The following is a 57,671-nucleotide window of genomic DNA, read 5'->3' as shown; positions in this document are numbered from 1 at the left end:
AGCAAGGTAATTTTCAAGACCAACCTTGTATATATCTACACTTTTTTCTAGCGAGTCTATCAAGTCAACTGCCTTTTCGTATTCGTCTGTATCAATTGCTACTATAAGTTTTTCTTTTCCATTTATCATATAAAAACTCCTATCCTAACTACATTAAATATTTTCAGTACTTAACCTAATTTAAACTATTAATTATGCTAGTTATTATTATTTTCGACTATTTATATTATTCTGATTATAAATATAAAAAAGTCCTTACACCAGAGGCATAAGGACACAATAATCCAATATTTGATACAATAATCGCGCAATTATGCACGAAAATACTATCAGTAAATACTGACAACCTTCAACTAGGTTTAATTATCCTTACCAGTCTCTCTGGACCAGCTTAAAAGACTTCATCTACTTTTTTTGGCATACTCATCGCATCTCTGTACGATTTCACTTGTATACTCTGTTAAACATGATACCATAACTTAGCCCTATTTTCAATATATTTTGCCCTCTACTTTTTATTAAATATATAACAAAATTTCACTAAATATATAATCTACAATTTGTCTAAATATTGAAGATTTTTAATTCAACAATATATTTTATTTGTGCTCCAACTTATTTTTTAAATTTAATACTTTAATTTTACTAAATATTTTTCTCTTTATTTTTTTTGATCTTTTATCTTTTTTTCTAACATTAGATCCACTTTGAATAAGTCTATATATCATTCGTTGCATCATTTCTTTTTTTTCACTGTCTTTTCCAGCCATATTTTTAACTATATTAACCGATACTTTCAATGCGTTATCAGTGATTTCATTTATTCTTTTCGCCTCTGTAGATGTCGTAATAATATCGTAGACTTCGTTTATAAAAGCTCTTCTTTCTTCTCTATCAAGTCCCTCAAGCCATCCATTTAGTGTACTATCAACGAATGAAGACGTAGACGTTCTATTATTCATCAATACAAATTTACTTCCTTTTACTGCCCAATTAAATCCATCGTGTTGAATAAAACCAGTATTTCCCTTTGCATCTACCACAAAATAGTCCTTATCATCATTCATCAATATCCCCACAACAGAATCTTTAGGTATATATTTTTTAGACTTTTTAACTGTTTCCTTATACAAATCTGAAGACACTATCGATTCCACAAATCCTGGACCATCATAATTATATATGCAATCGACCCTATTTCTAAGGTTCTCATCTAATCCATACACAGAGTACACTGCTAGATTTCCACCTTTTGAATGACCACCTACAATTATTTTTCCTTTTTCATTTTTTTCTAATATACGCTTTAAATACTTTACTGCTTCTAATTGACCTTGCACAGGCGTAGAAAAACTCATATTAAAATCTTCTTTAAACCCTAGCAAAGTATCATCTGTACCTCTAAATGCAACATAAATTATATCCTTAAATGTAAAAGTAATCGCAGAAAATTGGCTCTGATTGACTTCATCATACTTATCAATATAATCACTCATCAATAAATCTTTAAATCTTGTGCTATTTGCCGCTTTAATCAATAATTTTTCTACTTTGCAAATAAAATCCGTTGTAGCATACTCAGGAAGTTTTTCTTTTACCTTCTTATTTTTGAAATATAAAATTGTAGCTTCTTTCAGCGTAGACTTATTTTTCAAAAAACCAAAATTCAAATACGACAATTCAGATAATATTAAACTATCTACTTCATTAAACTCAGCATTCGAAAAGGATAAATCACCTCTCCATTCTATATAATCCATTATGTTGTTCATTTCTTCACTCTCTTTTCAAATTGAGGGGGTCGTTATAAACGCCCCCTCCCTTATAAATATTTATTTATCTTTCTTACCTATTTTATTGAACTCTTCTTTTATACTTTCTTTATACTCTTCGATTTTGCTCTTACGAGTTTGATTTTTTTCTGCTTTTAATTTTTTTCTTACATCCTTAACTAAATTCTCTCTTATTTCTGTAGCATATTCTGCCTCTTCCTTAATTTCTGCTGCATTCCATCTATATATATCAATTGCTTTTTTACCTACTGCACTATTTAATACTAGTTCATCTTCCTCCTGAACAATCGCAAGAATCACTATATCCCCGTGGTATATTCTAGAATACATCTGATACAACATACCTTCAGATTCACTCTGATCGGTTATATCAAAACCTGAACCTATCATAGCTCCTACTCCACCTAATACAAAGCCTGCAAAAGGTCCTATCATTACTCCAAGTACTAACCCTGCAAGTCCTCCTATTACAGTTTTCCCAAATTCAGATAATTTCTCAGTATATTGATCTAAAACATTTATCCTACCTTCATCATTTTCCAATAAGACTATTTGCAATGCCTTAAAATCAATATTTGAATCAATTGCACTATTTTTCATATATGTGTATACAGACTTTGCATCTTCCAAATTTTTAAATCTAGCCATCACCATATTTTCCATCATAATAAATCGACCTCCATTTTTTGATGCTTACTATATAATATAATAAGCAAAGTTCTAAATCTATTCTTTTCTTAAATAATTATCAGAATAGTATTACAATTGTTTTCGACATAAATTGATAAAAACCTTTTATATTTTTATATTACATTTATTTTAAAGATAATAATTTTATTCTACTTATTTATGTATTGTTTTTTCTTATATCAAATGTTCCTCTAATTGAATTTTTGAATAAGATATGCTATGCAAACATTTTTCTTTATAAATATTGTATAATTAACTCATAAATTATAAGGAGGATTAAAAATGAAATTAAAGTATTTATTAGCGGCTACCCTAATGACTATCACAATAGGGGTGACTGGTTGCGGCCAAAAACCGTCTGAAGATGCGGCTAAATCATCTGAAGAAACATCTAGCACTGCAAAAGTTTTAGAAATGAAAGGTGAAGATTTAGCAAAGATAGAAAGCGACAAAAAGGAAAAGGAAAAATATCTTGTAGTGGATGTTAGGGATTCAAAAGAATATGGTGAAGGACATCTTAAATTTGCAATAAACATGCCTATTGACACTTTTGAAAAAGACTCAGAATCAATAGCTGATTTCAAAGACAAAGATGTAGTTCTTTACTGTAATTCTGGAAAGAAGAGTGGCGATGCTGCAAAAATTCTTATCGATAAAGGATTTACAAAAGTTTACAATGCTCAAGGAGTTAAAGACTTCAAATATGATTTAGTTACTTTCTCAAGTGTCCTTGGACCACAGTTCCAAAAAGATATTGATGAAGGAAAAGCATCTTTCATAATAGACTCTAGAGATGAAAAGGACTTTAAGGATAAAACTTTCAAAAATGCTGTAAATATACTTCCTGATACTTTTGATCAAGAAGAAGGAAAACTTCCTAAAGACAAAAATGAAGCTATATATGTTTTCTGCTATACAGGTAATAAATCTGCTGAAATAGCCGGTAAATTAACTGAAAAAGGATATAAAAATGTAGTAAATGCAATTGATGGTGCAAAAGAATTCGATTATAAATTTCAGTAAATAAAAAAAGATATAGAGAGTGTATACTCTCTATATCTTTTTTCTTATCTCTACATATCAGAAATCATCTGATTGTAATCTAGCTTTTCAAACCCTAGTTCTTTATACAATTTAATAGCTCTTTCATTTTCAGGAGCAACTTCCAATCTAAATCTAGAAGCGTTAGGATATTCTTTCATCATTGATGGGAAATACTTTCTTCCAATGCCTTTGCTTCTGTATTCATCTTTTATATATACATCTTCAAATTGAACTGTAGTACCTGCAATTTCACTAGTATAATAAGACGTTATAATACCAAATCCAGCTAGTTTTGAATCATAGTATAGTTCTATCCCTCTGATTTGATATTCTCCCTTTAGAATGTCATCTAGAAGCTTTTTTATAATATTATCTGCTATTGGTTCATCCACTGCATCTGATTTATAAAAAACCATCATCATATCCAATAATTCTTGCCTATTCTTTTTCTGAAAATCCTTAAATTCTACCATTTTTCCCTCCATAAAATTTTATCTATTTTTATTAATTATATATATCTTGTATTAATATCCCAAAAGTCATTTGCAAACCTTTTTTTAGCTAAATATTAATTTTTTTAATATTATTTTGCTTCTTCATTTTCCTGTATATTACAAAATACTGTAATAGCGTCAATAATAGCATAGCTATGTATACGAATATCTTCCCTTCAGTTGTTTTTGTGAATTCCATAAAAAATTCTATTCTTGTAATAATCCCCGCAACCCCAGAAGACATAACCAAAGGAATAAATATCAGCAGCATCTTTTTATCATTTTCATCACCTTTGTAATATAAAAGTGCCAGAACAAAAAATGATACTAATATTAATCCTATCCCCATCCATCCTTTTGTCGATATCTGCAAAGGAGTGCTTACAACGTTAGATATTGTTATTGAAATATTTACAGCAATTATAAATACTACGATAGATATCAAGTTATAAATCTTTCTTTTTTTGCCATATACAGACCTACCTTGAACGTAAAAAATCACCAATGCTATTGATATTATAAATACAGCATTTATCAAAAAATTGCCTACATCTAAAGGTTTTTGAGAAAAAATAATACTTGGAATTGCCATAAAAAATATGTACCCTATTAATATATATGACAAAATTTTGAAACTTGTATTTAAGTCAATTGGTAATTCATATAAAATTTCATCCGCAATTTCTTTAGGATTTTTTCCAAAATAGTCTTGAGCTTTGACACCTTGTGCTTGAGCATCTAAAATATCTTTTAATATTTCTAGAAGAATCTCGTTTATATCCTCTTCATTTTTTAAAAAACCTTTAACTCGCATATAAGTGATCAAATCATCACAGTATTTTTTATTTTCTATAGACATATTTTCGCTTAACAAATTTATTTCTTCCACTAAATTATATCTTTTCATCAATCGCATCCCTCCTTCAATAATGTATCTACTGCTATTTTTAATTCATTCCAATTTTTTTTAAAAATATCTCTTTCTTCTTTTCCCTCTGATGTTAGAGAGTAGTATTTTCTATCAGGTCCATCTGCTGACGGTCTAAACTCCCCTTCGATAAATCCTTTTTTTTCAAGAGACAGCAAAAGGGGATATATAGTACCTCTTGGTATTTCTTCAAATCCAAGCTCTGATAATTTTACGCCTATATTATATCCGTACATAGCTTCTTTAGATAAAAGGACTAATATACTCCCTGACAAAATTCCCTTTAACATCTGAGATGACGATTTTGATTGCATATTTATATCACCTCTCTTAGAATAATTATATTACTTTAATCCATATATTTATTTTGTTTATTATCTAATCTATAGATTTAAGGTACAGTCCAAAATAATATCCACCTAGAATTACAAAAATTGCACTTGTTATTATAAATTTTCCAGATTCTCCTATTAAATACGGTATAAATATCTGTATTCTAGTTATTATTCCCGCCAGCAAAAGCACAATTATTGTAGGTAAAATTAAACGCACCATTTCTTTTTTACTGTATTCACGTCTAAAATACATATATGATAGTAAGGCACAGAATATAATAATAATTAACCCTGTGCTTCCACTCGTATCAATTTTAAATGGAGTATTAAATATTTTATCACTCTCAATCATAAATAAATAACATAGACCTGATATCAAATACGCTATATTCTCATATATTTTGTAATGCTTTTTATATACAGATACTCCAACTTGTCTAGATACCATAGCCATAACGCCAGATACTATAAAAATGACTAATATTGATGAGCCTATATCCAGTGATTTATTCGGAAATATAACATCAACCCCCATAATAACCAAATAGAAAATCACAAGTCCACTTATAATTTCCAACATATTATTTTTTATGCCAGAGTTTAAATTTAAAATTATTTCATCTGCAATTATATATGAATTTTTACCAAAGTAGCTCTCTGCACTAATTCCATCTTTTTGAGCAATAAGTATGTCTAGTAAGATTTCTTCCAAAATACTATTTATTTCCTTTTCATTTTTAAAAGCTCCTTTTGAATTTATATATAGACTTAATTCTTCATAGTAAGTCTTATTTTCTTCTGTAAGCCTTTCATATAATTTATAGATTCTTTCATTTTCTTTTGCTTCTGCCATTCTATCCCTCCAATCGTTACCTTATTTCATTATCTATGCTTTAATAAATAGTTCATTTTTAATTAAATTATTGTCATTACTAATATAAATTTTATCTAAAAAAGCTAACTTGTATTCCATACTAGTTGTTTTTTATTATACAATAGATAAGTATAGCTTGCAATACATACTAGTGTTTTTTAATAAAAAAGCCTCCAAAATCGGAATAAAATCCAACTTTGGAGGCTTTAATTATTTTAAGGTTTTAGAAAAGTTCTTCTTCTACCTCTTCTTCTTTTTCAATTGCTATATTTCTATATTTTTTCATTCCAGTTCCCGCAGGTATTAATTTACCTAGGATTACATTTTCTTTTAGACCTATTAAGTGGTCTTCCTTACCCTTTATTGCTGCATCAGTAAGAACTCTTGTAGTTTCCTGGAATGATGCTGCTGATAAGAATGATTCTGTAGCTAGAGATGCCTTAGTTATACCTAATAGTACTCTCTTTGCAACAGCTGGTCTTTCTCCCTTTTCAAGAGCAGCTTCATTACACTTGTTATAGTTTAGCACATCTTCGTATCCACCTGGTAGAAGTCCTGTATCACCTGGATCCTCAACTTTAACCTTAGATAGCATCTGTCTAACTATTACTTCTATATGCTTATCGTTTATATCAACACCCTGCATTCTATAAACTCTTTGAACTTCTTTTACTATGTAGTCCTGAACTCCACCAATTCCATTTACCCTTACAATGTCATGAGGGTTAATAGAACCTTGAGTAAGTGGTTCTCCGGCACTTACATAATCTCCTTCTCTTACTCTTAATCTTGAGCCATAAGGAATTGCATATACTTCTGCTTCACCATCTTGTGGTGTTACAATTACTTCTTTTCTCTTTCCTGTTTCATCAATACGTACGCTACCGGCAACTTCTGTTATTACAGCAAGCCCCTTTGGTTTACGAGCTTCGAAAAGCTCCTCAACTCTAGGAAGACCCTGCGTGATATCTCCTCCGGCAACCCCACCTGTATGGAAAGTACGCATTGTAAGCTGTGTACCCGGCTCACCAATTGACTGAGCGGCTATAATACCTACAGATTCACCAATGTTTACAGATTTTCCTGTAGCAAGGTTTCTACCGTAGCATTTAGCACATACACCATGCTCTGTTTTACAGTTTAGAACAGTTCTTATTTTTACATCTTCTATTCCAGAATTTACCAATCTGTCGGCGTCTTCTTCTAGAATCATCTGATCTCCACCTATAATAACTTCACCAGTTTCAGGATGTACAATAGGATCTATTGTATATCTTCCTATTACTCTGTCTCTTAGCTCTTCTATTACTTCGCTTCCATCTTTTATTGCAAATACATCTGTAGTTTCTTTTGTTCCACAGTCAATATCTCTAACAATAACGTCCTGGCTGACATCAACTAGTCTTCTAGTCAAGTAACCTGAATCGGCTGTACGAAGTGCTGTATCGGCAAGACCTTTTCTGGCACCGTGTGAAGAAGTAAAGTATTCCATTACTGATAAACCTTCACGGAAGTTAGATTTAACTGGAATTTCCACTGTTTTACCAGATGCATTGGCCATAAGACCACGCATACCAGCTAACTGTCTTATCTGGTTCTTTGAACCTCTGGCTCCTGAATGCGCCATGATAAAGATGTTATTCATTCTATCAAGACCTTCCATTAGAGCATCCGTTACTTTTTCAGTAGTTTCTGTCCATGTTTCTATTACTTTTTCATATCTTTCTTCATCTGATATAAGACCTCTTCTATAAGCTCTTTCATACTTATCTACTAATGCATCTGCAATCTTAATATATTCGTACTTAGCTTCTGGGATATCCATATCAGCAACCGCAACTGTAATACCTCCTACAGTAGAGAATTTGTATCCCATTCCCTTTATGTAGTCAAGTAATTCGGCAGTCTTAGTATTTCCGTGCTTTCTAAAGCATTTATCTATTATTTTTCCTAAGCTCTTTTTATCAGCTAAGAAATCTGCTTCCAAACTAAATGGATCTTTCTCTCTATCTACAAATCCTAAGTCTTGAGGTATACCTTCATTAAATATGAATCTACCTACAGTACTTTCTATCAAAGAACTTCTTCCATCAGGAAGAGTTACTCTCATTTTTACAAGAGCATGCAATTCTACCTTCTTGTTGAAGTAAGAAAGCAGTAGTTCATTGTAGTCTTTAAATACACTTCCTGTACCCTTTGCACCTTCCTGAGCTTCTATTGTCAAGTAGTATGATCCAAGGACCATATCCTGTGAAGGAGTCGTAATAGGCGCTCCATCTTTAGGTGCTAGTATATTGTTTACAGAAAGCATCAAGTATCTAGCTTCCGCCTGTGCTTCTACTGACAACGGAACGTGAACAGCCATCTGGTCACCATCGAAGTCGGCATTGTACGCTGTACAAACAAGAGGGTGAAGCTTGATTGCCTTACCATCCACTAGAATTGGCTCAAATGCCTGAATACCAAGTCTATGTAGCGTAGGGGCACGGTTAAGCAATACTGGATGGTTCTTTATTACTTCTTCTAGTACATCCCAAACTTCTGGCTTAACTTTTTCTACCATAGTCTTTGCACTCTTAATATTATGTGCAAATCCCTTAGAAACTAATTTATCCATAACAAATGGCTTGAATAGTTCTAGAGCCATTTTCTTAGGAAGACCACACTGATAGAATTTCAATTCCGGTCCAACAACTATTACTGAACGTCCAGAATAGTCAACTCTTTTTCCAAGTAAGTTCTGTCTGAAACGACCTTGCTTACCTTTTAGCATATCAGATAATGATTTAAGAGGTCTATTTCCTGGCCCTGTTACAGGTCTTCCTCTTCTACCATTGTCAATCAATGCATCTACAGCTTCTTGAAGCATTCTTTTTTCGTTTCTAACTATTATATCTGGCGCTCCAAGTTCTAATAATCTCTTTAATCTATTATTTCTATTTATTACTCTTCTATATAAATCATTCAAGTCAGATGTAGCAAATCTTCCACCGTCAAGTTGTACCATAGGTCTCAAGTCTGGAGGAATAACTGGAATAGCTTCTAATATCATCCATTCTGGTTTATTTTCAGATTTTTTAAACGCTTCAACGACTTCCAATCTTCTTATTGTTCTAACTCTTTTTTGCCCTGTTGCATCTTTAAGAGCTTCTCTTAGCTCTTTTGATTGAGCATCTAAATCAATGTCTTCTAGTAATCTCTTTACTGCTTCAGCACCTATTCCTACTTCAAAGCTATAACCATACTTTTCAACGGCATCTCTATATTCTCTTTCAGTAAGAACTTGCTTATATGCTAATCCTGTATCACCTTGATCTGTTACAACATAAGAAGCAAAGTAAAGTACTTTTTCCAAAGATCTAGGAGACATATCTAGCAATAGTCCCATTCTAGAAGGTATACCTTTAAAGTACCAAATGTGAGACATTGGGGCAGCCAATTCTATGTGCCCCATTCTCTCTCTTCTTACTTTTGCTTTAGTTACTTCTACACCACATCTATCACAAACTACACCTTTGTATCTTACTCTTCTATATTTTCCGCAGTGGCATTCCCAGTCCTTTGTAGGCCCAAATATTCTTTCGCAAAAAAGACCATCCTTCTCTGGCTTTAAAGTTCTATAGTTTATTGTTTCTGGCTTCTTGACTTCTCCTCTTGACCACTGTCTTATTCTTTCTGGAGAAGCTAGGCCTATTTTTATTGACTCAAAATTGTTTAATTCAAACAAGGAGTTCTCTCCCTTCTTTTGATAATTATATAATTAATATTAACTATGTTATTTAAACACAGGTATTTTTTCCATTTGCCTATTGCTTACAAACCCTTAATAACTCTCTTCTTCGAAAACTTCTACAAATCCATCAGAATCCACACCGTTAGAGTTATCTTCTATAAAATCTTCTAAGTTTTCTTCTACAAAATCGTCATCTTGAAACTCTTCTATGATATCCGATTCTTCATCTACAACTTCTTCAATCATATGAGTTTCTTCAATGTCTTCAGGTATTACTCCATCTATATTAAGTTCGCTGTCGATTTCTTCATCTACAGACTCTTTTATGTCTATAGAGTTTCCATCTTGATCAAGTGCATTCACATCTAAACAAAGTGATTGCAACTCTTTCATTAATACTCTGAATGATTCAGGCATTCCTGGTTCAGGTATATTTTCGCCCTTCACTATAGCTTCGTATGTTTCTACTCTACCCTTAACATCATCTGATTTTACAGTCAGAATTTCCTGAAGGATGTGAGACGCTCCATATGCTTCTAGAGCCCAAACTTCCATTTCCCCGAATCTCTGTCCACCAAACTGAGCTTTACCACCTAGTGGCTGCTGAGTTACTAGTGAGTAAGGACCAGTACTTCTAGCATGAAGCTTATCATCAACAAGATGGTGAAGTTTCAAGTAGTACATATATCCTACTGTAATTCTATTGTCAAAAGTATCTCCTGTACGACCATCAAATAATTTTAGCTTTCCATCTCTTGGATATCCAGCTTCTTCCAAAGCGTCCATTATGTCATACTCATTAGCTCCATCAAATACTGAAGTGGCAACATGCCATCCCAGTTTTTTAGCTGCAAGACCTAAATGAACCTCTAGAACCTGTCCGATATTCATACGAGATGGTATCCCCTGTGGGTTCAGTACTATATCAATAGGAGTTCCATCTTCCATAAATGGCATGTCTTCTTCTGCTAATACTCTAGATATAACACCCTTATTACCATGACGACCAGCCATCTTATCTCCGACTTTTATTTTTCTCTTCTTAGCGATATAACATCTCACTAGTTCATTTACTCCTGGCGATAAATCATCACCATTTTCTCTAGTAAATATTTTTATATCTACTATTATACCTGTTTCTCCATGAGGAACTTTCAAGGAAGTATCCCTTACTTCTCTTGCTTTTTCACCAAAGATTGCTCTAAGAAGTCTTTCTTCAGCGGTAAGTTCAGTTTCTCCCTTTGGAGTCACCTTACCTACTAATATATCTCCTGAGTCAACTTCAGCACCAATTCTTATAATACCTCTGTCATCAAGATTTTTAATTGCATTCTCTCCGACATTTGGTATATCTCTAGTGATTTCTTCTGGTCCAAGCTTAGTATCTCTTGCTTCACACTCATATTCTTCTATATGAATAGTAGATAATCTATCTTCTTTTATAAGTCTTTCGTTTATTAAAACGGCATCCTCATAGTTATAACCTTCCCAAGTCATGAAGGCTATTAGACAGTTTCTACCAAGTGCAATTTCACCTAAATCAGTCGCTGGACCGTCCGCAATTACATCTCCTGCAACTACTTTTTCACCTGTGCTAACTATCGGTGTTTGATTTACACATGTACCTGAGTTTGATCTCTTGAACTTTAATAGCTTGTATCTATCTTTATCTCCGTTATCTTTCTTTATTACTACTTCATCAGCAGAAACTCTATCTACAATACCATTGTTTTTCGCAACAACAACGGCACCTGAGTCCTTAGCTGCTCTGTACTCTATACCTGTACCAATGATAGGAGCTTCTCTTCTAACTAGTGGAACAGCCTGACGCTGCATGTTAGATCCCATCAAGGCTCTGTTGGCATCATCATTTTCCAAGAATGGTATCATTGCAGTCGCTACTGATACTACCTGCTTAGGAGATATATCCATGTAGTCAACTTGATCTTTGGATACTAATTCAACCGCACCTAACACAGTTCTACATATTACTCTATCATTAACAAAGTGACCGCCTTCATCTAAAGGTTCATTGGCCTGAGCTCTTACATATATATCTTCTTCATCTGCACTTAGATAATGAATTTCATCAGTTACAACTTGTTTTTCTTTGTCGTATTTTCTATATGGAGACTCAATGAACCCATATTCATTAATCTTTGCATATGTTGAAAGAGAGTTTATAAGACCTATATTTGGACCTTCTGGTGTCTCTATAGGGCACATTCTTCCGTAGTGAGAGTGGTGAACGTCACGCACTTCAAACCCTGCTCTTTCTCTAGAAAGACCTCCTGGACCTAGTGCTGACAATCTTCTCTTATGCGTAAGCTCTGATAGAGGGTTTGTCTGATCCATGAACTGTGACAACTGAGAGCTACCGAAGAATTCTTTAATAGCAGCAGATACCGGTCTTATATTTACAAGAGCTTGAGGAGTTATAGTTTCCATGTCTTGAACAGTCATTCTTTCCTTTATAACTCTTTCCATTCTTGAAAAACCAATTCTAACTTGGTTTTGTAATAATTCACCTACACATCTGATTCTTCTGTTACCCAAGTGATCTATATCATCAGGATTACCTACTCTGACCTTACCATCAATTACATAAAATAATCCAAATTCATAACTAATAGATGCTATTATATCATCCAATAATATGTGCTTTGGAACCAGAGCTTTTATATTCATATTTATTATTTCTTTTATTTCGTCTTCATCATCGTAATCTTCAAGGATTTCCTTTAAAGTTGGATAATGAACATCTTCTTTTATATTTAAGTCAGATATATCGAAGTCTACATGACTCTTTATATCTACAAAGTTATTTCCTATTACTTTTAGTTCTCTTTCTTCATCTATTTCTATCCAAACAGAATTTATTCCAGAGTTTTGAATATTTTTAGCTACATCTAACGATATTCTTTCTCCTGCTTTTACAAAAGTTTCTCCCGTTTCTTCATTTATTACGTCTCTTGAAGCTACCTTGTCCATTATTCTATAGCATAAAGCAAGTTTCTTATTGAATTTATGTCTACCAACTTTTGCTAAGTCATATCTTTTTGGATCAAAGAAAAGTGAGTTTAATAAAGATGAAGCACTCTCTACAGTAGGAGGTTCACCTGGTCTTAATTTTTTGTATATTTCTATTAAACCTTCTTCTACATTAGTAGTATTATCTTTGTCTAATGTAATTCTAAGGCGTTCATCTTCGCCTAACAGCTCAAGTATTTCTGCATCAGTACCTATTCCCAATGCTCTTAATAATACTGTAACTGGTTGTTTTCTAGTTCTATCTACTCTTACAGATATTACTCCTGATGCGTCAGTTTCATATTCTAGCCAAGCACCTCTATTAGGTATCACTGTTGAAGAAATCAATCTGCTTCCTGTTTTATCTCTTTCTTCTGAGTAATAAACACCTGGTGATCTAACTAATTGTGATACTATTACTCTCTCCGCACCATTTATGATAAATGTTCCCTTATCTGTCATAAGAGGGAAATCTCCCATAAACACTTCTTGCTCTTTTATTTCTCCTGTTTCTTTGTTGATTAATCTTACTTTAACCTTCAAAGGTGCACAGTAAGTAGCATCTCTTTCCTTGCATTCTTCTACATCGTACTTTGGCTTTTCATCAAGTGAGTAATCTACAAATTCCAATATAAGATTGCCTGTGTAATCCTCTATCGGTGATATATCTGTAAATACTTCTTTTAATCCTTCTTCTAAAAACCAATTGTAAGAATCCATTTGAATTTCGATAAGATTTGGCACGTCAGCTATTTCATTTATTTTTGAAAAGCTCATCCTCTCTCTTTTTCCAATCGTAACTGGATATGGTACCACAATTTTCACCCCACTAAATTAAAATTTATTGCATTTGTTAATTTATGAGTCCTGCAAAATAAATCCACCTCGCTACTGTAATTAAATGCAACAGAAATTTACACTCACGAGCCCACTTTATATCATTGCAGTATTAATTAGTAATGTTTTATTAGCTATATTAAACAGTGAATTCCGCTTATATTGAGTATTAAACTACATATAAATGGAATTTTTTTTAAAAAATAGCATACTTACTCATTTTAATAGTAGTTTTATATTTTAACATATATACGAATAAAAAACAATATTTTTTTATAATATAGAATACAGTATCTTTTTCACACTCTTTTTTACATTATTTTTCTTACTCATATCTTATATTTTTCATTATCCTTTCTAATTTATTTTTATTAACATCATTTATTTTTATTAACATCATTTATTTTTATTAACATCATTTATTTTTATTAACATTATTTGTTTTTATATATTTTTTTGTTTTCAATTCTATAAAAATCTTTCAATTATCAGAAAATTTTCTTTTAAAAAAACATTTTTTTCGTCTTTTTATTTGTTTTTTATTATTATCTATTTAGGTACTAATTAGGAACTATAAATATTTTTAATTGCATATTTCTTACTAATAAGTTCCTTATTATACGTTTATTCTTTACTTAAAAGGAGTTATATAGTGCCTATATGATAAAATGAAATTAATTTAGTAGCGTTTTAGGAACACATATGTTATAATGATATTTACAAAAGGAGATATGAAAAATGGAAAATATTCAAGGAAAATTGCAAGATAATGAAAATAAAACTACAAATATATCAAACGAAGAAAATGAAGTTACAGAAGATAATATAATTACAGAAGAAAAAAAATCAGAAACAAAAACTTTGGATAAAAATGAAAAAAAGAATATAAAAAAAGAGGGAAAAAAGGAGACTACATTAATGGATACACAAATCATAGGTTTAGACATTGGAAGAGGTTATGTAAAGGGTTATTCAGTTTATAATGACAACGAATATTCATGCTTATTTAAAAGTGTATACGGAGATGGAAGAAATATTTCTTTAGAAGATTACAACCAAACTCCTATTTATATAGAAATAGACGGAAACGAACTATTTGTTGGAGAACTTTCTGAAAAAGAAAGTATGAAATGTATAAGAAATGCAGGTGATAGCAAGACTTCTCCAGTCGCTAAGACGCTTATAAATGCTGCTCTTAGTGAGATTGCTGTATCGGATAACGTAAGTATCGTGTTAGGAGTACCATATAAAGTTTTCAAAAAAAGTACTTTAAAAGAGATAGAAAAAGAATACAGAGATACAACTATGATAATCAAAAATAAAATAAATAACAGTGTAAAAACTATAAAAATAGAGAGCGTAAGCATATTCAGAGAGGCAGATGCCGCTTTAATACACGCAATGGGGAATAAAATAAACGAAGATAAACCAGTAGGAATGGTTAACATAGGTTTCAGAACTACAGAGCTAAGCTACTTTGACAAAGGTTTTAAATTCAACGACAAATTGAGCACTACTATCGAGTCAGGAAATCAAAATGCACTTAAAATAGTTCAAAAGAAGCTGGTAGACATTGGAATTACAAAGAGCTTGCCAGAAATAGATTCATCTGACGATTACCCAGAACTAAAGGAATTAGCATACAAATTAACATCCGATGATACTAACGAAATAATAGAAGAAACTTGGAATAACTTGGATGAAATGGACATATACCTATCTGGTGGAACAACTTTAAAATTAGACTTAGATGATAAGTATATACTAGTAAATGACAGCCAGATGGCTACAGCTAAGGGATTATATGAAGTCGGAGTAAAGCTAGACAAATAAAAGTATATGAGGTTGGTGTAAAACTTGAAAAATAACAGAATTAGATTAACATCTTATATAAGTCCTGATCTAGATGATCTTATACTAGAATATATGGATGAAAATGGAATATCTACAAAAAGCCAAGCTTTAGAAAGAATGTTGATAGAATTTAAATATATGAGAAATGAGATAGATTTTTTAAGAACAATAGTTGCTGGTGGTACAGTTATCCAAAATAATGCACCTGTGAGACCTCAGGTGCCACCTAGAACCGTATCAAGGCAAAGAGATAAAGTAAGAGATAGCATTGACGATATATTCTCAAATATGCCAGATTAACTTTTTCTAAAGAGGGAGAAAGAAAAAAACGAGGAGATTATTATAATAATCTCCTCGTTTTTTGTATAAGCAGTTAATAACATTAAAACAATTAGAAAATTACATCTAACTATTTTATATTTTTCACACTTTATTTCGTGTCTTTCACACATTTTTTTATGTTTTAACTTTTAATATTGAGTATAGAAGAATCTGAATTAAATGTGTTCACTCCATTTAATATCAAAACATCAGTTACATCATTATTATTTAAAACCTCTTTTAAACTTCCAGAAAAATATCTCAAATCTATGACATTTATCTCTGCATAATTATTCACTAAAAATGGCAACATAGCATTTGCATAAGAGTCTTTAATTAAAAGTAGTTTCTTATCAGTTTCTACATTTGTTCTAATCTTAATTTGAGTATGATTTCCTCCAGTAAAGACTTCATAAGGATCTCTTCCCTCTAATTTAGACACATCATACAAGCTTGGTACTTTCTTCTTAGTATCATAATACTTAACAATCAAAGGATTATTCCCCTGTTGTAAATAAAGGTATAAGTCCTCTGCTTTTCCTATTTGAGCACCATTTTTATAGTACAAACTTCCATAGTATTTATCTGTAGCTAAGGATTTATTAAATGTATTAGACAAATCAGCTGCTTGCAAATCCATCGCCTTACAGTAATCAGAATACGCTATATACGCCCCATCAACAGTCCAGTGATGATCAGTCTTAAAATATATGTTATCATTGTTTTTTAAGCTATTTAAACTCTTTGTTGGGTTCACCAATTTTACTTTATCACTAAGCAAAGACTTAACTTCACTAATGTATTCAGACTGAGAATCTACAGGTGCATTATTTGGCATCAAATTTTTATAAATTTCAACTTTATTTGGAACCAACATAAACGAAAACTTTATCTTAGGATTAGCTGCGGCAAATGAATTAATAGACTCTACTTTTGATATAGTGGATTCTTTGTCAGATTTTTTAAATCCTTCTATCAGATATCCATCTTTACCAATGTACACTCCATTTATTTCTTTATTTCCTAGTGCTAAATCAAATTTTGCTTTCAATTTTATAAAGCCAGTTCTATTTGGAAATTGATCTGAAAGATACTTTGAATAATCTTTACTGTAATCCCCACTTAGTATTTCAGATGTAGAAATCCCTGGTTTTTGCTGCAGTTCTCTATTTTCAGCCACTGAAACTTTACTGTCTTTATGAAATACTATTACAAACATTATTACCAGTAACACCATTACTGATCCCAACGATAGATTTCTATAGAACTTAAAGTCCATATTCTTTTTCTTGTCCTTTGCTGAAGGACTTATTTCACTATCTTTCCCAAATAAAAATTCTATTACTACTAAAATAGCAGATACTATTACTGAGAAAAAATATTTTATTCCTTTAGATGACTTTCTTTTCTTTTTATTAGGCTTTTGAACTCTATCTCTAGAATTAGATACCTTTGCTCTTTGTTTTTTGCGATCTTGTTGTTGTGCTGAATTTGGTACTCTCTTATTAGGGTTTACAGCACTTTGTTGTGTCTGTTTTTTTCTAACCTGTGGCTGATCCACTCCTACTCTTGAAGAAACATTCTTCCTTGTGGCACTTCTAGAAGCGCCTTGTGGCCTTTTATTTACGTTTTTGCTAACATTCTGTTCACTAGGTCTAGTCTTTTTTATAGACTGGCTAGAACCCGTTTTAGCTCTTGCATTTGAAGCTTTTTCTTTACTAATGTTTTTGCCCGATACATTCTCTGACTTTCGCTCTAAATTAGGTCTTGCTGTTTTAGATTTAGATGGTCTAGTACTTTTTTTAGATAAAGGTTTAGAAGCCGCATTTCTACTTTTACTAGGACTTCCTTTTTTAGCTTTTTTTGCATTTTTTGTTTTTCTAACCCTTTTACCTCTCATAAGCTCATCATCTATATCAATATCTAAAAGCGATTTTAGACTTTCAGGCATCTCAGGTTCTCTATAACGAATTTTTTTATTCATTTAAACTCACCTCCACCTAAAATTTAAAATATAGAAATGGGCTATAACTCTCTCCTACAAGAGAAGACATTGATATAACAAAAATCAATATATAAAATATTGAAACAGATATATAGCCTGCTTTACCTAATCTAGTTTTGAATCTATTGATAACTCCCAACATAAAAGGAGTTGATCCTATAATTGCAACTAAAAGTATTTTCCAAGATGTTTTTATTAAATAAGAAGACGTTGCATCAAATACACCTGTAGATCCTACAATAAACATATTTGAGTAAAATTTAAGTATATTCGATATACCTTCTAAGTCAAACATTACCCATCCTAAGGTAACAATTAATAAACAATATAATAGCTGTATTTTACTGTTTAGTTTATTTAAAATACTACCTATCTTCTTCTTTTCTAAGTATACAAGCATCCCAAAATATAACCCCCATATAACAAAGTTCCATCTAGCACCATGCCATAATCCAGTTGCCATCCAAACTACAAATATATTCCTGAAATGTTTAGCTTCACTGCACCTATTTCCGCCTAGCGGGAAATAAAGATAAGTCTTAAACCAGTTTCCTAACGATATGTGCCACCTTCTCCAAAACTCTGTAGCACTCTTTGAAATATATGGATAATTAAAGTTTTCTGCCCATTTAAATCCAAACATATACCCTAAACCTATCGCCATATCTGAGTAACCACTAAAATCAAAGTATATCTGAAGCGTAAATGCTATTATACCTATCCAAGCTGTGGTAGCAGACATCTCTAGTCCTTCTATGCCTTTTACTTGAGCCCATATAATAGCCAAATTGTTAGCTATCAATACTTTTTTCCCTAGACCCAAAATAAACTTTTCCATACCTTTTCCAAATTTCTCTGGTGTTACTTTTCTATTTTTTAGCTGAGCCTGCATCTCAGAGTATTGAGTGATTGGACCAGCAGTTACCTGTGGGAACACACTCACATACAACGCAAAATCAGATATGTTTTTCTGAGGAACCGCCTTTCCAGAATACACGTCCACAATATATGAAATAACCTTGAAAGTATAGAAAGATATACCTATTGGAAGAGCTATTTCTATGATTCTAAGATTTAGACCAGTAATCATGTTGAAGTTATCAATCAAAAAACCATAATATTTAAAAAATGCTAATATGGAAATGTTAAAAACTATTAAGCACACCATATAAAATTTAGCTTCTTCTCTTCTTTTCCTTCTATCATACATAAACCTGACCCCAAACCAAGTTGCAATAATAGAAATTATCAACAAGACAAGATAAATAGGATCTCCCCAACTGTAAAAAATAAAACTCAATAATAGTAAAATTTTATTTCTATGCTTTGCTGGTGTAAATGTATATAGTACTACTGAAATGGGAAAGAAAAAGAATAAAAATATCAAACTTGTAAAACTCAAGCAACTCACCTTCCCTTACTTATATGATTCATCAATAATTTGATTTATTGAGTTAATATTTTTAGATGAAATAAAGTAAACATAATCACCCTTTTTTTCTAACTCGCTGCCACTTACAATGCTGTATTGTTCTGGGGCGTAATTTTTAAAACTATTAGATTGTGCATCTACTCTGTTTTGAACCTTTTTAAGCACATCTTCAGATCGGTTAGGTTTGCATTTTATAACCAAAATCTCTTCCGCTGACATATTGCTTTTAGGTGCGAAAGACACATAACCCTCTACTTCTGTAGACTCTATCCCATACAACTTTCTTAGAGTCATGTCATCACCTTTTAAAAATTCATCCATGTCTACTTTCTTCTGTATATTATTACTCAATTTAGAAAAGTCGACTTCTTTTACTTTTACAAATTGATACGCTAAGATAACAGCAACTAGCACACATATTACCAATCCAATATATTTACGCCTATATTTTGAACTAGTTTTCATAGGCTTTATTCTAAATTTTTCTTTTATGATAGTTCCTTTTTTCTTAGATTCAAATTCTTCGCTTTTTATAATTCTAAGCCTTGCAGTCTGTTCAAGCTGCTTGTTAGTCTCAGATTCTGGAACCGAAAACGTTTGAGTTATTTCCAAGTTTACCTTTTCTTCTACGCCATCATCCTTATTTAAATTATTTTCATTGTTTATTTTTTTTTCATCAGTACTTTTATTATTCTTCATTTCTGTTGATGGCGTATTTTTTTCATCATCTTTATGCACTAAAATACACCTCCTTATATATTTTCACTCAAATAAAATAACCAGTTTTTATAAAAGTTATACTTTAAATGTATTCCATCAGGCTCATACAAGCTCTTAGATGTTATCAACCCTTCTGAAGGTAAATAACCAACCCCTGTGACCTTGGCGACCTCCTTGACCTTTTCTGTAAGGTTTTTAACGCTTTCATTATTTATTCTTGCGTCTTTATTTACAGTCTTGCTGTCATCCACCGGTATAGGAGCTTGAACATATATCTTTACTTTTGGATTTTCTTTTTTTATAGTCTTAATCAAATCGATATATGACTCCTTATATGCCTCAGGTGAACTTGAGTTGATATCATTCGCTCCATATAATATTACGATTTGCTTTGGTTTTAGATTTTTTATTTCCTTCAAATGCTTCTTAGCATTATTGACATGCTCTCCTTTTACAGCTAAAACACTTGAAGCATCTAAAATATTTGCTTGTTTTAGGTATTCCGTTATAGAATCTCCCAAAAAAACCACGTCTTCGAATCTACTCTTAGCCTTGCTCATATCGAACTTTTCAATAGACGTGTCTTTATTAACTTTATTTATTTCCTCTTCTACATCATCAATATTTTGATTCGCCTGCTTTTTCAAAAAATTAATAGTCCATTTTATTTGCTCATCTCTAGGCTTTGATGTATCAGCTGCAAAAACACCTGAATTCAACACTAATGAGCTTGAAAATAAAGCAGTCATAATTACAAAAAACTTTTTCTTTTTCATAAATATCTTCCTACCCTTTAAATAATATTTTCTAAAGTACTTAAAATTATTGCACCAATTTGTCGATTGCCCTTTTTTATTATCATATTCTAACACTAATTTAAAATGCATTAAAATACTTATAAAACTGTAAAAAATGGACATTATATGTAATTATAGCATAAAAACAACTCTAGTAACTTGTTTTTTTGCAAAAAAGATGTACACTATTAATAAGTATATTTTCAAAGGAGGATTCTAATTTGACATATTCAAAAAATGAATTTTTTTATATTTTTGCAACTACTTTAGCTCTTCTTTTCTTAAATATGGTATTTATCTTTATAATGTTCATGTTTTCTAGAAAAAAGACTCTAAATAATATAAGAAAAAGAAACTTTTCTTCAGTAGATGAAGATGATTCTAAGCTACCTGATTCAGCAATACAAAAAGATCCTACTTATAAAAAAGAATTTGCACTGCAATTGTTAAAATTTGTGGTTATTCCTGAAATAATTTTAATTGTATTTAGTTTATTCACTCTTTTTATAGCTGTAAAAACATTCTTAAAAATATAAAAGCTTCGTCTTTTGACGAAGCTTTTTGTTTTATAATAACGCACTATATTTTTAATTAATAAAACCTTCTGTAACACAAACAATTTCTGGTATTTCTATTGATAATCCATCCATTTTCACCAATCTTCCAAAAGACTTATCTCTTTTAAATACAGTTATTTCATTGCTTTCTTGGTGTCCAACCACCAACAAGTCAGACTCTAAAGCAAATCCGAAATCGCGAGGTATTTTTCCTCCAGTTTTTTCAATTTGAACCAGTTCTAACAATCCATTATCTTTTATATTGTATACAGAGATGCTATCATGGCCTCTATTAGAAGCATACAAATATTTTCCATCTGCAGATATTTTAATCGCAGATGCTGTATTCTTTCCATAATAACCTTCTGGAAGCATAGAAATACTTTCAACATATGAAAACTCGCCTGCAACAGAATTATAGCTTAGAATGTCGATTTGGGAGTTTAATTCTCCAAGTAAATATGCAAATTTAGATTCAAAATCAAATGCAATATGTCTTGGCCCCATTCCTTTTAAAGTATGATACTCACTTACAAGAGTTGCTCCACCTTCCTCACCGATATCATAAACATACACACAGTCCGTACCTAAATTGACAACAGATAAGAAGTTTCCCTTAGGATCAGTAATAGCCATGTGACACCGAGATACATCTTGATCTGGGCTTATAAGACTTTTTCCTTCAATTACAATGGTATTTATTAATTTAAGTTCGCCTAAACTATTTACTCGTATTATATCGACCTTGCCTAAATGGTAGTTACTAGCATACAAAAAATTTCTACTTTCATCATAAAATAGATGAGACGGTGATTTACCTATATTTTCTACACAACCTACAAGTTCATATTCATCATTTTTTTTAATAAAAGAACATACTCCTCCGCCCAAGCTACTAGTGACGCTAAAGATCATTTCAGCATCTTTAGCAACTGCTATAAAAGATGGATTGTCTATTTCTATCAACAATTTGCTATCTATATCCACAGAAATATTATCCTCACTTTGTGCTTCCTTATTTTTAGCAATTTCGATACAATGTATGCCTTTGTTATTTTTTTTAGTATAGCCACTCACAAAAAGTTTTTCTTTCATTTTATTCATAGCAACCTCCTAGTAGGTATTTACTAAACACAATATATATTTTTATATAAAAAAAGAGTCGCCCGATCTAAAATTGATGCAGACAACCCCCTTTTATCAAATTATTTAATCAAATTATAAAAAATTAATTACTTAACTTCTACTGATGCACCAGCAGCTTCTAATTTTTCTTTAATCTGTTCAGCTTCTTCCTTAGATACGCCTTCCTTAACAGCCTTAGGAGCGTTATCAACTACTTCCTTAGCTTCCTTAAGACCTAATCCAGTTATACCTCTAACTTCCTTGATTACTCCAACCTTTGAAGAACCAGCACTTGTTAATATAACATCGAATTCGCTCTTTTCTTCAGCAGCAGCACCACCGGCAGCAGCACCAGCAACTGCAACTGGAGCAGCAGCAGATACACCAAATTTTTCTTCTGCAGCCTTAACTAATTCGTTTAATTCTAAAACTTTCATGTTTTCTATAGCTTCTAATATTTGTTCTATTGTCATTTTATCGCACCTCCGTGTTTATTTTATTATTTTGACTTTAATTCATTAATTGTAATACATGCCAATTTATTGGCACTATATTAAGCTTCTTCTTCTTTTGACTTAGCAACAGCGTCTAACAAGTAAGCGAAGTTAGACATTGGAGCCTTAAGGCTTCCAAGAAGCTTAGCAATAAGAACTTCTCTTGATGGAATTGAAGCAAGAGCAACAATCTTTTCTTCATTGTAGAATTCACCTTCTACAACACCCATCTTTAGTGAGATCTTATTAGGATTTTTTTCCATGAATCCCTTTAAGATTCTAGCTGGAGCAACTGGATCATCGTAACCGAATGCAATTGCATTAGCACCTACTAATATTTCATCATTGAAGTTTGAATAAGCTTCACCTTCAATTTCTTTAGCAGCTCTTCTTACAAGTGTATTCTTGTATACCTTGTAATCTACACCAGCTTCTCTCATCTGACTTCTAAGGTCAGTAACTTCTTCGACTGTTAATCCCTTGTAATCTACAACTACAACAGACTGAGCCTTGTTTAATTTTTCAACTATTTCTGAAACCACAGCTGATTTCATTTCTATAGCTTTACTCATTTTTTAGTGCACCTCCTTCACAGAATAAAGTTTAGCACTTACCGTAAAAATTAAAAAGCCCTTGTTATCATATAGACAACAAGGGCGCAAGTATCACGTATATCGCAACCTCGGTAGGAAATTAAGCTAATATTAGCACCCACTGTCTACGGCAAATCTATTCTTTTTTAACATTGACAATATTATCATACTTTGTCAACCTGTGTCAACAGTAATATTCAAAAAAGATAATTCTTTTTTGAAGAATTTAATTAGTCAGTTACTTTAACTGGGTTTATCTTTACTCCAGGTCCCATTGAAGCAGCAACTGTTACACTCTTAATATACTGACCCTTTGCAGCAGATGGCTTAGCTTTAATTATAGCGTCCATAAGTACCTTAAAGTTGTCAAATATTTTTTCAGCACCAAATGAAGCTTTTCCAACTGGAACGTGAATAATATTAGTCTTGTCTAATCTGTATTCAACCTTACCAGCTTTAATTTCTTCAATAGCTTTTGCTACATCAAATGTAACTGTTCCAGACTTAGGGTTTGGCATTAATCCTTTAGGACCTAATACTCTACCTAATCTACCTACTACACCCATCATATCAGGAGTAGCTACTACTACATCAAAGTCAAACCAGTTTTCTCCTTGGATCTTCTGAACTAATTCATCAGCTCCAACAAAATCTGCTCCAGCAGCTTCAGCTTCTTTAGCTTTTTCTCCCTTTGCAAATACTAGTACTCTTTTAGTTTTTCCTGTACCATGTGGTAGTACAACTGCTCCTCTAACCTGCTGTTCAGCATGTCTAGAGTCAACACCCAACTTAATGTGAGCTTCAATAGTTTCATCAAACTTTGCATTTGCAGTATCTACTGATAATTTAAGTGCTTCTGATGCATCATAATAAACATCTCTATCTACTTTTGCAAATGCTTCTGCATATCTTTTTCCTTTTCTTCCCATTTCTAATTCCTCCTTGTGGTATATACGGTATTAACCTCCCACTAATAAGACTTTCGTCTTACATAGCGAATAATAAATTTAGACTTTAATTAGTCAACAACTGTAACGCCCATACTTCTAGCAGTACCAGCAATCATCTTCATTGCAGATTCTACTGATGCAGCGTTTAGGTCTTTTAGCTTTAATTCAGCAATTTCTCTAACCTGAGCTTCTGTAATCTTTCCAACCTTGTTCTTGTTAGGTTCTCCAGATCCACTCTTTAGGTTTATAGCCTTTTTTATAAGTACAGCAGCTGGTGGAGTCTTAGTTATAAAACTAAAAGATCTATCCTGATATACACTTATTACTACTGGTATAATCATTCCAGCCTGATCAGCTGTCTTAGCATTGAATTCCTTTGTAAAAGCCATAATATTTACACCGTGCTGTCCTAGTGCTGGTCCAACTGGTGGAGCTGGAGTAGCCTTTCCTGCAGGTATTTGTAATTTAATTTGTCCTATTATTTTCTTAGCCATTTAATTGCACCTCCTTATACTTTCTCTATATTTTCAAGCCTTAATGTTACCAAGGCCTTTCTACCAAATGCATTAACATAAACTTTAACTTCTTTTTTCTCAAGATTCACATCGTCAACTTCGCCTACATTGTCAACAAATGCTCCACTTATTATTTTAACTGAATCACCAGGGTTAAGATCTATTTCTCCACTTACTATTTTTGAATTAGGCAATTCTATTCCCATTGCTTTTACTTCATCGACAGTCAACGGAACAGGCTTAGATCCTGGGCCTACAAACCCAGTAACACCTTTAGTGTTTCTTACGATATACCATGATTCATCTGTCATTTCCATCTTAATAATAACATAGCTTGGAAATACCTTCCTCTGGCTTACTTTTTCCTTACCAGTTTTAGTAGTCGTAACCACATCTTCAGTAGGAACAATAACTTGTTCAATTATATCTTCCATACCTCTATTTTTCACGGTATTTTCAATTGTAGTTTTTACCTTATTTTCATGTCCAGAGTATGTATGAACTACATACCATTTCAAGTCTCTTTCTTCTGACATCAAAATCATCCTTTCATACAGCGATTATCCATCCGCTTACTTATACTGAATCAGCAAACTAAGAAGTTTCGATAATCCTGTGTCTACAAGCCATACAAATAGAGTAGCTACAACGACAACGGCTAATACAACACTTGTCTTTGACGCTAATTCAGCTTTTGTAGGCCAAGTCACTTTCTTAAGTTCATTTATAGTTCCCTTAATAAAACCGACTTTCTTTTCTGATACATTAACATTTTCTTTAGCCATTTTACTCACATCCTTTTTCTAATTACTTAGTTTCTTTATGAGCAGTGTGCTTTTTACAAAATTTGCAGTATTTCTGTAATTCTATTCTGTCAGGATTGTTTTTCTTGTTCTTAGTTGTGTTATAATTTCTCTGATTACAATCTGTACACGCTAAAGTTACTCTAACTCTCATCTGTTACACCTCCAAAATTGATATAATATATATGATGATATAGCTTCCTGAAAAAATCAAGTAACTATTACCTTCCAATGTCACTAAACCTCTATTGTTCTCAATAAAAGGCGTCCTACATAAAATACCATAATTAAACCTAAATGTCAATCAAAATATACTAGCTAGTTATTTTTTTTGATAGACACTTAGGTTTAGAATAATTTTACTGATTATATTGTTGTTTATAGGGCTTGTTCAAACTGACTATTATAAAGATCTGCGTAAAATCCTCCAGATTCTAATAGTTCTTCATGATTTCCCTTTTCTATTATATCTCCCTCATTCATTACAAGGATTACATCTGCATTTTTTATTGTAGATAATCTATGAGCTATTACAAAAGATGTACGATTTTTCATCAATTCATCCATTGCATTTTGAATTAATAACTCTGTTCGTGTATCTACAGAACTTGTAGCTTCATCAAGAATTAGCATTGGTTTGTCTGAAATCATAGCTCTTGCAATAGTTAATTGTTGCTTTTCACCTTGTGAAAGACTTACCTGCTCATTTAATACTGTGTCGTATCCCTTTGGTAATGTTCTAATAAAGTGATCCAATCCAACAGCTTTACAAGCAGATTTTATCTTTTCATCTGGTATTCCTTCTTCACAGTAAACTAGATTCTCTCTTACAGTTCCTTCAAATAGCCATGTATCTTGTAAAACCATACAAAATTGTGAGTGCACCGCTTCTCTAGTTAAATCTCTTGTAGATATACCATCTATTTTTATATCGCCATTTTTAATTTCATGGAATCTCATCAGAAGGTTTACAATAGTGGTTTTACCCGCTCCTGTCGGTCCTACAATCGCAATTTTTTGCCCTGATTCAACCTTTACAGAAAAGTCATTTATAACGTTCTTATCAGTTCCTTCATATCCGAATTCAACGTGCTCAAATTCTACACTTCCTCCTGATTCAGGAAGGGATGTTACCTTATCACTCTCATCTTCCATCTCTTTTGCTTCAAGGAATTCAAATACTCTTCCTCCTGCAGCACCTGCGGATTGTAGAGCCTGCATAGCTTGTGCTATTTGTGAAAGTGGCTGAGTAAAATACCTTACATACATCATAAACGCTACTATTACCCCGAAACTTATTTTATCGTTTAGAGCTAACATTCCTCCGACAACGCAGACAGCTACGTATCCAAAGTTACCAATAAACATCATTATCGGCATCATCAAACCAGATAAACACTGTGACTTAAATGCACTATCTCTAAGTTTTTCATTTAGAGTCGAGAAAGTTTTCTCAGCATCGGCTTCTCCATTGTATGCCTTCACAACGTTGTGACCAGTATATATTTCTTCTATATGTCCGTTAATTTCACCCAAGTGTTTTTGCTGTCTTGTAAAGTATTTTTGACTCCTTCTCATTATGGCAAACATCATTACAAAACCTATTAAAACTGATACTATCGCTGTCAATGTCATTGTTCCACTAGTCTTTAACATCATAAATAGCGATCCTAAAAACAACACTGCAGATGATACTAGATTTCCTATACTCTGATTTAAAGATTGGCTAATAGTATCTACATCATTAGTTACTCTAGATAAAACATCTCCTGTCGTTGTTCTATCATAAAATGACATAGGAAGTTTGTTTATCTTCTTTGAAATATCATAGCGCAATGCTTTTGATATTTTTTGAGTAATAGTTGCCATTATCCAGCCTTGAAGAGTAGACAATATGTAGCTAAGGGCATATAAAATTATAAGCAAAAATCCTATTCCAAAGACTTTATCCATATCCACTGATGATTTTACTAGACCGTATATAGACTTTGGTAGCTTGTCCATGGCTGCCATTGTATCTTCAGTGTCTTTCATATTTAAATTCGAGAATATATCCATCATTTTCATCTGATCTTTGCTAGAAATTAAAACTCCATCTATTTTAAAATCTTTATACAAAGTTTCCTTTGCAGCCTCAGGCAATTTATTTATAGACTTAATCATTGATTTTTCATCTTTTTTATCCATTTTTTCCAATGATTTAAGTACTTGAACCTGTTCCTTGCCAGAGAGTTCTACTCCATTCACTTCAATTTTACTAAATAAAATATCCAACACGCCATCTGGTAAAGACATCAGTTTTTCACTGGCTTCCTTACTATTTGAAGAAGCACTCATCTCTTTTATCGCATCTTGTAGAGATTTTTTTTCTTCAGCTGAAATGCTTTCTGATGTCATAATCTTACTCATATTAGCACTCATAGCTTCTTTATCAGACATATTTTTATTTATTTTTTCTATTAAAGCTGGCATATTATCCGAAAAATTTGTAGAAATTTCTTTTGATATTTCTTTGAATTTTTCTATATCCGGCTTAACTCCCTCTGTAACGGTATCCGTCATCTCTGATAATTTATCTGGACCAACTAATGTAAATACAGTTCCTGAAATAGCACATATAATAGCAACTATTACAATCGCTATATATTTTTTCGAATACGCTATCATTTTTCCCCAAGTTCCAGAAGATTTTTTTGTTTTATTTTTTTCCATTAGCTTAATTCCTCCTTTGAAAGCTGAGAAAGTGCTATCTGCTGATAAACTGTGGAAGTTTTCATCAAGTCTTCATGCTTTCCACTTCCAACAATTTTACCCTCATCTAAGACTATTATCTTATCCGCATCTCTAATCGTACCTATTCTTTGTGCAACAATTAATTTAGTTGCATCCTTGCATTCTTTGTTCAATGATTCTCTCAACATTCTATCTGTTTTATAGTCAAGAGCTGAGAAAGAATCGTCAAATATCAATATTTCTGGTCTACGTGCAATCGCTCTGGCAATAGAAATTCTCTGTTTCTGCCCACCGGAAAGATTCGCTCCTCCCTGTGAAATACGCGCATCATAAGTATCTTCCATACCTTCTACAAATTCAGTTGCTTGTGCTATAGACACTGCATCTTTAAGATTTTCATCACTTGCTTTTGATTTACCATTATATCCATAATCTACATTTGATCTAATAGTCCCAGTAAATAAAGTCGCTTTTTGAGAAACATACCCTATTTTATTTCTCAATGCTTCTTGTGTATACTCTCTAACATCCATTCCTTCTACTAATACTTGACCACTAGTAGCGTCATAAAAACGAGGAACTAGATTTACAACTGTACTCTTTCCACATCCAGTAGATCCTATAAATGCTATCGTTTCACCCTTTTTAGCTGTAAAAGAAATACTTTCTAACACATCATCTTCAGCATCTGGGTATCTAAAATATACATCTCTAAATTCTATTTCCCCTACTTTGTCAGATAATCCTTCCGTTTCTTTTCCATCTATAATTGATAATTTCTGACTTAGCACTTCTAATATACGATTTGCAGCTACAGATGCACGAGGTAATATCACAAAAATCATTACCAACATCATAAATGCCATTACAATCTGAATAGCATATTGAGAAAATACCATCATGTCTGAGAATAAATTTATTTTTCCAACCATATTGCTTCTATCTATAAGAACAGCACCAATCCAAAATATCGATAGTGAAAGTCCACTTAGAATCATTTGGATACTAGGCATAAGAAATGACATTGTACGCATAGTGAACAAGTGTGTTTTTGTAAGTTCATCATTTACTACTTCAAATTTGTCCTCTTGATATTTTTCAGCGTTATATGCTCTTACCACTCTAATACCACTCAAATTTTCACGAGTAACCCTATTTAAATCATCTGTTAAACTTTGTAATTTTTTAAACTTAGGAGAAGCTAAAAGAATACATATTCCAACTATAATCAATAGAACTACTACAGAAATACCTGTAGAAAGACTCCAATGCCAATCCTTACCCGCAATTTTAAATATTGCCCATGTAGCCATGATAGGCGCTTTTATCAACATTTGTAGTCCTAAAACTATCAACATCTGAACCTGCGTCACGTCATTAGTAGAACGAGTAATTAAACTAGGTGTTGAAAAATATCCAATTTCTCCCATAGAAAAAGACTGTATTTTTTCAAATAATATGCGCCTTAAATCCGCACTAAAATCACTCGCTATTCTTGAAGCCGCTATAGCAGTCACTATTGAAGCCAGCAAACTTCCAAAAGCACATAAAATCATTTTTCCACCAGCACTCAAAATATCTGACATCGTGCTTCCTTCTGTCTGAACTAGAACAGTTATTTTTGACATATAATCTGGCATTGTCAAATCCAACCATACCTGAACTACTATAAAAAACAAAGTGAAAAATACTAGTCCCCACTCTTTTTTCGAAAAATATTTAAATATTTTAATCATATAAACTACCTTACTTCCTTTCTATATTTAATTTTTTTTGTTTAATATTTGTTTTTATTAATATATACATTAAGTTTCATTAGTTACTCCTCTCATAAAAAAATACCTTACTGCATTTGTTAAGCACTATTTCTTGACATTAGCTTTTTCATTATCTATAATATTTTACAACTAGTGTTGTTTAATTCCAATCATCAAAAAGTAATTATCGTGGTTTAAGCAACTTTTTTTTAAAAAGGTTGCTTTTTTAGGAGGAAATATGGACTTAAGAGTTATTAAAACAAAAAAATTGATTAAAGAGAGCTTTCTTCAGTTAAGAAAAAAAGAGCCTCTAGAAAAAATAAAAGTCACAGAAATATGTAAAATTGCATTAATTAATAAGACTACTTTTTATAAACATTATCGCGATATATTTGACCTGTCAGAAGAGCTTGAAAAAGAAGCCTTTGAAAATTTTTGGAATAGTTTTGAAGAAAAGGATTGCCTGCTTTCCGATCCTTATAGATTTACCTTGGGTATACCAAGAGCTTTAAACAAGCATGGAATTTTACTTCACCAACTATTTCACGATAGATTTGAAGCCTTTTCAAACAAGCTGGAAATTTTACTAAAAGAGTACTATTTCAAACCAAATCAAAGTCCTGAAGAAGATATCAGGCAAACATTTATTATCAACGGTGCTATACATACCCTTAAAGAGATGAAATTATCACGCAAATACGATGATATTATTTTAGCAGAGTCTATTTCTTCGCTAATAGAATCATTAAGAAATCCACCCAGTGTAAAGTAAACCCTATAGTTTAATATGATTTATGTATTAGATTTTATAGAAAATTTTTATGCACTATTTTGAACTTTCAGTAATTTTTTTGAACTTTCAACAACTTTAAATTTTCATCAACGATTTTAATTATATAGCCATATAAATACTTTTAATTATACATATATAAAAAGAAGCATAGTATCCTATGCTTCTTTTTGTTATTTAAAATATTTTAATTATTATTCTGGTTTTATCATTTTTGATCTTCTTGCATAATATATTGGAAGTCCTAATAAAGTAACTCCTATACCTATTAATGATTGATCTGGATTTGTTACTATCTGATTAATAACAACAAATAATCCCCCTAAAATTGCCAGTATTGGAACTACTGGATAGAAAGGAACCTTGTAAGGTCTTTCTAATTCAGGCTGTCTTTTTCTAAGTAGCATAACTGAAATGAATGTTAATATATAGAATATCCATATAGTTGTTACAGCTATATTAGTTAAAAAGTCAAATTTTCCTGAAAGAGCAAATATACAAGATATAACTGTTACCAATACAGTAGATGCTGCAGGTGTTCCATTTTTAGTTGTAGAACCAAGGATTTCTGAAAATGGAAGAGATTTTGTCTGAGCAAGAGCATATGGCTGTCTTGATGCAGAGAATAAGTTTGCTCCAACGCATCCAAATGCAGATATCAATATACCAATTGTAACTAACGTTCCACCAAAGCTTCCTAATAAAGCATTTGCTACATCTGCTGCAGGAGCTTCAGATTTCATCATAACATCTGCTGGAAGTACGAATAAGTAAGCTACGTTAATCACTACATACACAAATATGATTACTATAAGACCTAGTATAAGAGCTTTTGGTAAATCCTTACCTGGATTTTTCATTTCTCCAGCTATTGCTCCACCATCTATCCAACCTTGGTATGCAAAAAGTGTAGCTAATACACCACCTGCAATTATGCTTGTTACATTAGCACCTTCGTTTACAAATGGACTTAAGTTTGCTGCACCGTTTCCTACCTTAGGACCATATATCAATCCCGCTACTATAATTACAGCTAACGGTATTAATTTTACAACACCAGAAATTACTTGCATTGCGTTTCCAGCTTTTACTGAAATAGAGTTAACAACAGATAAAAATATTATTGTTGCTAATGTTAAAGGCATTGAAAATTTCATATCTATCCCCATCATACCTACTGCAGTATGAGAGAATATTACAGCAATCGCCGCTATTGTAGCTGGGAAAAATACTATTGTTTGACACCAACCTACTAAAAATGCCAATACATCTCCAAATCCAGCTCTAACCCACTCTACCATTCCACCTGTCTTAGGTATAGCTGCTGATATTTCAGCTGCAGTAAGTGCTCCTAGCATTGAAAGAATACCTCCCAACACCCAAATAAGAATACCAATACCAGCTGCACCCTCTGTTATTGTATAAATTGCGTGCGGCTTGAAAAATACTCCCGAACCTATTACTAGCCCAATTACCAAAGTAAGAGCTGAAAAGAATCCAAGATTTTTTTCCAATCCTTTTGAGTTATTACTCATTGTTTGTTCCTCCTAAAATATTATAATTATATATACTCACACTTAATAATTTTTCCTAAGTATCATCAAATGTGTTGTATGACTAAAATATTATATCACATTTTTACTTTAATTTTATATGACTTTTTTAAAAAACACTTTAAATTAAAAGTTATTTCAAAGCTCGGTTTCCTAGGTCGAACTCTCTTTTAATTTACTCGTTTAAAACACTTTATTTCTTTTCTATTCGCTTTTTAACACAACTAGTGCCAATAACAGTGAGCGACGTCTGATTAAGTCAGACACATAGCTTAGAATCGCATCATATTATTGACACTAATTATTATTTTACAATATTATTAATTTTTTTATTTATTATACTTCTTTTGCAAATTCATTTAACCATGCTCTTTCTTCATCAGTAAGATGTGGTCCAATTAGTTCACGCACTTTTTCATGGTAGTTGTTAAGGTCTTTCTTGTCTTCTTCACTTAACATATCTACTTTTATAGCGTCCATATCAAACGGTACAAATGTAATTGGTTCAAATTCCATAAATTGACCATAATCATTAAGTTCCATTTTCTTTGTAAGTAATTCATTTTCTAATCTTATACCATGAGATCCTGCTATATAAAGACCTGGTTCATTAGTAACTATCATACCTTCTTCAAAAGGAATTGTTTCATTTTTTCTATACTGCCATCTAATTCCCGCTGAAGTTTCATGGATATTTCCAAGATATCCTACACCGTGACCAGTTCCATGATTGTAGTTCATCGCTCTATCCCACAATGGCTGTCTAGCTAGAATATCTAAATTCACACCTGTACAACCATACATGAATTTTGCCTTAGTCAATCTAAGATTAGACTGCAATACTAAAGTATAATCTACTTTCATGTGATCTGGAATTTCACCGATTGCTGTAGTTCTTGTAATATCAGTTGAGCCTTGCATAAATCCTGCACCAGTATCTGTTAAGAATAGGTTTCCCTCTTCTAGAGATACATTTGTTTCTTCACTTGAAGAATAGTGAGGGTTTGCTGCATGAGCTGCATAAGCAGATATTGGTCCAAAACTTGGACAAATAAAATCACCTTGTTCAGCTCTAAGTTCTTCTAATTTATCAGATGCAGACATTTCTGTTTCCTGAGCTATCTTTCCTTCTTTTACAAGCTTTTTAATCCAGTAAATAAACTTAGTATGAGCAACACCATCTTTGATGTGTGCATGCTTTATATTTTTTATTTCTGTTTCATTTTTCATTGCCTTCATCATTATAGTAGGGTTCATTTTTTCTACTAATTCTACCCCACTTGGTATGTTTTTGTACATTGCATAGTTCAGTCTATCTGGGTCAATTAATATTTTTCCACTAATAGTCTTCACGTCTTCGTAAATATCATTGTAAGACTTAATTTCTACATTATCTGCAGCAAGCTTTGATTTTATATCATCATTAAACTTTCTTTCATCTACATATAAAACTACTTTATCTTTATATACTATAGAATAAGAAAGAAGCATTGGGAAATACTCAACATCTCTTCCTCTCAAGTTTAATAACCAACCAGTATCATCAAGTGTAGTAATGATATGAGCATCAGCACCTACTTTTTCCATTTCAGCTCTAACTCTTGAAATTTTACTAGCTGCACTTTCTCCGCTGAAAGATTCTTCTAAATAAAATGCTGGTTCTTCTGAAAGTGGAGGTCTATCTGCCCAAACTTCATCGATTAAATCTAAGTTATACATAACCTTACCATTTTTAGATGATATTATGCTTTCAAAGCCTACACCATCTCCAAAAGGAACTGATCTTCCATCAAATCCTAATACGGCTCCGCTTCCTAGTTCTGATTCAAGGAATTCATTTATTGAAGGAACCCCTTCTACGCCCATTTTGTATAGCTCTACACCAGAACCCTCAAGCTGAGATTCTGCCTGTAAGAAATATCTTCCGTCAGTCCACAATCCTGCTTTATCTTTTAAGATTAGTGCTGTTCCAGCAGAACCTGTAAAACCTGTTATAAAAACTCTCTCTTTAAAATGTTCTCCTACATATTCACTGTTGTGATAATCTGCTGTAGGAACAAGATAAGCATCTATTCCCTTTTGTTGCATTAATTCTCTTAGTTTTAAAACTCTTTCAGAAACCTTCATAATATATTCAGTGATTCACTATTAGGTCCTCACATCCTCCTATCTACATTAATTGTGATTATTTTTTAATTAACTTTTTAGAACAATTTTTTAAACTCATCAGTTGCTCTTACAAGAGAATCTATTATTTCTGGTTCTCCTGATGAATGCCCTGATATAGTTATATCTAAATTACAATTATTCAATTTTTTACTAAGTAAATATGCTCCGATTACTCTACAGTCCATATCATATCTACCATGAGCAATATGAGTAGGTATATCCTTTATTATGTCACTTTCATCTAAAATATAATTCATGTTATCTCTGAACATATTATTCATCCAGAAATGACACTCAATAGTTGCCATTGATATAGCATAATCTTCATCACCAAAATCTTCTACAAGTTCATCATTTGGAAGAAGTGTAACTATGCTTCCTTCCCACATACTCCAAGCTTTTGCAGCTTCAACTCTAGTAGCTCTATCATCACTAGTAAGTCTCTTATAGTATGCAGTTACTAAATCGTTTCTTTCTTCTTCAGGAATCACGCCGATAAAGTTTTCCCACTTATCAGGGAAAATATTAGAAGCTCCACCCTCTTGATAAATCCAGTCTATATCCTCTTGTCTTCCTAGGAATATTCCTCTTAAAACAAGACCTACTGTCTTTTCAGGATGTTGCAATGCGTAACTAAGAGCTAAAGTAGAACCCCAACTTCCACCAAAAACTAGCCACTTTTCTATGCCTAATTTTTCTCTTATTTTTTCCATATCAGATATTATGCTATCTGTATCATTATTGTGCAGACTTGCATGAGGCGTACTCTTTCCAGAGCCTCTCTGGTCAAACAATATAATTCTATAAAACTCTGGATCAAAAAACTGTCTACAAGAAGGTGCCGTTCCACATCCTGGTCCGCCATGTAAAAATACTACCGGTTTTCCATTTGGATTACCTGACTCCTCATAATATATCGAATGAACATCGTCAACTTTAATAAAATCAGTAAAGTTGGCTTCAATTTCTGGATAAAGCGTTCTTAACTCTCTCATAGTACATTCTCCTTTAAATTTTTTGCAGTTACCACGTAGACATTGTGTCTACATACTGTTTTTTATCATAAATTGCTCGATAAACCACCCTATTAAAAATTATATCATAAGCAATAAAATAAATAAACAAAAAAAAATACCGTGAAAACAAAGACAATTTATTCTTAACTTATATAATTTAGTATTTATATTTTAAATTATTACCATAATACTTTAATTCTTTTATTTTGTTTTAAACATTTGAATTTTCTCTCTATAGTGATATAATTGAGTTATGTGCTGTATTTTTTGCAGCTATTGTAATAATAATGATATTAATTTTATATGGGAGGGTTAATCAACCATGAAACAAAACAGAGTAAGTCAAGTTTTAAAGCAAATGAAAGAGGATAATATTCCTCAAATTTTAGTAAGTGATCCACTTTCTATATTTTATCTAACTGGACTTTTCCTAAATCCAGGAGAAAGATTATTCACTCTATACCTAAATGTAGATGGAAATCACAAACTATTCGTAAATGCTCTATTCCCAATAGAACAGGATCTAGGTGTGGAAAAGGTTATTTTCTCTGATACAGATGATTCTATTGAAATACTATCTAGATACATAGATAAGAGTGCACCTTTAGGAGTAGATAAAAACTGGCCAGCAAGATTCCTTTTAGCACTAATGGATCTAAACGCTGCTACTAAGTTTGTAAACGCTTCTTACATAATAGATTTAATGAGAATGTTTAAAGATGAAGAGGAAATCGATCTTATGAGAAAATCTTCAATCTTAAATGATAAGGCTTGTGAAACAATAATAGGAAGAATTTCTGCTGATAAGACTGAAAAGCAAATAGCAAGTGAATTAATAAACCTTTATGAAGAAATGGGTGCAGAAGGATTATCTTTTGATCCAATTATAGGAATGGCTGCAAACGGAGCTAATCCTCATGGAGAACCAGGAGATAGAAAACCAAACCCTGGTGATGCTATAATAGTTGATATGGGTTGTAAAAAAGATATGTATTGTTCAGATATGACTAGAACAGTATTCTGGAAAGAAGTAAGTGAAAAGGGAAGAGAAGTATTTGAAATCGTTCTTGAAGCAAATAAGAGAGGTATTGCAGCTTCTAAGCCAGGTGCTAGATTCTGTGATATAGATGCAGCTTGTAGAGATTATATCACTGAAATGGGATATGGAGAATACTTTACTCATAGAACTGGTCATCATATCGGATTAGAAGATCATGATTATGGTGATGTATCTTCAATAAATACTGATGTTGCTAAACCAGGTATGATATTCTCTATCGAACCAGGAATTTACCTTCCAGGAGAATTTGGAGTAAGAGTAGAAGACTTAGTATTAATCACTGAAGATGGATGCGAAGTGTTAAACAAATACGACAAAGAATTAATGGTAATCGGAAACGACTAATCTAAAAACATAATACTAAAATAAAATTCAGGTGGGTAATGTTAAACATTGTCCGCCTGAATTTTATTATAAACTATAGTCTCATAAATCAATGATTTTTTCATAAAATAGTCTTCCTGTTTATCTGGAAGATTAGTATTTACAAACAAAGAGCTGTACTAAAATATTAGGACAGCTCTTTCATATATTACTTATTTTATTATTTTTTTTTATTAAGCTTCTTTGCTTTCACTTTCATCTTCATCAGCTAGCAATTTACCTAAAGGCTTGTTCATAAAGAACATGATCGCTGCTACCACAAATGATACTATCGCGAAAGTTACAAATATTGTGTATATACCAAGACTTTCAACAAATCCCTGAGTATATCCGTTTATCTTTGTTGCAAAGAAAGTAGCGATTGTCCAAACACCCATCAATAGTGATAAGTATTTCTTTGGAGCGTATTTACTTACAAATGAGTTTCCAAGTGGAGAGAAACAAATTTCACCCAATGTCAACACAAACCCAAATCCAAATAGCCATAATACACTTATCTTAGCAGATTCTGGCGCACCTACACCTCTTGTAGTTTCCATAGCTATAAGCACAAGATATGCTAATCCTAAGAATACGAATGCCAAAGTAACCTTTTGGAACATAGTTAAGTCACCTTGTGGTCTCTCAGATAACTTAGTCCAAAGTTTAGCCGCAGCTAAAGCTAAGATTACACAAAGTAAACCATTCCATGTAGTAGTAACATGACCTGGTGAGAATTCAAATCCAGCAACCTTCATATCAACAAACTTAGACATATAAATTGTAAGTGCTATATCTTGTTGATAGTAGAATAACCAGAATATAATTGATACAAATGAGATGAATACGATTGCAGCAACTCTCTTCTTCTCAGTCTTTGTAAGAGGTGCAAGGTTCTTCTTTTCTTTCTTGCTTTCGCCTTCTTCTTTTCCAATTACATTTCCATTTACATCAGTTAAGTACTTGAAAGGTTTCTTTCCCTGTCCTTGTAGTAGACCATAACATGCAGTAAAGAATATACCACCTATAATAACTAATACTCCGCATAGTAAAAATACTGGTCTAAATCCAAGAACATCTCCTTGTTTCCAAGTGTTTAGATAAAGGAATCCTGATATAGCTGAACCGAACATAGCACCAACGTTTACAAACGCATACTGAATTGAAAACGCTGAGTCAAGCTTAGTTGGATCATCAAATAGTCTTCCCATAAGAGCAGCTAGGTTACCCTTAAATAAACCTGTTCCTATAGCAACTATAGCAATCATCAAGTTGATAGACCCTACACCAGTTGCCTTCCATCCAAACATATAACCGATTCCCATCAGTATACAACCTATTGTAACAGCATATCTAGACCCCAACCAGTGGTCACACACATAACCTCCAATTACTGGCGCTATATATGTAAACGCAGTAAAGTTCGATGCAATTACAGCCGCTTCAGTAGCATTTATTCCTAATCCACCTTCATTAACTGCTGTGATTAGGAAAAGGATTAAAAACGGTTTGCTTCCATAAAAAGCGAATCTCTCGAATGTGTAAGTCAAACAAGAAACATAAAAACCAATTGGGTATCTATTACCCTTGCTAACGTTTGTAGCTTCCATTATAAAATACCTCCTATAAAATTTTTTATTATATTATAAAATAAGTAAAATAAAAATACCTACAATGTAAAGTTTATATTCTAATTAAGTTTTAGTCAAGCTATTTTAATTGAGTTTTTTAGAATTTTTTTATAATTTCTTTTATTCTATCTTTTTCTCTTTTTCTTATTTTTTTTATTCTTATTCATGATTGCACTTACTTTTTCATCTATCATTTCATTTTTAGCATCTTCTTGCCTAATTTTATCACGTTCTTTCTTTTTAACTACAAAAATCAAGACAATATACATAGCTGTAAAGAAAATAGAAAAAGCTGCTGCCAATCTAAATCCCGAATTATCAATGGTTTTTCCAAATCCATAATATGCATACGCACATCCCAATAGACTAGAGAGTGCTAAAATTAAAGTATTTTTTTTTAATTCTACTAAATATTTCATTTTTTTTAAAGCTGCTAGCGCAGCCTAACCTCCTAAATTCCATATAATTAATTTTGAGTTTATCGTTTTCATATTCAACAAATATCAAATACCTTTGATACTGCTACTTCCATTTTTATAAATAAAAATTTCAGTCAATAAAATATGTGATTCTCGAGATAACACAACTTATATTATACATCATTCATGAGTTAATTATAATACTATATTATCTTTTTCATTAATTTTCTATGATGCATATTTACATTTAAAAGGGTGTATCATTTTACATACACGTTTAAATGCCATGCAAAGTGATACACGCCTTCCTTCTCTAATTTTATTAATATGCTTCTTTTTCTTGATTCTTATTAATGATCTCTTTTACCTTCATTATTCTTACAATAGAACTTCTATCATTTTCCTCTAACTTCATCCTTATATAGTCTATAGTTTCTTCTAGCTGAGGAATAGTCATATACTCTAATGCATTTACTCTTCTTCTTGTCTTTTCTATTTCATCAGCCATCAGTTGACAGGCTTTTTCTACTTCTGCAAGCCTCAACAAGTCCGGTAAAGCATTGTAAAGCTTTCTAACTGCATCATCCAACTCTGAAGATGTTCCATGAAAACCATAAGGGAAGATAGATGTCTCGTCACCTTCATTGCTTCTTTTAAAGTCCATTACAGGAACATATACACTCATCAAATTCTTTTTCTGTATATCTAGTTGTATACTTTCTTTTGGAATTAATAAAGCCTCTTCTAGCATTTCAGCTGAATTCATCGCTCTAGCTATCAAAAAATCTTCAAGTGAATCAGTCATCTCCAATTCAACTTGCTCTCTAAGTTTTTTATTTTCTTTAATCATAGCTATAAATCTTCTCATCAACTCATCTTGCTTGTCTTTTAATAGCTTATGACCTCTAACAGAAGTCGCTAGTCGTGCTTTCAGCCTTGTCAGCTCCATCCTAGTAGGATTCACGTTTAGTTTAGCCATATTTCAGCACCTAACTTTCTTCTATCAAATACTTGTCGATGAAAACATCTTTTATTCTCTTTAATTCTGATTTTGGTAAAATTCTCAATAATTTCCACCCAAGATTTAGAGTTTCTTCTATTGTTCTATTTGCAGAATACCCTTGTGATACATACTCTTTTTCAAATGCATCTGCAAATTTTGCAAAAGCTTTATCTGATTCAGATAGAGCTGATTCACCTAGAATTATTTGCAACTCTTTTGCTTCTTTACCTGTAGCATATGCTGCAAACAACTGGTTCATAGTATCAGAATGGTCTTCTCTAGTTTTATCTGCTCCTATTCCCTTGTCCTTCAATCTAGAAAGAGATGGCAATACATCTATAGGAGGCATGATATTTTTCTTATATAGTTCTCTTGATAAAATTATTTGACCCTCAGTTATGTATCCAGTTAAATCCGGAATAGGGTGCGTCTTATCATCCTCTGGCATCGTTAAAATCGGTACCTGAGTAATTGATCCTTCTCTTCCTTTAATCCTTCCTGCTCTCTCATACAGCGTTGAAAGGTCTGTGTATAAATATCCAGGATATCCTCTTCTTCCAGGAACCTCTCTTCTAGCTGCAGATACTTCTCTTAGCGCTTCACAGTAGTTTGTCAAATCTGTCATGATAACTAGAATATGCATACCTTTTTCAAACGCCAAGTATTCAGCACATGTAAGTGCCATACGTGGTGTAGATATACGTTCAATCGCTGGATCATCCGCCAAGTTAATAAATAGAACTGATCTATCTATCGCCCCTGTCTTTTTAAAGTCATCTATAAAAAACTGTGCTTCCTCAAAAGTTATACCAATTGCTGCAAACACAACCGCAAACTTTTCATCTTTACCAAGAACTCTAGATTGTCTTGCTATTTGTGCTGCCAAACTAGCGTGTGGAAGCCCTGATCCTGAGAATATCGGTAGTTTCTGACCTCTAACTAGAGTATTTAACCCATCTATGGCAGATACTCCAGTCTGTATAAATTCAGATGGATAATCTCTCGCTACTGGATTGATTGCAACACCATTTATATCTAATTTATCATCTGGAATTAGCTCTGGTCCATCATCTTTTGGACTTCCCATTCCATCAAATACTCTACCTATCATATCTTCTGAAACGCCAAGAGTAAGTGGCTTTGTTAAAAATCGTACCTTTGAATCTCGTAAGTTTATTCCAGCAGAACCTTCAAATAGCTGTACTAAAGCCTTATCGCCATCTATTTCCAGCACTCTACCTCTACGAACTTCTCCACTTTGCATCTGTATTTCTACTAGTTCTTCGTATTTCACATTATCAACACCATCTACCATCAAAAGTGGACCTACTATCTCTCTAATAGTTTTATATTCCTTAATCATCTAGTCCACCTCCCCTGGAAATCAAATCGTCTATTGCAGAAGTAATCTCATCAGAAATTGCATCTAACTTATCTATATCTGCTTCTTCGATATACTTTGCTCTAGCTATAGACTCTCTAACATCTAATCCAACAATTTCACTTAGATATACGTTATTATCCAATGCTCTTGATGATTCTCTGTAGAACTTCATCACTATATCCAACATCTTGTCCTGTTTTTCAAGAGATGTGAATGTATCTACCTCTTGGAATGCATTTTGTTGTAGGTAGTCTTCTCTTATTGACTTTGCAGCTTCCAATTTTAGCTGATCTCTCTCCGAAAGCGAATCTCTTCCGACTAGTCTAACTATCTCTTCTAAAGTAGATTCTTCTTGTAATAAAGCCATTGCATCTGCTCTATTTCTAGGGAATCTTTCGGATACATTATCGCCCATCCATTCATCCACATCATCTTGATACAGAGAATACGAATCTAGCCATGATATAGCTGGGAAGTGTCTTCTATATGCCAAGCTTGCATTTAATCCCCAGAATACCTTTACTATTCTAAGAGTTGCCTGAGAAACCGGCTCAGATATATCTCCACCTGGAGGAGACACTGCCCCTATAATTGTAAGAGCACCTTCTCTGTCTTCACTAGATAAGCATTTCACTTTACCTGCTCTTTCATAAAACTCCGCAGCTCTAGATGCCAAATAGGCTGGATACCCTTCATCACCAGGCATCTCCTCTAGACGACCTGACATTTCTCTAAGAGCCTCTGCCCATCTTGAAGTAGAGTCTGCCATTACAGCAACAGAATAACCCATATCTCTAAAATACTCTGCAATCGTTATTCCAGTATATATGCTTGCCTCTCTAGCAGCAACCGGCATATTAGATGTATTTGCAATCAAAACAGTTCTTTTCATCAAAGTCTCGCCTGTATGCGGGTCAATCAACTCAGGAAACTCATTTAAAACATCCGTCATCTCATTACCACGTTCTCCACATCCTACATACACTACAATCTGTGCATCTGCCCATTTTGCCAACTGGTGCTGAACTACTGTTTTTCCAGATCCAAAAGGCCCCGGAACACACGCTGTTCCCCCCTTTGTAACAGGGAAAAATGTATCAATTACCCTCTGACCTGTAATCAAAGGAACTTTTGGAGAAATTTTCTTTTTTATCCTTCTTCCTCTTCTGACTGGCCACTTATGCATCATCTGAACACCTTGTAAATCTCCTGTAGATGTCTTTATTGTGGCTATATCTTCAATAATGGTATATTCTCCCTCTTCTATGCTCACCAACTCACCGCTTTTTCCAATTGGAAGCATAACCATATGCTTTACAACTTTAGTTTCCTGAACATATCCAAGAATATCTCCCTCTTGTAGGATATCTCCTACCTTTGCAGTCGGATGAAAATACCATTTCTTCTCTTTATCCAATGAATCTACTTCAATACCTTTTGTCAAAAAGTCTCCTGCAATAGATCTAACCTTCTCAAGAGGTCTCTGTATACCATCAAACATATTCTCTATCAACCCTGGACCCAATTCCACACTCAATGGTTCGCTCAAGGTTTTTACTGGCTCTCCAGTGCCAATTCCAGCGGTTTCTTCATATACCTGTATTGATGCCTTATCATCACGCATCTCTATTATTTCACCTATCAAACCCGCTTCTGATACTTTTACCACATCATATATATTGGCGTCTTCCATTCCTTCAGCTACAACAAGAGGACCCGATACTTTGACTATTTTTCCTACCTTCACTAAGCCTCTCCTCCTTACTCATTTGAATCGGCGAGTATATTACTTCCTACTGCCTTTTCTACATTTTTATTAATGCTATCCATCCCTATTCCTAATGTTCCCTGATTAGATGGAATCAATATAATGCTTGGAACCAACATTTTTTTATATCTTTCTATCGTCTCTGGAATATATTTTGCCACTTGTTCTGTAACAAAAATCAAACCATAATTTTCTCCTGCTAAATCATCTATTACAACTCTTGCATCTCTAGCCTCAGCTACATCAAAAACGTCAATACCTATAGACTTAAATGCCAATATAGAGTCTTTATCTCCTACTACTCCTATCTTATACATCAAATATCACCCATCCTTTCTCTAATCTTGCTAGATGGAATGTTATTTAACTTACCAACAAGGATTAGCCTTACTAGCGAAATCTCCTTTTCTTTAGCCGCAAGATAAGCAAATATAGGTTCAGGACCAAATGAAATGAATTTTGAATCAGAATTTAAATTGCTTAAATAAGTATCTTTAACAGAATCTATTATGGAAAAACTACCTGTCTTGTTATACTCATCTACACATTCAAGAAGTGAACTTCCTATTTTTTCTGATTTCAAAGATGCAGCTATTTTTTCAAAATCCTCTCTACTGATAGAAATTAGTTTAGCAATGGAAATATTTCCACCTTCCACCAATATATCGTTTAAGAAATTAATATTTTTTCCCATTTTTATGGATCTCAACATTGATGTCACGTTGAAAAAATCTATACTTGCACTCACGTACTCATCAAATAAATCAACTTCTAATAGATCTGAGATCTTTTTAAAATGTTTATAATATGCCACATCCATTTCTATATCAATAACCTGTGGATCCTGTGTTTCAACATACTTTTTTTCGGCATTTTTTAGTGCTTCTAAAAACTCCTCTTTTATATCTATAAAACTTCCACTTTCATACTGTAGTTTTATTTTCTTAGGATCATTTTCACTTGTATATATAAACAAGTTACTCGTATCTTCCTCAGATACCTTTCCTTTGACTATAGCCTTTAAATTATGATAATCATATTTCAATGATAAAATCTCAAGAACCCTTTGATCTATCAACATCTCATGTCCTAATTTAAAAAACCTGGCAGTCTCATTCTTCAAAAGAAGCTCATAATCTTTAACACTTTCCACACCTTCAGAACTTTTAATGTATTCAGAATCTAAAAGTATTTTGAATGCTTCATCCACATTTTTTGAATCAATCATTCTGTCCAATTTGCTCCTGTCAAGAAGTCTTTTTTCATAAACTCTTGCCAGTACCACACCCTGGGCGTAATCTAGTCTATCCATAAACTACCCCCCTTATCTACGTAAATAGGACCTTTGCCAACTCTCCTCTGACCTCGTCTTTTATATAATCCAACTGTGCACTAAAAGTCCCGTTTATTTCTATACCATCTACTATTTCTATAAACCCAGAGTCCGCATACCTCTCTAAAGAAATATTCGCTCCTGGAAACTTCTCTCTGACTATATTCAGCTTATCTTTTTCTACTATCAGCGTAGACTTATCTGATAAAGTAGCATTTTTTCTGATATATTCAATATACGTATCGATATCCATATTTTTCAGATCTTCAAGTGTAGAAGAATATAGCCTATCTATTACTTGTTGCTTTTTATCTAGTTCATTGTCTCTAGCTTTTAACAAAGCATTTGATTTTAAACGCTCTTTTAAATACTGCGCCTCTTCCTTACCTTTTTCTATAATAGAATCATATTTTGACTGAATATTTTTATTTGAATCCGACTCTATTTTTTCAGCTTTTTGCTTTGCATCCGATATAATCTCATCCGCTAAAAACTTTGCTTCTTCTATAATTTTATCGGTAAGATTATTTATATCTGTCATATAATCACTTCCTAACGTATTATCATATTTTTCTTTCTACGCAAACATTGTTCCAAAATTAAAAAATAGAAGAAGTGATATAACAAACGCCAATATTGCATATGTTTCAACCATTACGGCATATATTATACCCTTTGTAGTCTGTGATTCATTCTTTGCAAGTATTCCTATACCTCCTGCTGCAACCTTACCTTGAGATACAGCTGAACTCCAACCTACAATTCCTACTGGCATTCCTACTGCTGCAAGATATAGACCTTGAGCAAGTGTCATATCAGAAGATAATTGAAGTAATATTAAAAGCCCAATTACAAATCCATATAATCCCTGAGTACCAGGTAAAAGTTGTAATATCAATGTCTTACCAAATTTTTGAGGTTCTTCTGGAACAAGTCCTGTTGCTGCCTGACCTACTATAGATAACCCTTTTGCAGATCCCAAAGCTGCCAACATTGCCAAAATTACTCCAATTGATGCAAATACTATTCCACTACTTTCTACAAGCCATGTTGAAAAATTCATAAATAACCCTCCTTTTTATCTTTTCTATTCAAATTATTAAAATAAATATATCCAATAGCTAATCTTCAAACTCTCTATCCAAATTTATAAATTTCGCCTTATTTCTAAATACCTTAAATCCTTTTCCTCCACCTTCGTAGAACTTTCCAAAAAATTCAACATATATTAATCTTAATGAATGCACATATGCACCTAGACATGATAAGAATAAATTGAATAAATGGAATATAACTAGCACTATTATAGCTCCAATAATTCCTATTATTCCACTACCCCAAAGCATTCCTGCTATCATGTTTACAGAAAAAGAAATATATCCTCCTGCCATACCAAGTGCCATCAAACGTGAATATGAAACAAAATCTCCTACATATCCGGAAATTCCATATATGTTGTACATACCTGCTGCAAACTTTTTGAAAATACCGCCTTCGCTGCCTCTTCCACCACCAATTAAAAGTAGTAAAAGACCAGCATACATACCGTATGTAGATACTGCCTTAAAACTTGATGGCAATACATTCGCCAAGCTAAGTAATAATGATATTATACTGATTAAACTGATATACCATGCAATTACATCAAAAAACATATCTGCATATCTTCCATCTCTAGCAAGCATATATGCTTTTATTCCCAAGCCATAAAACAAATGTATACCACCCATTGCAATTGACATTATCAATATATTCATAAACTGCGTACTCATATCAAATAACTGCCATACACCCGGTATACTCTTTCCGAAGTATGAACCGTATAAAAATCCCCACAACATTGTGGATACACCTATTAATTGGAAAAATTTCACATTCTGCCTCATACTAGGGGTAAAATTACATATTCTTAAACCTAGAGTTGTAACTAATAACAAAATCACACCATAGCCAAAATCCGCTGACATCATACCAAAAAACAATGCATATATCGGCGCATATAAAGGGGTTGGATCAATCTCATTATACTTTGGAAGAGCATATGTAGAAGTTACATTTTCAAATGCTTTTACCAGTTTGTTATTTTTTAACATAATAGGAACATCTTCACTGTCTTTATCTACATCTTCAAATTCCATTACAAACTCGCTACCACTAATATTGCTTACAGTTTTTTCTAGCCTATCTACATCGAAATCTGGACAGTATCCGCTGATTACACATACACTAGAAGTCACCATAAATTCTTTTTTTGCTAGTTCTCTAACTCTCAAGTTACCTAAGTACTCATACTTTAACTTAAAATAATCAAGAGACTCATTTTTTTCTGATAGCACATTTATTATTTCTCTCTTCCTGCTATCTAAAGTCCCTATTTCTTCCTTAAGGAGTTCTATCTTATCTTTAGGTAATAAATCTCCTTCCAATTTTATTTTATTTAAATTGCTATCTCGTAATACCTCATTTAAATCCTGCTCAACTCTTTTGTCATATATCATAAAAACGTAGATGTCGTCTTTAAAAATTCCTAATCTCTCTAAATACACTCCTTCTACTTTAGATATATCCTCAGAAAACTTAGAATACACTTTGTTTGGTATTGTTCCTACAAAAGATACAAATCTGCTTAAATTAGACATTTCATCAAAACTCACATCTAATTGTGAAATAGGTTTTAACTCATCCATAAGCGACCTTTTTTTAGAAATAGAAGATTCTATCTTTGAAAGTTCATCTCCAAGAGCTTTTATATCATTATACTCTTTTTCAAAGTCAAACTTTCCGACTTCTTCCTCCATCTGTTCAAAAGTATAGTTTGGCAATCCATCTATCAATCCTCTAAATGTCGAAACAGTCGGAGTATACTTGCTTACCAAATCTATAATACTGCTGCATTGACTTATCTTATCTTCAATTTCAGCCACTTTATCATCTATATCTGGTCTTTTAAAACGAGCCATACTTTCGTCTTCAAAGTTTTCTATACTTCTAACATCATCAAATTGCACATTTCTAAATAATTGTAACTCTCTCAAAAGTTTTTCGCGATTAGAGTCTAATACCAAGAGGTGAAATTTTTTCATTTTTACTATAGCCATACTACTTCACTATCCTCTCTATAAATATTTTCTTCGCCTCATTAAACTTGTCATCAGAGGTTTCTAAAATCAACTTACCTTTGGCTTCACTCTGTGATAATATTAAGTCCAGCTCCTCTTGAATCTCTTCTCTTGCTTTATTTTCTATGGATTCACACTCTTCTCTAGCTTTGGCCAAAGCTTCTTGCATATTATATTTTGAGTTTTTTTCTGCTAAACCCAGTATGTTTTTAGCTTTTTCCTTGGCATTTTTTATAATAGTATCTGCATTTTCTTCAGCGTCGACTACCTTTAATAGAGCCTCTCTTGCCATATATGTTCCTCCTTTCAAAAAAAATAAATTATTATTCTAAATTTTCAGACTTGTATAATAATTATTTTATACTATTTTATTAATTTATTCAAGTATGTATAAATATTCATATTTTATTAATTTAGGTAATTTTGTTTATATATAGCGGATATTAAAATTAAATATATCTCTAATTTAAAATATAAATATAAAAGACAGCCTATCTTAATAAGCTGTCTTTGATTTATTTGTTATATTTTTAATTAATATATGTAATATGCAAAAAAGAGTAGAACACTGTAGCTACTATACTCTTGTGTTAAAAATTATTTGTTCAATTTTTTGTCGTGAGTTTATTACTATATAAAATTACATCACAATCAAAAACGATAGTTGGTAGGAAGCCGTTATGATATACTCAATTATTAATCAAGTATTTTTTGTATCTTAAATTAAACTATTTTCTAATAGAATATTTAATTAGAAAATGATATTATTTATAATCTTAAGAAACCATAAAAATAAGAGGTATTTAAATACCTCCTATTTTTTATTCTGTTATTATTTATCAACACAAAAGTATTCTATTTTTCTTTTCCTATCAAACCTTCTTTAACTGAATTATATCCGCCTAATATTAGAGTTTCATTTTTATCCGTAATACTTTTCACCTTTGAATCTATTTTATCAAATCTTGTAAGTAGTATATTTCTATTATAATCCTTTTTAATCAAGTTTATTGATGATAATGCATCTGGATAATCTGTTCCTTTTACAAGTATATTCTTATTTCCACTTACTTCATTTGCAACTTTTATAGCAGTTTCATATCTATTCTCCCCAGACAATCTAGTTGTGTTGTTTAGAATATTAGTATCCATAGCAGGTACTGATTTTTCCCCTCCTACTATGTATATTTTTTCCACTGATTTATTATTTTTTATGTCAGTTATATTTTTAGTATTATTTAGTACTATTGGAGCTTTTAATTTTGTTGCTAGTGCAACTGATGTCAGTGCATCAGGGAAGTCTTTTCCATCCACTATTATTATATTTTTGTAAATATTTGATTTTTTCATTAGTTGATTCGATGTTTCATATCTGTCTAATCCGGATATCCTTTCAGTGGATACTTCCAAGCTAGATTTTATATTATCTTCTATAGACTTTGCAACAGAACTTTCTCCACCAACTATAATTACTTTTTTGACTTCTAAGTCTTTTAAAGTATCTTTTGCTTCTTTTGATATCTCGTTTTTCTTTGAGAATATTAGCGGTGCACTCATACTATGCGCATATGGAGAAGCCGATAATGCATCAGCGTAATGTTCTCCTGACACTACTATTGCTACATCTGATTTAGTGAAATTTAATTTTACAGATTTAAGATTTGTTTCATATCTATCTTTTCCATATATTCTAGTTATCTTGCTGTCCTTATTTTCAATCTTTTTATCATTTTTTGAATCTACTTTAGTTCTAGATACTTCATCCGTTCCTTTGTCTTTTCTAGAATCTCCAGAGCTTGGTTTATCTGTATTCTTAGAGTAATCTTTCTTATTTAGTTCTCCGCTTAGATATATAATATCTAAGTTACTTGCTCCAGCTTCTACATAAAAGATTATATATTCTTTTCCTTCTCTATCAGTTCTTAATTTTACTTTTTTTAGACTTGTATCATCTCCAGCATAAGAGTAAATTGCAGGATACATACCATCAAACTTCTTAATTATTTTTTCATCATCTAAGTAAATTCTAACCTCTTGACCAGCTGATACTCCTTCTATCTTAGATTGAAGTGCATTTCCATTTTCATCTTTTATATTTTCATATAAGTCAAATCCAAAGGATCTTTCATTATCTTTTTTATATGAAACAGTGATATTTTGTTTTTCATCCTTTCCATTATTCAGTTCAGATAAGCTCACTTCTTTTAGATTTTTAATTGCACTTTCAAGCCTTTCGTAGACTGAATTTATTTCATCTTGATTTAAATATTTGTTTTCAAGAGCCACTTCTGATTCATCTATTTTATTAAGGAATTCTTCTCTATTTTTAACCTCATATCCAAAGCCTTCTTTAGGTGTTTTTTCTTTTGCCTGTTCATATAATTCTTTTAATTTAGTGTTATCAGTAGCCTTGTAATCTTCCTCCACTAGACTTGATATTGCATTTTTTAGAGCAATAGTTTGATTTTCGAAGTCTTTATGAGTTTTTAAAGGTTCTCCTTCGCCTGTGGTCACTATATTAGATAAATCAGATACCTCAGATAATTCTACCGACTTTGCGATTTCTTTTAATAGCTCATTGAAAGTTTCTTTAGTATATCTTTTATTATTTTCTCCATTTTTCTTTGACAAAGTTTTTCCTTTTTCTATTTGTGAGTTCAATTCTTCTCTTTCAAATGGAAGAGCTTTAATTTTTGAAAAAGCCTCATTTAGATTTTTTCTCGCTTCATCAGCTTTTTCTTGAGTAGTATTTTCATCTTCAGATACTCTTTCTGCTTCTCTTAGTGATTTTAAAAAGTTTTCTACTGTAGCTTGCTCCATATTTATTCCTGAACTTGAAGCTGAATTATAGCTTGCTTTATGTTCATTAATGGCTTCATCTAACTCATTTTTATCTACATATGATAACTCCGTTGGTATTTTTATAGTATATTCTTCCCCATTAAAAATTATTTTCGCTTCACTTTGACCCTTTTTAAATGCTGATTTCATATTTATTTTAAATTTAGTATAATCTGATGTATATTCGCTATCATCATCCCATACAAAAGGAATACTTCTGTATTCATCTGGCTTGAATTTAAAATTTTCACTATTAGTTACATCAAAATCTTGAGCGCTGTATGGCATTTTAAGTTCCCCAAACACCTCTATTGTCAATGTATTACTCAATGTATCTCTATCTACCGCAACCGCTGCAAAACTTACATTTACATTCTGATTTTTTATTTCTGTTATTTTCCCTTTTTCAAAAGCTTCCTCTCTACCAATATTTGCAGAATCATGTTTTGTTGCTCCTGATACAGCATCATTTTGAACTTGCATTAAACTATTACTATTCCCCAATTTATCAGCATATCCGATGACAGATACGGATTGTGCAATTATCATAGATGATAAAGCTATGCTAACTATTTTTTTGCTTTTTATTTTCATATGCTCCCCCTTTTTCATTAATAATAATTATCGTTTTTATGCAAGAAAATTATATCACAATATTTTTTTAAATTCAATATTTTTTTATATTATAAATCAATATTTTTCTTTTATTTATTTTTGTATATTATTTTTTTTTTTATTTTTTTAATGTAAATATATCATTGTATTAATATAATTTAATCTATAGAATTTTATGTGAAATGCAATTATAACACTCTTTATTTTCAATTAAAATAATTTAAAACAAAAAAAGAACCTTTTAAGGTTCTTTTAATTTTATTATTTTAAAACATTCTACAACTTTATTTTTTCTAGAGTTTTATTTTTCGATTTAATTACTATTACCAAAGCTACTATAAAAAGAGGTAATACTGATATCAATCCTGACAGTCCCGGACCAAACACTTGATGCTTGCTCGCTAATACACCTCTAAATAAAACTGGTATTCCTGCAACTGCATTTATAGCACCATGCCCAAGAGCTGCTATCCAAATAGATCCAGTCTTTTCTGTCAGTACTGAAAGAAATACTCCCATAGAAAATGTGGCTACACTCATTGCTATCACTCCCAACCAAAGATATCCCCAATAGTTCATTCCATAGTTATGACCCATCATATTTATCGGAGTATGCCAAATTCCCCATATAATCCCGACCATTACGTGTGCCTTTTTTATAGAGTATTTCTCTGCTAGAGCCGGAAATAAAAAGCCTCTCCATCCTATCTCTTCTCCAAGAGCAGCAAACATATTTATCAATGGACCATATATCACCGAACCTAGTGTCTGTAGCATTAAAACAGTTGTCATAGACATACCGCTTGCTTCTAGAGTATTTTTTCCAATTAGTAGAGCCATATATCCCATAGAACTATCAAAATCATTTGGAAATACTAAATAGTATAGTATTCCACCTGCTATAGAAAAGAAAAGAGGTGTTATCCACGCTATTAAATACCATCTTTTGTTGTTTTTTAAATTCGGTTTTAGTGAGTATTTCAGGATTTTATCAGATTTATTTATTCGGCTTGTAATAAATACCGCCAAAGCTGGCGCCCACATACATAGAGTACTTAAAAGCATGGTAGTTTGCATTGGGATTTTTACCAAATAACATATAATCCAAATCGCCCACGCTATAAAAAAAGATAATACTGTATATATCAAGATGCTATTATTTCTTATTTTCATAACTACTCCTCCTCTCTAGTTCTATTTTGATACAAATATAGAAAATACTACTATCACTACAGTCAACAATAATATACCTACAAAGCATAAAATACCTTTTTTATTACCCAAATTTATTGAACTTCCATATCCTACTCTTTTTGGTACAAATAAGGCTGGATCATCTTTATTTACATATATTGTTCCAGCTAGATGCCAGTACTTATCGTCTTCTTCACTATAATCCACAATGTTTTTGTTGTATTTATCTCCTATACTTCCAACTTTTAGAGAGAATAACAGGCTTATTGCTAGTATAGCTATTAAATAGATTACTATTATTATTGTAAAGTAGCTCTTAGCCCCTAAGTGAAGTTTTTTCATCTCGTAGTCCATTGCCACCATCATTAATATTGTCAGTATAGAAAGAAGTCCCATGAATATTGTAGTCGCACTTTTTGATTTTCTAAAATTCTCTATTGATTCTTTTGTATGATTTAGCGAGTTTTTCTGTTTCATAGCGAGCATAGTGTAATTCACAAAACCAACTATAGCTAGCATAAATATTCCAATTATTTGAACTGTCACTACAGTTAGCCTCGATTTTATCATATAAGTTGTTACTTCCCCTTCAAAATTCATTTGTTGTGGTATCTGATTTGGAATACTATCATATATCGCTTGATTGTAAATAATGCTTACTATTAATATTACAAATGCAATAATATAAAGTATCCACCCTTTTGAAGAGTTTTGAAGTTTTCTTCTAGATAAATCCATGTCTATTCTTGTTTTTTCTATTTGAGTATTTTCATAAATGCCAGATTTAATATCTCCCTGCTTTATCGCCTTTACCTTGCCATGCATACGATAAAATGGTATAAAAGTTACAATCAGAAAAGCTATTAATAACACTATATAAATAAAGGCTAGAGTATCTTCACTTGCCAAGTCATCTATAAGTACAATTATTACCGTATTTATTGCCATATATAATAATACAATTATTACCTCTTGAAATTTATATTGTCTCTTCAAAGATTCAACTTCCTCTGAGTCTATTAATTTCTTATTTAATGGTACTCCAAAAACAACATTTGATCTACTTATTTCATTTATCATTATCAAGAATACACCTATAAATAGCGCAGTAATGTTAATTACTAGTGCTAAAAATAATTTTTCAGTCATTATAATTCACGCCCTTTCTTTATAATATCATCCACTATTTTTAATATGTTTTCTCTATCTGTATTTTTTAAAAGAGCATCTATTATTAGTGTTTCTAATTTGCTTTGAAATTCACTTTTTTCATTTTTAGAAAGATTACCAAACTCTTCTGATATGTATGCACCGGATCTCTTGTCAATTTGAATATATCCTCTTTCTTTTAACTGTTGATACGCTTTGTTCACTGTGTGTAAATTCACTCCTATGTCCTGACCTAATTGCCTAACTGATGGCAATGGTTCTAACGGTTTTATATCACCTACAAATACTCCCTTTATTATTCCATCTATAATTTGCTGGTAAATTGCTACATTTGAAGTAAAATCTATTTCAAGTACCATAATTCTCACTTCCTTTTATTTTTTTATAATACTGTTTTTTTTATAAAGCTATTTAATTATAATTTTGTTATATCTGTTATATATAATATATAACAGACGTGATCACTTGTCAATAAATTTAAAGCTACGGGCTTTATCGATAACTTTTGATATTAAAGTAAAAATAAAATAGAGCAGAAAACATTGTTTTCTGCCCTAGAAAAAATATAAAATTTGGAGACGCTAATTAATATTTACTAAAGATACTATTTTCCATAGTAAGCGTTTAGATACATTTGTTTTAATTCTTCAATCAATGGATATCTAGGATTTGCTCCCGTACACTGATCGTTAAATGCCTGTACACTCATTTCATCCAAGCTATCTAAAAATGCCTTTTCATCTATACCAGTTTCCTTGATAGTCATAGGTAAACCTATCTCTTTTCTCAAGTCTTCAAGAGCTTTTAATAGATTATCTACTGTAGCTCTATCATTTGCCCCTTCTTTTACACCACAGAATCTGGCAAATTCTGCATATCTTTCTACACAATCTGGATATTTGTACTGAGGGAATGTTCCCATTTTTATAGGAGCTTCTGCACAGTTATATTTAATTACTTCTGCTATTAAAAGTGAGTTTGCTACACCGTGTTGTACATGGTGGAATGCCCCTAATTTATGAGCCATAGAGTGGCAAACACCCAAGAAAGCATTCGCAAATGCCATACCTGCCATTGATGATGCTATAGCCATCTTTTCTTTAGATTTAATCGCTGTTTTTCCGTTTTTATTAGAATCAGGAAGATAGTCAAATATAGCCTTTCCTGCCTGTAAAGCCATTCCATCCGCCGGTTCACTTCTAAGCATTGCTACATATGCTTCTAGTGCATGTGTCATAGCATCAAATCCAGATGAAGCAGCCAGACTTGGAGGCATATCCATCATCAAATCAGAATCTATTATTGCCATGTCAGGCATTAGTTCATAATCAGCTAGTGGGTACTTTATACCTTCATCTTGATCTGTAATTACTGCAAATGGAGTAACTTCTGATCCTGTTCCAGCTGTAGAAGCTACTGCACAGAAATATGCTTTTTCTCCCATCTTAGGGAAAGTATATACTCTCTTTCTTATATCCATAAATGTCATAGCCATATCCTTGAAGTTTGCTTCTGGATGTTCATACATTACCCACATAATCTTCGCTGCATCCATTGCAGAACCTCCACCGAATGCTATAATTAAATCTGGTTCAAAGCTTTTCATTGCTTTAGCACCTTCTGCAGCACATCTCAATGTTGGATCTGGTTCAACATCGTAAAATGTAGTATATAATATACCCATTTCATCTAATCTATCAGTTATTGCCTTTATATATCCATTGTTGTATAAGAATGAATCTGTAACTATAAAAGCTCTCTTTTTATTTAACACTTCTTTAAACTCTTTCATTGCTACAGGAAGGCAGCCCTTTTTGAAGTAAACCTTATCTGGAGTTCTAAACCAAAGCATATTTTCTCTCCTTTCAGCGACAGTTTTTATATTTATCAAATGCTTGACTCCTACGTTTTCTGACACTGAGTTTCCACCCCAAGAACCGCATCCAAGCGTAAGTGATGGAGCTAATTTAAAGTTGTATAAATCACCTATAGCACCTTGTGAAGAAGGAGTGTTTATTAGAACCCTACCTGTTTTCATTCTGTCTACAAATATTTTCACCTTATCTTTATTATTTACTTCGTCAATATAAAGTGAAGATGTATGTCCTAGACCACCTTGTTCAACTAGATGAGCTGCTTTATCTACTGCATCTTGATAGTCTTTAGCTTTATACATTGCTAAGATAGGAGATAGTTTTTCATGAGCAAGTGGTTCTGAGAAATCTGTTTCTTCAGCTTCTACAAGAATTATTCTCGCAGTCTTTGGTACATCCACTCCTGCTAGTTTACCTAGTTCAAAGGGACTCTTTCCGACTATATTTGCATTTAATCCACCATTTTCTTTTAGGATTATTTTTCTAATTTTGTCTATTTCCTCTCCCTTAACTACAAAAGCACCTCTATATTCAAATTCTTTTTTTACTTTATCGTAAATATTTTTATGAACAATAGTAGATTGTTCAGAAGCACATATCATACCATAGTCAAATGATTTAGATAGTACTATAGAGTTTACAGCTGTTTTTATATCTGCACTTTCGTCTATTATCGCAGGAACATTACCAGCACCTACTCCGACAGCAGGTTTCCCTGAAGAATACGCAGATTTCACCATTCCTGGACCTCCAGTAGCAAGTATTAAATCGGCTTCTTTCATCATTTCTGCTGATAATTCAATTGTAGGTTCATCAATCCAAGCTATTATACCTTCAGGTGCTCCAGCTTTTACTGCTGCATTTAATATTATTTTTGCAGCTTCAATTGTACTCTTTTTTGCTCCTGGATGTGGAGATATAATCATACCGTTTCTAGTTTTTAAAGCTAATAAAGTTTTATATATCGCAGTAGAAGTAGGGTTAGTAGTAGGAATTACTGCAGCTATTACGCCTACTGGTTCTGCTATTTTGGTAAATCCAAATGCTTCGTCTCTCTCTATAACACCACAAGTCTTTGTGTTCTTGTATGCATTATATGTGTACTCAGCCGCATAATTATTTTTTATAACTTTATCTTCAATAATGCCCTTTTGTGTTTCTTCTCTTGCCATTTTAGCAAGATATATTCTCTTATGGTTTGCAGCTAGAGCAGCTTCCATAAAGATCTTATCAACTTGCTCCTGAGTGAATTTTGAAAATTCAGCTTGAGCCTTCTTCACTTCATTTAACTTCTTCTCAAAAGAAGCTAAATCATTGACAACATAGTTGTCTTGCTTCACATCAACATTTTTTTGCATTACTTCCTTAGTCATATTACCCCTCCTACTACTATTGTTAAAATTTTATATTATCTAACCACTAATATTTATTGGTGTGTTATTATTTGATAAACAACCACCTCTTTACTTGATATATAACTTTAATTTAATTATACAAGAGCGTTAATATTTAGTCAATACACAATTCAGAAAATTTAATTAATTATTTTTTATTGTTTATTCTTTATTTTTAAGTTATGTTTTTCATTTTTTTGTTAATTTATTAATTTTAATTTTATATAAATTGTTATTTTTTTATTTATTATGTTTTTAAATTTATATTTTTCTTTATTTTATTAACTGAAATTATGCTTAAATTTTTTTAGTTGAAGGCTATAAAAAGATATATAACTGCATGAAAATAATGCCTCAATCCTAGAGCATTAGGCGTTGAGGCATTACAATCTTTTGTATAAAATTTATATTTTTTATAATTTTTCTATTTCTAATTTATAGTATCTATATTTATAAGATTATTCTATTATAGAAGCAACTACTCCAGAAGCAACTGTTCTTCCACCTTCTCTGATGGCGAATCTTAATCCTTCTTCAACTGCTATTGAGTTGATTAGGTCT

48 protein-coding genes, 2 pseudogenes and 1 other annotated feature (1 of these 51 running past the window's edge) are annotated in these 57,671 nt (G+C 32.1%); of the genes and pseudogenes, 6 read left to right on the top strand and 44 right to left on the bottom strand.

Features of this window, described 5'->3' with window-relative positions; genetic code table 11:
* The 3 genes from pyrF to C0982_RS07485 form a co-directional block, all read right to left on the bottom strand.
* Positions 1–129 carry the start of an orotidine-5'-phosphate decarboxylase gene (gene pyrF / locus C0982_RS07495; protein ID WP_101773609.1) on the bottom strand. 594 nt of this gene lie to the left of the window's left edge, so the window shows 129 of its 723 coding nt (coding positions 1–129); its start codon is at positions 127–129; its stop codon lies off the left edge, out of view.
* 470 nt (positions 130–599) lie between these two features.
* On the bottom strand, positions 600–1,772 hold the full coding sequence (locus C0982_RS07490) for an Mbeg1-like protein (RefSeq protein ID WP_101773608.1): 1,173 nt from the start codon (positions 1,770–1,772) through the stop codon (positions 600–602).
* A gap of 60 nt (positions 1,773–1,832) precedes the next feature.
* On the bottom strand, positions 1,833–2,459 hold the full coding sequence (locus C0982_RS07485) for a DUF456 domain-containing protein (protein WP_101773607.1): 627 nt from the start codon (positions 2,457–2,459) through the stop codon (positions 1,833–1,835).
* Positions 2,460–2,765: 306 nt separating this feature from the next.
* On the opposite strand from C0982_RS07485, the gene C0982_RS07480 reads away from it, so the two are divergent.
* Positions 2,766–3,506 (top strand): rhodanese-like domain-containing protein, encoded by a 741-nt coding sequence (locus tag C0982_RS07480; RefSeq protein ID WP_101773606.1) that lies wholly within the window; start codon positions 2,766–2,768, stop codon positions 3,504–3,506.
* Between the two features lie 50 nt (positions 3,507–3,556).
* Here C0982_RS07480 and C0982_RS07475 read toward each other — a convergent pair whose 3' ends face one another.
* The 6 genes from C0982_RS07475 to rpoB all read right to left on the bottom strand — a co-directional run bounded on the left by C0982_RS07475 (position 3,557) and on the right by rpoB (position 13,698).
* A complete protein-coding gene (locus tag C0982_RS07475; RefSeq protein WP_101773605.1) occupies positions 3,557–4,000 on the bottom strand; it encodes a GNAT family N-acetyltransferase in 444 nt (147 codons plus the stop codon).
* An 88-nt stretch (positions 4,001–4,088) separates the two neighbouring features.
* The gene (locus C0982_RS07470; RefSeq protein WP_101773604.1) at positions 4,089–4,928 is read right to left on the bottom strand and encodes a DUF1129 domain-containing protein; all 840 of its coding nucleotides are present in this window, start codon (positions 4,926–4,928) and stop codon (positions 4,089–4,091) included.
* Complete coding sequence (locus C0982_RS07465; RefSeq protein ID WP_101773603.1) at positions 4,928–5,263, bottom strand: PadR family transcriptional regulator; 336 nt, start codon at positions 5,261–5,263, stop codon at positions 4,928–4,930. The genes C0982_RS07470 and C0982_RS07465 overlap by 1 nt, the downstream gene beginning before the upstream one ends.
* Before the next feature lie 64 nt (positions 5,264–5,327).
* Positions 5,328–6,137, bottom strand: coding sequence for a DUF1129 domain-containing protein (locus C0982_RS07460; protein ID WP_101773602.1), 810 nt, complete (start codon positions 6,135–6,137; stop codon positions 5,328–5,330).
* 244 nt (positions 6,138–6,381) lie between these two features.
* Positions 6,382–9,885, bottom strand: a complete 3,504-nt coding sequence (rpoC, locus tag C0982_RS07455; RefSeq protein ID WP_101773601.1) for a DNA-directed RNA polymerase subunit beta' — start codon at positions 9,883–9,885, stop codon at positions 6,382–6,384.
* A gap of 96 nt (positions 9,886–9,981) precedes the next feature.
* Positions 9,982–13,698: a DNA-directed RNA polymerase subunit beta gene (rpoB, locus tag C0982_RS07450; protein ID WP_101773648.1), complete on the bottom strand. Its 3,717-nt coding sequence runs from the start codon at positions 13,696–13,698 to the stop codon at positions 9,982–9,984.
* A gap of 798 nt (positions 13,699–14,496) precedes the next feature.
* Between rpoB and C0982_RS07445 the strand changes: the two genes are divergently transcribed.
* The gene (locus tag C0982_RS07445; RefSeq protein WP_242961535.1) at positions 14,497–15,591 is read left to right on the top strand and encodes a ParM/StbA family protein; all 1,095 of its coding nucleotides are present in this window, start codon (positions 14,497–14,499) and stop codon (positions 15,589–15,591) included.
* A gap of 24 nt (positions 15,592–15,615) precedes the next feature.
* Positions 15,616–15,912, top strand: coding sequence for a hypothetical protein (locus tag C0982_RS07440; RefSeq protein ID WP_242961534.1), 297 nt, complete (start codon positions 15,616–15,618; stop codon positions 15,910–15,912).
* A gap of 163 nt (positions 15,913–16,075) precedes the next feature.
* On the opposite strand, the gene C0982_RS07435 is transcribed toward C0982_RS07440, so the two are convergent.
* From C0982_RS07435 to C0982_RS07420, 4 genes are all read right to left on the bottom strand, one after another.
* Positions 16,076–17,917 carry a DHHW family protein gene (locus tag C0982_RS07435; protein WP_101773600.1) on the bottom strand — a complete coding sequence of 614 codons (1,842 nt, stop codon included), beginning with the start codon at positions 17,915–17,917 and terminating at the stop codon, positions 16,076–16,078.
* Between the two features lie 16 nt (positions 17,918–17,933).
* The gene (locus C0982_RS07430) at positions 17,934–19,148 is read right to left on the bottom strand and encodes an MBOAT family O-acyltransferase (RefSeq protein WP_242961533.1); all 1,215 of its coding nucleotides are present in this window, start codon (positions 19,146–19,148) and stop codon (positions 17,934–17,936) included.
* 207 nt (positions 19,149–19,355) lie between these two features.
* Positions 19,356–20,108, bottom strand: coding sequence for a DUF4358 domain-containing protein (locus C0982_RS07425; protein WP_242961532.1), 753 nt, complete (start codon positions 20,106–20,108; stop codon positions 19,356–19,358).
* A gap of 14 nt (positions 20,109–20,122) precedes the next feature.
* Entirely contained in the window at positions 20,123–20,866 is a 744-nt protein-coding gene (locus tag C0982_RS07420; protein WP_242961531.1) for a GDSL-type esterase/lipase family protein, read from the bottom strand.
* A 242-nt stretch (positions 20,867–21,108) separates the two neighbouring features.
* Here C0982_RS07420 and C0982_RS07415 point away from each other — a divergent pair, with 242 nt between their 5' ends.
* Positions 21,109–21,423, top strand: coding sequence for a hypothetical protein (locus C0982_RS07415; RefSeq protein ID WP_101773598.1), 315 nt, complete (start codon positions 21,109–21,111; stop codon positions 21,421–21,423).
* 51 nt (positions 21,424–21,474) lie between these two features.
* On the opposite strand, the gene C0982_RS07410 is transcribed toward C0982_RS07415, so the two are convergent.
* The 11 genes and pseudogenes from C0982_RS07410 to C0982_RS07365 all read right to left on the bottom strand — a co-directional run bounded on the left by C0982_RS07410 (position 21,475) and on the right by C0982_RS07365 (position 30,393).
* Positions 21,475–22,548, bottom strand: a complete 1,074-nt coding sequence (locus C0982_RS07410; RefSeq protein ID WP_101773597.1) for a lactonase family protein — start codon at positions 22,546–22,548, stop codon at positions 21,475–21,477.
* 128 nt (positions 22,549–22,676) lie between these two features.
* Positions 22,677–23,042 carry a 50S ribosomal protein L7/L12 gene (rplL, locus tag C0982_RS07405; protein WP_101773596.1) on the bottom strand — a complete coding sequence of 122 codons (366 nt, stop codon included), beginning with the start codon at positions 23,040–23,042 and terminating at the stop codon, positions 22,677–22,679.
* Between the two features lie 80 nt (positions 23,043–23,122).
* Positions 23,123–23,635, bottom strand: a complete 513-nt coding sequence (gene rplJ / locus C0982_RS07400; protein WP_101773595.1) for a 50S ribosomal protein L10 — start codon at positions 23,633–23,635, stop codon at positions 23,123–23,125.
* Between the two features lie 42 nt (positions 23,636–23,677).
* Positions 23,678–23,805: a sequence feature (ribosomal protein L10 leader region), on the bottom strand.
* Positions 23,806–23,886: 81 nt separating this feature from the next.
* The gene (gene rplA / locus C0982_RS07395) at positions 23,887–24,585 is read right to left on the bottom strand and encodes a 50S ribosomal protein L1 (protein WP_101773594.1); all 699 of its coding nucleotides are present in this window, start codon (positions 24,583–24,585) and stop codon (positions 23,887–23,889) included.
* Positions 24,586–24,674: 89 nt separating this feature from the next.
* On the bottom strand, positions 24,675–25,100 hold the full coding sequence (gene rplK / locus C0982_RS07390; RefSeq protein WP_101773593.1) for a 50S ribosomal protein L11: 426 nt from the start codon (positions 25,098–25,100) through the stop codon (positions 24,675–24,677).
* A gap of 14 nt (positions 25,101–25,114) precedes the next feature.
* Positions 25,115–25,657, bottom strand: coding sequence for a transcription termination/antitermination protein NusG (gene nusG / locus C0982_RS07385; protein WP_101773592.1), 543 nt, complete (start codon positions 25,655–25,657; stop codon positions 25,115–25,117).
* A gap of 36 nt (positions 25,658–25,693) precedes the next feature.
* A complete protein-coding gene (gene secE, locus C0982_RS07380; RefSeq protein ID WP_101773591.1) occupies positions 25,694–25,906 on the bottom strand; it encodes a preprotein translocase subunit SecE in 213 nt (70 codons plus the stop codon).
* A gap of 22 nt (positions 25,907–25,928) precedes the next feature.
* A complete protein-coding gene (gene rpmG / locus C0982_RS07375; protein ID WP_101773590.1) occupies positions 25,929–26,078 on the bottom strand; it encodes a 50S ribosomal protein L33 in 150 nt (49 codons plus the stop codon).
* Between the two features lie 224 nt (positions 26,079–26,302).
* Positions 26,303–27,121: pseudogene (locus tag C0982_RS10990) on the bottom strand (ABC transporter ATP-binding protein); the annotation flags it as partial.
* A gap of 54 nt (positions 27,122–27,175) precedes the next feature.
* Positions 27,176–27,877 (bottom strand): annotated as a pseudogene (locus tag C0982_RS10985) (ABC transporter permease); the annotation flags it as partial.
* A gap of 758 nt (positions 27,878–28,635) precedes the next feature.
* Positions 28,636–30,393, bottom strand: a complete 1,758-nt coding sequence (locus C0982_RS07365; protein ID WP_101773589.1) for an ABC transporter ATP-binding protein — start codon at positions 30,391–30,393, stop codon at positions 28,636–28,638.
* A 259-nt stretch (positions 30,394–30,652) separates the two neighbouring features.
* Here C0982_RS07365 and C0982_RS07360 point away from each other — a divergent pair, with 259 nt between their 5' ends.
* A complete protein-coding gene (locus tag C0982_RS07360; protein ID WP_101773588.1) occupies positions 30,653–31,186 on the top strand; it encodes a TetR/AcrR family transcriptional regulator in 534 nt (177 codons plus the stop codon).
* A gap of 212 nt (positions 31,187–31,398) precedes the next feature.
* Here the strand turns inward: C0982_RS07360 and C0982_RS07355 are convergent, their stop codons facing one another.
* From C0982_RS07355 to pip, 3 genes are all read right to left on the bottom strand, one after another.
* On the bottom strand, positions 31,399–32,739 hold the full coding sequence (locus C0982_RS07355; RefSeq protein WP_101773587.1) for an APC family permease: 1,341 nt from the start codon (positions 32,737–32,739) through the stop codon (positions 31,399–31,401).
* 354 nt (positions 32,740–33,093) lie between these two features.
* On the bottom strand, positions 33,094–34,884 hold the full coding sequence (locus tag C0982_RS07350) for an aminopeptidase P family N-terminal domain-containing protein (protein ID WP_101773586.1): 1,791 nt from the start codon (positions 34,882–34,884) through the stop codon (positions 33,094–33,096).
* Between the two features lie 77 nt (positions 34,885–34,961).
* Entirely contained in the window at positions 34,962–35,921 is a 960-nt protein-coding gene (pip, locus tag C0982_RS07345) for a prolyl aminopeptidase (protein WP_101773585.1), read from the bottom strand.
* A gap of 343 nt (positions 35,922–36,264) precedes the next feature.
* On the opposite strand from pip, the gene C0982_RS07340 reads away from it, so the two are divergent.
* Positions 36,265–37,347, top strand: a complete 1,083-nt coding sequence (locus C0982_RS07340; protein ID WP_101773584.1) for a M24 family metallopeptidase — start codon at positions 36,265–36,267, stop codon at positions 37,345–37,347.
* A gap of 212 nt (positions 37,348–37,559) precedes the next feature.
* Here the strand turns inward: C0982_RS07340 and C0982_RS07335 are convergent, their stop codons facing one another.
* From C0982_RS07335 to C0982_RS07255, 17 genes are all read right to left on the bottom strand, one after another.
* On the bottom strand, positions 37,560–38,975 hold the full coding sequence (locus tag C0982_RS07335; RefSeq protein WP_101773583.1) for a peptide MFS transporter: 1,416 nt from the start codon (positions 38,973–38,975) through the stop codon (positions 37,560–37,562).
* A 146-nt stretch (positions 38,976–39,121) separates the two neighbouring features.
* Positions 39,122–39,415 carry a hypothetical protein gene (locus C0982_RS07330; protein WP_101773582.1) on the bottom strand — a complete coding sequence of 98 codons (294 nt, stop codon included), beginning with the start codon at positions 39,413–39,415 and terminating at the stop codon, positions 39,122–39,124.
* A gap of 322 nt (positions 39,416–39,737) precedes the next feature.
* The gene (locus tag C0982_RS07325) at positions 39,738–40,394 is read right to left on the bottom strand and encodes a V-type ATP synthase subunit D (RefSeq protein ID WP_101773581.1); all 657 of its coding nucleotides are present in this window, start codon (positions 40,392–40,394) and stop codon (positions 39,738–39,740) included.
* A 10-nt stretch (positions 40,395–40,404) separates the two neighbouring features.
* Positions 40,405–41,781, bottom strand: a complete 1,377-nt coding sequence (locus C0982_RS07320) for a V-type ATP synthase subunit B (protein WP_101773580.1) — start codon at positions 41,779–41,781, stop codon at positions 40,405–40,407.
* Positions 41,774–43,549, bottom strand: a complete 1,776-nt coding sequence (locus C0982_RS07315) for a V-type ATP synthase subunit A (RefSeq protein WP_101773579.1) — start codon at positions 43,547–43,549, stop codon at positions 41,774–41,776. The genes C0982_RS07320 and C0982_RS07315 overlap by 8 nt, the downstream gene beginning before the upstream one ends.
* A 14-nt stretch (positions 43,550–43,563) precedes the next feature.
* Positions 43,564–43,887, bottom strand: a complete 324-nt coding sequence (locus tag C0982_RS07310) for a V-type ATP synthase subunit F (RefSeq protein ID WP_101773578.1) — start codon at positions 43,885–43,887, stop codon at positions 43,564–43,566.
* Positions 43,887–44,882, bottom strand: coding sequence for a V-type ATP synthase subunit C (locus C0982_RS07305; RefSeq protein ID WP_101773577.1), 996 nt, complete (start codon positions 44,880–44,882; stop codon positions 43,887–43,889). Before C0982_RS07305 ends, C0982_RS07310 begins: the two co-directional genes overlap by 1 nt.
* Before the next feature lie 16 nt (positions 44,883–44,898).
* A complete protein-coding gene (locus C0982_RS07300) occupies positions 44,899–45,444 on the bottom strand; it encodes a V-type ATP synthase subunit E (RefSeq protein WP_101773576.1) in 546 nt (181 codons plus the stop codon).
* Positions 45,445–45,480: 36 nt separating this feature from the next.
* Positions 45,481–45,966, bottom strand: coding sequence for a V-type ATP synthase subunit K (locus C0982_RS07295; protein WP_101773575.1), 486 nt, complete (start codon positions 45,964–45,966; stop codon positions 45,481–45,483).
* A 58-nt stretch (positions 45,967–46,024) separates the two neighbouring features.
* Positions 46,025–47,986 (bottom strand): V-type ATP synthase subunit I, encoded by a 1,962-nt coding sequence (locus C0982_RS07290; protein WP_242961530.1) that lies wholly within the window; start codon positions 47,984–47,986, stop codon positions 46,025–46,027.
* 16 nt (positions 47,987–48,002) lie between these two features.
* On the bottom strand, positions 48,003–48,314 hold the full coding sequence (locus C0982_RS07285; RefSeq protein WP_101773574.1) for a hypothetical protein: 312 nt from the start codon (positions 48,312–48,314) through the stop codon (positions 48,003–48,005).
* Between the two features lie 563 nt (positions 48,315–48,877).
* Positions 48,878–51,457 carry a cell wall-binding repeat-containing protein gene (locus C0982_RS07280; protein ID WP_180946906.1) on the bottom strand — a complete coding sequence of 860 codons (2,580 nt, stop codon included), beginning with the start codon at positions 51,455–51,457 and terminating at the stop codon, positions 48,878–48,880.
* 297 nt (positions 51,458–51,754) lie between these two features.
* Complete coding sequence (locus tag C0982_RS07275) at positions 51,755–52,651, bottom strand: CPBP family intramembrane glutamic endopeptidase (RefSeq protein WP_101773572.1); 897 nt, start codon at positions 52,649–52,651, stop codon at positions 51,755–51,757.
* A gap of 21 nt (positions 52,652–52,672) precedes the next feature.
* A complete protein-coding gene (locus C0982_RS07270) occupies positions 52,673–53,821 on the bottom strand; it encodes a DUF5808 domain-containing protein (RefSeq protein WP_101773571.1) in 1,149 nt (382 codons plus the stop codon).
* Positions 53,821–54,201, bottom strand: coding sequence for a GntR family transcriptional regulator (locus C0982_RS07265; RefSeq protein WP_101773570.1), 381 nt, complete (start codon positions 54,199–54,201; stop codon positions 53,821–53,823). Before C0982_RS07265 ends, C0982_RS07270 begins: the two co-directional genes overlap by 1 nt.
* A 245-nt stretch (positions 54,202–54,446) precedes the next feature.
* Positions 54,447–57,089 (bottom strand): bifunctional acetaldehyde-CoA/alcohol dehydrogenase, encoded by a 2,643-nt coding sequence (adhE, locus tag C0982_RS07260; protein WP_101773569.1) that lies wholly within the window; start codon positions 57,087–57,089, stop codon positions 54,447–54,449.
* Between the two features lie 479 nt (positions 57,090–57,568).
* On the bottom strand, positions 57,569–57,671 hold a 103-nt coding region (locus tag C0982_RS07255; protein ID WP_330399816.1), incomplete at its 5' end, for an EF-Tu C-terminal domain-related protein.

It is taken from the genome of Peptostreptococcus faecalis, from assembly GCF_900240845.1.
In the GTDB taxonomy this organism is placed as follows: domain Bacteria; phylum Bacillota; class Clostridia; order Peptostreptococcales; family Peptostreptococcaceae; genus Peptostreptococcus; species Peptostreptococcus faecalis.
Note: the sequence above shows the minus strand (reverse complement) of the source record. Positions and strands in the feature narration are given on the sequence as shown.

What these genes read in the sequence shown, in the direction of transcription:
- adhE (WP_101773569.1), bottom strand. Translation starts at nt 57,089, where the DNA reads ATGACTAAGGAAGTAATGCAAAAAAATGTTGATGTGAAGCAAGACAAC.
- C0982_RS07365 (WP_101773589.1), bottom strand. Translation starts at nt 30,393, where the DNA reads ATGATTAAAATATTTAAATATTTTTCGAAAAAAGAGTGGGGACTAGTA.
- C0982_RS07490 (WP_101773608.1), bottom strand. Translation starts at nt 1,772, where the DNA reads ATGAACAACATAATGGATTATATAGAATGGAGAGGTGATTTATCCTTT.
- rpmG (WP_101773590.1), bottom strand. Translation starts at nt 26,078, where the DNA reads ATGAGAGTTAGAGTAACTTTAGCGTGTACAGATTGTAATCAGAGAAAT.
- C0982_RS07340 (WP_101773584.1), top strand. Translation starts at nt 36,265, where the DNA reads ATGAAACAAAACAGAGTAAGTCAAGTTTTAAAGCAAATGAAAGAGGAT.
- nusG (WP_101773592.1), bottom strand. Translation starts at nt 25,657, where the DNA reads ATGTCAGAAGAAAGAGACTTGAAATGGTATGTAGTTCATACATACTCT.
- C0982_RS07445 (WP_242961535.1), top strand. Translation starts at nt 14,497, where the DNA reads ATGGAAAATATTCAAGGAAAATTGCAAGATAATGAAAATAAAACTACA.
- C0982_RS07300 (WP_101773576.1), bottom strand. Translation starts at nt 45,444, where the DNA reads ATGACAGATATAAATAATCTTACCGATAAAATTATAGAAGAAGCAAAG.
- C0982_RS07295 (WP_101773575.1), bottom strand. Translation starts at nt 45,966, where the DNA reads ATGAATTTTTCAACATGGCTTGTAGAAAGTAGTGGAATAGTATTTGCA.
- rplJ (WP_101773595.1), bottom strand. Translation starts at nt 23,635, where the DNA reads ATGAGTAAAGCTATAGAAATGAAATCAGCTGTGGTTTCAGAAATAGTT.
- C0982_RS07350 (WP_101773586.1), bottom strand. Translation starts at nt 34,884, where the DNA reads ATGAAGGTTTCTGAAAGAGTTTTAAAACTAAGAGAATTAATGCAACAA.
- C0982_RS07470 (WP_101773604.1), bottom strand. Translation starts at nt 4,928, where the DNA reads ATGAAAAGATATAATTTAGTGGAAGAAATAAATTTGTTAAGCGAAAAT.
- C0982_RS07335 (WP_101773583.1), bottom strand. Translation starts at nt 38,975, where the DNA reads ATGGAAGCTACAAACGTTAGCAAGGGTAATAGATACCCAATTGGTTTT.
- secE (WP_101773591.1), bottom strand. Translation starts at nt 25,906, where the DNA reads ATGGCTAAAGAAAATGTTAATGTATCAGAAAAGAAAGTCGGTTTTATT.
- pip (WP_101773585.1), bottom strand. Translation starts at nt 35,921, where the DNA reads ATGAGAGAGTTAAGAACGCTTTATCCAGAAATTGAAGCCAACTTTACT.
- rplA (WP_101773594.1), bottom strand. Translation starts at nt 24,585, where the DNA reads ATGGGAAGAAAAGGAAAAAGATATGCAGAAGCATTTGCAAAAGTAGAT.
- C0982_RS07485 (WP_101773607.1), bottom strand. Translation starts at nt 2,459, where the DNA reads ATGATGGAAAATATGGTGATGGCTAGATTTAAAAATTTGGAAGATGCA.
- C0982_RS07460 (WP_101773602.1), bottom strand. Translation starts at nt 6,137, where the DNA reads ATGGCAGAAGCAAAAGAAAATGAAAGAATCTATAAATTATATGAAAGG.
- C0982_RS07265 (WP_101773570.1), bottom strand. Translation starts at nt 54,201, where the DNA reads ATGGTACTTGAAATAGATTTTACTTCAAATGTAGCAATTTACCAGCAA.
- C0982_RS07305 (WP_101773577.1), bottom strand. Translation starts at nt 44,882, where the DNA reads ATGGATAGACTAGATTACGCCCAGGGTGTGGTACTGGCAAGAGTTTAT.
- rpoB (WP_101773648.1), bottom strand. Translation starts at nt 13,698, where the DNA reads ATGAGCTTTTCAAAAATAAATGAAATAGCTGACGTGCCAAATCTTATC.
- C0982_RS07330 (WP_101773582.1), bottom strand. Translation starts at nt 39,415, where the DNA reads ATGAAATATTTAGTAGAATTAAAAAAAAATACTTTAATTTTAGCACTC.
- C0982_RS07430 (WP_242961533.1), bottom strand. Translation starts at nt 19,148, where the DNA reads ATGTATGATAGAAGGAAAAGAAGAGAAGAAGCTAAATTTTATATGGTG.
- C0982_RS07275 (WP_101773572.1), bottom strand. Translation starts at nt 52,651, where the DNA reads ATGAAAATAAGAAATAATAGCATCTTGATATATACAGTATTATCTTTT.
- C0982_RS07475 (WP_101773605.1), bottom strand. Translation starts at nt 4,000, where the DNA reads ATGGTAGAATTTAAGGATTTTCAGAAAAAGAATAGGCAAGAATTATTG.
- C0982_RS07290 (WP_242961530.1), bottom strand. Translation starts at nt 47,986, where the DNA reads ATGAAAAAATTTCACCTCTTGGTATTAGACTCTAATCGCGAAAAACTT.
- rplK (WP_101773593.1), bottom strand. Translation starts at nt 25,100, where the DNA reads ATGGCTAAGAAAATAATAGGACAAATTAAATTACAAATACCTGCAGGA.
- C0982_RS07465 (WP_101773603.1), bottom strand. Translation starts at nt 5,263, where the DNA reads ATGCAATCAAAATCGTCATCTCAGATGTTAAAGGGAATTTTGTCAGGG.
- C0982_RS07270 (WP_101773571.1), bottom strand. Translation starts at nt 53,821, where the DNA reads ATGACTGAAAAATTATTTTTAGCACTAGTAATTAACATTACTGCGCTA.
- C0982_RS07320 (WP_101773580.1), bottom strand. Translation starts at nt 41,781, where the DNA reads ATGATTAAGGAATATAAAACTATTAGAGAGATAGTAGGTCCACTTTTG.
- C0982_RS07280 (WP_180946906.1), bottom strand. Translation starts at nt 51,457, where the DNA reads ATGAAAATAAAAAGCAAAAAAATAGTTAGCATAGCTTTATCATCTATG.
- C0982_RS07310 (WP_101773578.1), bottom strand. Translation starts at nt 43,887, where the DNA reads ATGTATAAGATAGGAGTAGTAGGAGATAAAGACTCTATATTGGCATTT.
- C0982_RS07285 (WP_101773574.1), bottom strand. Translation starts at nt 48,314, where the DNA reads ATGGCAAGAGAGGCTCTATTAAAGGTAGTCGACGCTGAAGAAAATGCA.
- C0982_RS07355 (WP_101773587.1), bottom strand. Translation starts at nt 32,739, where the DNA reads ATGAGTAATAACTCAAAAGGATTGGAAAAAAATCTTGGATTCTTTTCA.
- C0982_RS07410 (WP_101773597.1), bottom strand. Translation starts at nt 22,548, where the DNA reads ATGAATAAAATGAAAGAAAAACTTTTTGTGAGTGGCTATACTAAAAAA.
- rplL (WP_101773596.1), bottom strand. Translation starts at nt 23,042, where the DNA reads ATGACAATAGAACAAATATTAGAAGCTATAGAAAACATGAAAGTTTTA.
- C0982_RS07325 (WP_101773581.1), bottom strand. Translation starts at nt 40,394, where the DNA reads ATGGCTAAACTAAACGTGAATCCTACTAGGATGGAGCTGACAAGGCTG.
- C0982_RS07360 (WP_101773588.1), top strand. Translation starts at nt 30,653, where the DNA reads ATGGACTTAAGAGTTATTAAAACAAAAAAATTGATTAAAGAGAGCTTT.
- C0982_RS07435 (WP_101773600.1), bottom strand. Translation starts at nt 17,917, where the DNA reads ATGAATAAAAAAATTCGTTATAGAGAACCTGAGATGCCTGAAAGTCTA.
- C0982_RS07420 (WP_242961531.1), bottom strand. Translation starts at nt 20,866, where the DNA reads ATGAAAAAGAAAAAGTTTTTTGTAATTATGACTGCTTTATTTTCAAGC.
- C0982_RS07480 (WP_101773606.1), top strand. Translation starts at nt 2,766, where the DNA reads ATGAAATTAAAGTATTTATTAGCGGCTACCCTAATGACTATCACAATA.